The following is a 57,671-nucleotide window of genomic DNA, read 5'->3' as shown; positions in this document are numbered from 1 at the left end:
GCATCGTGGATGGCGGCGGTGTTGTGATAGAGGCCGGGACCGCGGTGTTCGAATAGCGAGGAAATGAGGACAATGCCGAGCTCGCCCGCGAGCTTGCCGAGGCGGTCGGTGACCGGACCGGGCAGGGGATCGGCGAGATCGAAAAGCGCGGGGTCCTCGACGGTGCAGAAGTAGGGCGTGAGGAAAAGCTCCTGCGTGACGACGATGTTCGCGCCACCGGCCGCGGCTTGGCGGATCAGGGTTTCGTGATGATCGAAGGATTCGGCCTTGGTGGCGAAGGTGCCGGATTGGAGCAGGGCGAGGCGTGGCATGAGGAAACGCTAGCGGCGGGCCGCTGCCGCCGCACGACAAATGGGCAGCGCATGATTATTTTTCCTTTCGGTCTCCTTCGATGGTTTTGCCTTCATTCTTGATGGCGGCCACCTCTTTGGTGGTGAGAGGAATTTTGACGTCGGATTCCGGCTGTGAACGATCAATGACCGCATAAGCCAACCCCGCGAGATCGGCGGCTCCGAGTTTTTTTTGGTCGTCCAGGTAGATGCGGGCGGCTTTTGCCGTTTGTCGGATCTGCTCGGAAACCGACTCGTTTGCGGTGGCTAGGCGGGTGGCCGAGTTGCGCCGCAGTGTTTCCGCTGCCAACATGTGTTGTCTGGCGGCTTCCGTCCGGACCGTGCCGAAACTGTTCGGCCTGAGATACTCGCGGGCTCGGATTTCGTGTTCGGCGGCTTCATTTTCCGCAGTGGGAATCCCGATACGAGCACTGTTCAAATTGGCCTCGGACGTGAACACATTCCGAATCAGTTGGGAAAGTTCCGTTGCATCCTGAATGTCCTTTTTGTTGTCGCCGCCTTTTTTCGCAAGCGCATCGAGTTTTTCGATGCAACGCTTGGCCCCCGCCAGATTCGGGATGTCGAGTTCGCTGAGGCATCCTTCGATGGCGGTGAGATCGCGGGCGACCACGGGATTGATTTCTTCCTTGGGTCTGTGCTCGAGGACGTCAGCTTTCGAGATGGCCAAATCCGCTTTGTCTTCGTATTCCGCCTTGGTGGCTTGTCGTGAAGTTAGTTGGTTGCGGATCTCGGCGACCTGGAGGGCCACGACGCGTTGCAGCGCCTCATCGTTGTATTTTTTCTTGAGAGTGCCTGCGAGAGTCTCCGCTTTTTTGGACTGTTCTTCACAACTGTCGTTGAACTCCTTCCATTCCTTCTGCCATTTTTGAAAGGAGACTTTGTATGCCTGCCCGGACTTCCCGAGTTGCTTCTGCCAGCCCATGTCCTTTTCTCTAACTGCCAGTTCGCCGTAATCCGCCAACTCCCTTTCGAACCGGGAAGTCACTTCCCGAAAGCTGTTCAGCAAACTGTCCGCCCATTTGCTGTAAAGCGGGGACAATTCACTGGTGATGTCCGCCCGTTCCGTGACGGCCTGCTTGGTGGCTTCATAATCATCCACGGTCTCGGCGGATTCCAGAGACCGGATCGCCTCGAAATAGCAGTCGATCGCTTTCTCCGGGTAATTTTCATTTCCGTGAGGTTTGAAAGCGGCGAGTTCCGCCTGACCCAGGCCCCTTGTGCCCAAGCCGAGATAGAGATAGCCATGTGAAACCCGGAGTTGCTGACGTTCCGCCTCCTTTTTACTTTCTTCCATGCTCAGGGACTTCCGCTCTTTCACGAGCGGGACTGCTTTGTTTCGGTCTGGTTTGGCCGATTTTCCGCCGGTATCCTTGGTGGCCACTTCAACCGGTTTGCCGGGGATCACCATCACTTCCATGGATTTGAGAAAATCCGCACTGCGGATCAGTTCGTTGAAAGTGGCTTTCGCCTCATCCGGCAAAGGCCGATCAAGCTTGTTGATTTGAATGTCGCCTTTCGCCCATAACAGGTGGAGCAAATCGAATTCGTAAATGGCGAATTCGTTTGAGCCGGGATCGAGTCCGCCGAGCGCATCCCGGGCGTCCTCAATCGCCTGGAGCGAATGGTCGTGTTTATCCTTGGTCTTCTCATTCAACGATCTTGAAAAGCGATTGTAGTGAATCTCGAACAGATACTGGCATCTCATATTTGCGTTGATGCCCGCCGCGGGTTCCAGCACAAGTTCCACGGATCTATCGAACTCGCCGATGCGGAACGCGTATCCGGCGATCGCCTGCAGCAGAAGTTTCTTCGACCCGGCATCCGTTGTTTCAGTTAGAAATGCGGCGCGCAGTGTCTTGATCGAGTCGGTCCGGATCTTCGAATCTTTCCTTTCCTTCGCCAGGCTCTCGCCTGTTTCCCTCAACTTCGTGATGCAACCGCTCCAAAGTTTGCGGTCTTTTTTTTCCAAGACGTCGAGGCTGGCCCACTGGAGTTTGGCAATCTGGAGATCCTCCTTCGGAATCCTCGCGGTCCCTTGGAAGATGTCGCTGTCCTCCCGCGCGTTCCGCAGGGTCTTGGCAACCTGCATGCTTTCCTGAAATTCCATCCGGGCTTCCAACTCATTGAACGCCCACAGGCCCGCACCGAGCAGAGCGAGGCCTCCCACCACCATGGATGAAGTGAAAATCTGCCGGGTTCGCTTTTCCTTTTTTAGCAGATCGTCGATGACCTTGCGGAATTCCTGGTCATCTTTCGGCTCGCGATATTCAAGTTTCCTAAATTCCCGGAGCAGCGTTTTCCGATATTCGGCCTGAAGGTGCCGACGTTCCTGTTGGAGTTGGACGGCGTCTTCCTCGTCAAGACGGGGATCCCAATCCAGTCGTTCCAGCGGCGTGTTGTGGCAGCAGGCCGGACCGGGCAAAATCAGCCAAGGTTTGATGCCCCTGTCTCTGGCGGCCCGCAGCTCCCATTGGGTGAATGAAATCAGTCCGTGCTTTTTGTCTGCTTCGGGGAGTTGCAAGCCGTAGGCATCGCCGACGATATGAATCATCCCGTGACACGATGCGATCCGCTTGCGCAGCTTTTCCTTGAGGTCATCATTTCCGAACGGATGCTCTTCCTGATAGTCCACTTCAAACCGGCCTTTGAGCTTGTCCGCAGCGATTTGGCGCAAGCTGGCGAACTCCGAGCTAACACAGGAAATGAAGATTTTTTTCATAAGACGGGGAGGGATTTGTTAGGGGGCGAGAATGTTCCGATGGGGGTCATGCGATATCCGGACGAGAACGAAGAGTTCCGAGCCGGAAGAGGTCGGGGCGGCGGTAGGGGGAGCTGTCGGGGGCTGAGGTGTTTTGGAGGGGGTGAGTCGGGAGTCGCGCCATGACAGCCGCAAATGTCCAGCAGGGAGGATGCCGGAGTATGGGGGAAACTGGGCGGTTGGAATCAACGATCCCGGCGGTCACTTATCAGGCAGATCGCCGGATGTCACGGAACATGCGATGACCTTTCCGCTTCAATCGCTGGGAGACGGGCGGTAGCGGCTGGCGGGGTGGCGCACTCAACCCGGGATTTCCCGTAACAGCTCGCGGGCGGTGTCGGGGTAGCCGGGTGGGTAGCAGTGGAGGTTGCGGGCATTGTCCTCGATGAAGAGCCGGCCGCAGGCGCTGCATTGCCAGGCGGTGCGGGCGACCTGGGTGATGAGCATGCGGATTTGGTTGCAGGCATCGTCGCGCTGGATGGCGGTGTTGCAGCGGGTTTCGATGAGCCAGTCGAGCGCTTCGAAAAGCGTGTTCCACTGCTGGTCGGGGATGATGTGGGCCTTGTGAGGCAAATCGTCCGTCCCGTCGTGGACGATCGAGCCGCAGTCGCATTGGATCTTCATGGCAGTGATGTTGGCGGGGGCCCGTGCACCAAAGTCGGTATGCTGGGAAAAAAAACGGCGGTGCGTCAAGAATGGGATGGGGGCGGGAGTGTTTCCCGTAAGAGGGAATCAGGAGGAAGGGACGCCTCCCGCAACGGTCTGGAGTGAGACACTCCAGCCACCTTCAGAAGCGGAGACTGAGGACGCGGGGGCGGGACTTGTTAGGGAAACGGATGTGAAGGAGCCCGTCAGCGTGGGTAAAATCGGTGATTTCGATGCCGTCGAGCTGGATGGTTTTGGGGGCTTTGTCGGTGGCGATGAGGACGATGGCGGGAGTGTTATCGACGCCTTCGACGGTCCACTCGTTAGCTTTTAATGGCAGGGCCTTGCAGGCGGAGGCGAGGACTTGCGGGGTGTCGGACTTTTTCACCGCGTCGAGATCGAGAAGGAAGCCGCGGCTGCCGGGATTGATGGTGAAGGATTTTTGGACGGCGAGTGTGGGATCGAAGAGGTTGACGAAACGGCCGGTTAGGGTTTCGGCAGGGGCGGTGATGGATTCATCGAGCCCCGCGGCGATGCGGTAGGGGCCGCGCTTGAGAATGAGGTGATTGGTTTCCCGCCAAACAAGGCTGGCGCGCGAGGCGGCTTCCTTGATCACGGAGAGAATCCGGTCGGCCCCTGTGCTGGTCGTGAATTCCGCGGGACTTGCATGCAGCCAAAGAACGCTGCCTTTGCCGACGGCCACCGGTTTGGCGGTGATGAATTCGTCGGTGATGCCGAGGGTTTCGAACAAATGCTGGCGTGGGATGCGGTGGGTTTTTCCGTCGTCGTTCCACCATTCACGGGCTTGGTTGTAGGGATCCTTATCATCATCGGCGACGATCAATTGGCCGCCATTTTTCACCCACGCGGCGAGGGCGGTGTGGACTTCGGGGCCGAGCGGTTTTTGACCTTGGTAGCTGAGCAGGAGAACTTTTTGGGGATCGAGAAATCCTGGCAGCGCGACGTTTTCGAGCTGCACCGGCGTTACGGGGACGCCGTGTTTGAGCAAGGGTAGCGCCTGGCCGTAGAAATGGGCCATATGCGGATCGCTCGGGGTGGGCCGCTCGCGCTGAAACATGAGGGAATCGCTGATGAGGACGCCGATGCCTTGAGTGCCGCAGTCCCATTGGATGTCGGGCTGCTTCATGTCGTTGAGGGCGTTCATGACGACTTGGAGCTCGGTGGCGTATTCCGGTGGAATGGTTTTCGCGTCATTTCCGCCGTGTGGGTATTTTCCGCCGAAGATGCGCTCGGGCCATGGGGCGACTTCGTATTTTGCGACGTCCGGCTGGAGCAGGGAGGCGACGAGGGTCGATTCCCAGTTGGTGCGGTAGTCGGTCCAGTCGTGCCGCGGATTGTCTTCGATGGGATCGTTCAAATACCAAACCGAGCGGCCGGTGGCGCGGACGAGGTTTTGCATGGCGCCGTATTCGAGAAATGCGGTTTCAAAGGTGCGCTCCTTGAGATTGCCACAGTAGACATTCGGCGTGCGGGACGTGCCGGTCCAGACTTGGGCGATGTAGCCGTCGCAACCGTCCAGCAACGCCAAGCTGGATTGCGGGCTGACGATGCACCAATGGGCGTAGTTGATGAGGGAATGAGTGGGGACGTAGCAGCGGACTTTTTTACCGGTGCGTTTATTGAAGGCCTGGACGTGGTTGAAGACCTGCTGGAGCGCGCGGCGGCAGAGGAAATATTTTAATTTCGACGCACGCCATTGGGCGTCGGGCGAGGAATCGGGTGATTGCCAATCTTCATGGTAATAGGATTTCCACTCGCGCTTGAAGCCTTCCGACCAACCGGCGCGAGCCCAGAATTCCGGCTCTTCGAGGTGGACGGCTTCCACTCCGGCATCGAGCGCTTTCTGAACGCCTACGCAGAGGAAATCGCCGTAGTTTTCCGCCGGACACATGTAATAGACGTCGCCTCCGTGGCTGATTTTCTTGCCGTTGCGATCGGTCTGGGCGTTGTCTTCATGGTTTTTTCCATCGAAGCGGCCGTAGAGGTAATCCTGATATTGGCCCCAGGCGACGCCGGTCATGAGGTGGACGCTGTAGCCACGGTTTTTCCAAGTGGCGACGCGGTCCGGCAGGGTGGGGTCGATGCCGTAACATATCGCGACATCCGAGCGGAGATTTCCCTCCGGGCTCCAAGGTTTGCCGGTCTGGAAACAGGTGCGTTCGAGGACTTGGAGCGGGTCTTCGGGAAACGCGGGAGGGATTTCCCGGGCGGATGTCCTCGGAGAGATGAGAAGAAGGAGTGCGACAAGGGGCGGGTGAAGATTCATTGAAGAGCCTGTCCTACGATGTTCTCCCCAAGTTCCTTCAAGAAATTTCCCGTAGATTTGTAATTCTCCTACCCCCCCCGAACGGGGGGGGTGTTTTCATGTTGAGAATCCGTAGATTGCCTTATACAACATTCACGATCTCTTGCTCAACCGGCAGGATGTCAAAACCCAAAATTTACTCATTCGGGAAATCCGAAGTCTGACAAGGTAGTTACAATTCCCATGGGATTCGTTCTTGCCATGACAGCATTTCAAATCCTATTCGTGTAATACCCTAATTCTGGAGATAGAAACCCATCTCGATCCCCCAGTCTTTGTCATATGGCACAAACCCATTGAAGTGCATCGCCAAAAGCCCGTCATGCGGCGGGATTCCGTGATTATTCTCTGCGTCTTTGCCGTGTCTCATAAACCACAGCCTCTTTTGAAGACATATTCCCAGACTCGCTGATGAAGCGACCTTGCAAAAAACGTCTCTAGTGAAAAACCCAATATGAAACCCAAATATAATACCTCGAAGCTCCGCAATCAAACATTCGGAGCATCACTTGCCACCATCGTTGTTTGCCTTTCAGGAGCCGCTCACGCGTCGACTTGGATTGGCGGCACCAGTACCGATTGGAACGACAACACCAACTGGTCCGGCGGTGGCGGCACCGGCGGCAGCAACGCGGTGATCAGTACGACGCCCGCCAATATTGCGACGATTTCCGCAAATATCCCCGCTACTCCGGTGGACATTCTGGTCGGTGATGGCGGAGGGACGAATGGCCAGTTGATTCACAATGCCGGAAGCGCAAATACCGGCAGTGGCAACTGGATGGTCGTGGGCCGCGGTGGCGGGACCGGTAGTTATAGCATCTCCGGGACGGCGGCCATGACTGTCGGCAACGTAGGCACCAGCGGAAGGCTTTATGTTGGTTCAGGGGGGGGCTCCACGGGGACGGTCAACGTGAACACTTCGGGTGCTGGTCAACTTATCGTCCGGAACGACACGATCATTGGCGAAAACGGGGGCACTGCCACGCTGAATATGACCTCCGGCCAAATAAGCACGGGGGGTTGGAATTTCTGCGGTAGTGGCGCTGGCACTCACGGCTTCATGAATGTCAGCGGGGGCACCCTCACCAACACCGGACGCTTTTATTTCGGTGAGAACGGCACCGCGACCGTAGTTCAGACCGGTGGCAGCGTGTTGAATTCCGACGAAGTGCGGATCGGCGAGGGAGCCACCGGAGTCGCCACCTACACGATCAGCGCAGGCACCTTCACGGCGAACAACTGGTTCCTTCTTGGTCGCAACGGCTCCCAAGGCACTCTCAATTTGAGCGGCAGCGGCTCGGTCATCAAAAATGGGAATTCCCCATTTGCGCTCGGTAACGACGCCACGGGTGGAAGCGGGACATTCAATCAGAGCGGCGGGACCATCACCACCGCCAGCGGTTCTCCCATGTACATTGGCAATGTCACCGGGAGCAGCCCGGGGATTTGGAACATCTCCGCAGGCTCGGCAACGATCGGCGGACAGGTGAGCGTCGGTGCCGCTGGCATCGGCACGTTGAACATGACCGGCGGGACGATCACCGCTCCCGGCAACGTGGTCGTCGCGGCGAACGGCGGTAGCACGGGAACGCTATCGTTGGCTGGGGGGACTCTCACTACCGGTAAAATCAGCGGCGGCGGAGGGACCGATGTCACCACTTTCGACGGGACTCAAATCGTCGTCAATACGCCCTCGACCCCTTTCATCGAGAATCTCGATACAGCGACGATCAATGCCGGAGGCCTGAAGGTGGATACCGCTGGTTCCATTGTCTCCGCAACCTCAGCCTTTGGCGGGGTCGGAGGCGTAGTGAAAAGCGGGGCAGGAACCCTGACCTTGTCGGGTAGCAACAGCTACACTGGCAACAACACCGTCAATGCGGGCACCCTTGTCGTCGGCATTCCGGGCAGCGGAAACAGCACGGTGAACGCGGGCAGTATTCTTATGACCGCCGCAAATGCGGGTACGGGAGCCATCTCCCTCGCTAACGGAACGATCCTCGGAGTTACGGCCCCGTACGCCGCCGCCCAGCTCATCCCGAGCGCCGTCACGTTCGGCACCAGCGCTGCCACCACCCTCAATCTGAACCGCGGGGACGTGGCGGGAACCAATCCCACCAACTCGATCCTCGACGTTACCGGAGCTCTCTCGGTCAACGGAGTGGTCACTGTCAATGTGACAGGTAGCAAGTTCCAAGCGGCCCCTATGCCGTTGGTCTCCTACAATGCGGGCAGCCGCAGCGGAGGCGGCAATTTCACCCTCGGAACCAAGCCAAACGGAGTCGTTGGCACCTTGGTGGATAACCCGAATTACTACGGACCGGGCTTGGGCTTGGTTTATTTCGACATCACCAGCGTCGCCCTGCCCGAATGGGATGGCACGAATGTTCCCAAATATGTGAAGACCGGCGACGTGACCAACGGCTCGTTCGACGTGGCCGTGACGGATGCGACCAGCATCGTGATCGGTCAGAAGGCATTCGGCGCTGGAATTCCAGCAGGTGCCACGGTGACGGCGATTGCCGGCACGACCATCACCCTCAATCTAGCGGCGACGGCGGATTCCTTCGCAATCCCCGTCACCTTCTCGAGTGGTGCCGGAACCAATGATGGGGTTTGGGATATCAACACCACCCAGAACTGGGTGGATCAGGTCACAGCCAGCCTCGCGGTGTATAAAGACCCGAATCCGGTGCTCTTCAGCGACCGCGCCACTGGGCCGACCGCTGTCACCCTCAACACGACGGTGAACCCGAGCGACGTGGCCTTCAGCAACAGCACTCTGGTTTACAGCCTGTCCGGAAGCGGCAAGGTCAGTGGCACTTCGACGCTTACCAAGTCTGGAACTGCGGCTCTCTCGATCACTACCACCAACGACTACACCGGTGCGACCACCCTTGGGGGCGGCACCACCACCGTAGCTACCTTGACCAATGGCGGCGTCGCCAGCCCGCTGGGTGCGGCGACTTCAGCTGCCGCAAATCTCGTCCTTGCCGGCGGCACATTGAATTATACCGGAGCCACCGTCTCCATTGACCGTGGATTCACCACGGGCGGACTCGATGGCGCCATCACCGTGCCTGGCGGAACCAATCTAACGATGACCGGACCGGTCGCCGGCGGCTTGGTCAGTAGTTTCAACAAGCAAGGTGACGGATCGCTCATTCTCACGAACAGCTCGGTCACGCTCGGCGCGGGCGGACAAGTCAACGAGGTTCTTGCCGGAACGCTGAAATTCAGTGGACCCGGTCAGGCGGTCTCGGTTCCCGGCGAGTTGTGGGTGGGATCGGTTCCCGCCGCTGCAGGCCATCTGATCGTTGACAGCGGTTCGCTGACTGTGGGCAGTTGGCTGACACTCGGTCGAGGCAATGGCGACACCGGATTGCTCAGCACCATCACAGCGACGAATTCGACGGTCGTTTGCGGCAACTTCAGCACGGGTTATGACAACGGCCTGCCGAACGACAGCGATCAGATCGTGACGTTGACCAACTCCCCGTTCACCACCAACGGCCAGACTCTGCTGGGTGAAAGCACGAATGCGACCACGACCATGACCATCGAGGGAACTTCGGTTTACACCGCCAACGGTCGATTCCTGACGGCCTTGGGCACGGGAAGCGCGTGCACCGTTACCATCAAGGACAGCGGGGCCCTCCATCACACGGCTGACTGGATGTCGGTCGGTAACAGTAACAATGGCGTTTGCACCATGACCGTGAAAGACAGTGGCAGCATCACATCCAGTGGTGACTTCAACGTCGGTGACACCGGTACAGCCAATGGCACGCTGATCCTCCAGAACAGCGCTTCGGTTGTCTCGACCGGGAACGTATTCATCGGCAAGAACGGAACCACCGGAACCGTGAACATGAGTGGATCCTCCACCATGACCGCCCCTGAGACCAATGTCGGTGGGGACATTAACTCCATCGGAGCCCTGAATATCGCGGGAACTTCTATCTTTACCTCCAACAACCGACTGCAAGTCGGTCCGGGAGCCAATTCCGCCGGCAATGTGCTCATCGAGGGTTCCGGTAGCTTGGTGGTCAACTCCTTTGTTTCGGTTGGCTTCAACGGTGGCGGCAACATGACCGTCAAAGACAGCGGATCCTTCTCCAACAACGATGATTTCTCTGTCAATGAAAACGGCAGCGCTGCAGCGGTGGTGACCGTTCAGGGCAACGGAACCTTCTCGACAGGAACTGCTGGAGGAGGAGCAACCCTCTATGTCGGTAGAAATGACAACAAAGTTGGAACCCTGAACATTCAGGGAACCGCTACGGTTTCTGCGGGTGGCACGGGTGGGGTGAGACTCGCCAACGGCACGGGTAGCACCGGCACGGTGAATCTGGATGGCGGAACGTTGGTTGCCAGGAGAGTCTCCGGCGGCAACGGCACTAGCACATTGAACCTCAACGGCGGCCTGCTGAAGGCTGGCACCGGGGCGAACCTTGACTTCCTGAGCGGACTCGGCACCGCGACAGTTGGCGCGGCCGGTGCATTCATCGACAGCAACGGCCAGACCATTGCGATTGGCCAAATCCTCACGAACGGTGGTGGTAACCTCACCAAACAAGGTACGGGCACCCTCCAGCTCAACGCGATCAACAGCTATTTCGGCTCGACCACGGTAGCGGCTGGCACTCTGGGAGGAACCGGAAAGGTGGCGGGTGAGTTGATCGTTCCTGTTGGCAGCACGATCGCTCCGGGCGCAGCGGGTGTCGGAACATTCACCGTTAACGATGCTTTGGCCATGGGCACCGTCATCGGTGGTACTTACGCCTGCGAAATCTCCGGTGCGACCGCCGACAACCTAGTCGTTGCCGATCTGTTGGACATCACCGGAGCGACGCTGAACTTCAGCGTGCTTGCCGCGCCGACGGCGACCTCTTATGTGATTGCGACCTTTGCGTTACGTTCCGGCACGTTCATCGAACAGAATGTGCCGGCGGGATTCCAAGTGGTTTACAATCCCACCAACATCACGTTGCAACTCATCCCGACCCCCTACACCACGTGGGCCGCCAGTTATGGGTTGAATCCGTTGACCGATGGTGCTCCCGGAGTGGATAAGGATACTGATGGCCAGTTGAACGGAATGGAATTCGCCCTTGGCGGATCGCCGATCAGCGGTAGCGACAATGCCAAGATCTACAACTTGGTGGCCGACGGTTCCGTCGATGGTGATGCAACGAGCGAACTGCTCATGACCATCGCGGTGCGGACTGGAACTCCGGTCTTTGCCGGCAGCCCGTCGCCAACCGCCACCATGGATGGTGCCACTTACACCATCCAAGGAAGCACGACACTCGGCTCGTTCACGACTGGAGTCACTCCAGTGGCCCCGGTGACCGGCGGCCTGCCGGCCGCACCGGCTGGCTACGTATACCGGACCTTCAGCCTTAATGGTTCCAACGGCACTCCGACCGCAGGCTTCCTGAGAGTTCTAGTGAATTTCTGAAGCTGGTTCGGTTGAAGGAAAATCTCCCCGGTCGCGCATCGTCGCGGCCGGGGTTTCCTCGAATTTTCTCCGGAGACTACCACCGCGATCTAACTGAAAACTCCGACCCGAATCCGGGCGGATGCAAGGTGTTGGGTTCGGAGTAAAGTCCGCTCTCCTGCAATTCGGCCGGAAACGGTTGGAAAGCAGTTTTTTCTCATTGTCCTAAACCCAGGTGAGAATTGTTCCCCGATCAGGCAAGCGATGCCTGAAACTCCGGGGCATGCTCGCCAATGAAGTAGAATTCCATGAATACCCAAATTTCGACTACTCGTGATTCTCTAACGAACCCGACCGCACGTCATGCCAACCTCTGGTTTGCCCGCCTCATTGCCGGTGCCGGTATGCTTGGTTCGAGTTCCGTCCAAGCTGCGACTTGGAGGACCACCGCTGCAACTACGGAGTGGAACACGTTTAGCAACTGGAGCGGAACTACCGGCGGCTCAGGACCTGTCATCGTCAACAGCATCCCGGCAAATGTCGCGACCATCACAGCAAACATTAATCCTATCCCGGACAACATCTCCGTTGGTTTCACCGCCGCCGGTCGGGTGAACCATCTGTCTGGAAATGCCTCGGTGGCTGCGGGCAATGACCTGGTGCTTGGCTATCAAGCGGGCGGCAATGGCACCTATAATCTTGCCAACACGGCGGGAACCGGAGGAAGCCTGACGGGCTTTGGCCAAGGTTCCGGGAATGTGACCATCCCGAACAGGGTCTCTATTGGCGGTTTTCTCGCAAGCGCGACCGGAACCATGAATATCCACACCAGCGGCACGTTTTCGGTCGGCACGCAGTTGCTGGTCGGAAATCTTGGCGGTGCCGGCACGGTGAAGATGGATTCCGGCACCCTTACGGTGGCGAATGATATGGAAATCGGCAACGGGGCCAATTCCACCGGCACCTTCAGTATGTCCGGCGGCACTGTCACGAAATCCAGCGCTGCCACCGCCGTGACCATCGGTGGCGGCTTGACCACCGACGGCGGAACAGGAACGGCGAATCTCAACGGCGGCACTTTCACCGCCGCCGGTAATTTCCGGGTCGGTCATAACCTGAATTCCCCCAGCGTTCCGCATTCAAACGGAACGCTGAATCTCGGCGGTACCAATCTCACCGTGAACGGCGAGTTCTGGGTGGCCAACAACACCGGTGCCACCGGCACGCTGAACTTCACCAGCGGCTCGATTACGGTGAACAACTGGTCGCTCATCGGCCGCAAGGACGACGCCAATACCGGCGTCGGAGCCATCGGCACGGTGACCATGTCTGGTGGCACTTGGACCAAGAATGGTGAGAGCAACTTCGTCGTCGGCGACACCGGGGCAGGGACCATGAATATGAGTGGCGGCCTGGTCATCGTCACTCCTCATGCCACGGCGGACCGAGGCGTCACTTGGATCGGCAACCGGAACAATGCCACCGGCTCGCTGACGATTTCCGGGACCGCCGAGTTCCGCAGCAGCCGATTCGTGCTGGGGGTCGAAGGCGGCACTGCCGGCACTCTCAATTTGACCGGTGGCACGTTAAAAACCTCGGGGTTGGTGGGTGGAGGCGGGACCAGCACGGTCAGCTTCGATGGCACCCAGATCATCGCGACCGCCGACAGTGGCGCGTATGTCGATTCCCTGACCTCCGCCACTCTCAACTCAGGTGGCCTGCGGGTGGATACAGCCGGATTCACCCTGACCGCCCCGCAGGCGCTCGTTGGCAGCGGCGGTGTGATCAAGACCGGCGCTGGCACACTCAGTTTGACCGGAGCGAACACCTACACCGGCAATCATACCGTGAGTGCCGGCAAACTCGCTGTTTCCACCGATTCTTTCGGCATTGGGAATTTCACTGTGGCAGCCGGAGCCGGCATGGGAGTGATCCAAAACTCGGGAAGCGCAACCCTAGCGGTGGCCCAAGTCACCCTCGGGACCACTGGCACAAGTTCCCTCGATATCGACTTGGGTAGCATTCCCAACAGTCCTTCCTCCCCCGCACTGAACGTCACGCAAACCTTCACCATCAATGGAAGCGTCAAAATCAACGTCGCCGCTCAGTCTCCGGTGGTCGGCGCGGCATTTCCGTTGATCCACTACGCCACGCCTAAAGTCGGCACCGGCACCATCACTCTGGGCACCCTCCCCAATGGCGTCAGCGCCACCCTTACCGACGACAACAATGGCCTGATTTCGCTACAGATCACCGCCATTAATTTTCCGAAGTGGACTGGTGCGCAAAGTGGAGTCTGGAACACCACCACTGAAAACTGGCAGGACATTCTGTCGGCGGCCTCCTTGGTCTACTCGAATCCCTTGCCGGTCGTTTTCAACGACGACCTCACGGGATCCAGTGCCGTCACGCTAAACGAGACCGTGACGCCGAGTGCCGTGAAGTTCAGCAATTTCACCGCCGCTTACAGCCTGACCGGAATCGGAAAAATCTCCGGAACCACCGGCCTGACGAAGGAAGGCAGCGCCGATCTCTCGTTGGGCACGGTCAATGATTACACCGGCGTGACCACTCTCACCGGCGGCAAGACCACGGTTGGAACCTTGACCAACGGCGGCGTGGCCAGCTCGTTGGGCGCTGCCTCCGCGGCGGCGGCCAACCTCGTGCTGAACGGGGGCTCGCTTGAATATACCGGGAGCAACGTCACCATCGACCGCGGACTCACCATCAACAGTTCGGGTGGCGGTATTTCGAATACCAACGGCCTCACCCTCACCGGAACGGTCGTCGGAATCCCCGGCGGCAGTTTCGCTAAGAATGGCGCCGGTTTGCTGAGCCTGGCCGGTGCTTCGGTCACCCTCGGCGGGGTCGGCCAAAACAACGATATTCTGGGTGGAACCTTGGCCTTCACCGGCCCGGGCCAAACGGCTTCGATTCCTGGGGCGCTCTATGTCGGTTCTGCTCAGAACGTTCCCGGTAACCTGCTAATCCAGAATAGCAACCTGACTGTCGGGGGCTACATCACGGTGGGTCGGGGAAATGGAAATACCGGAACGGTAAGCACGCTCACCGCCACCGGCTCTGTCATTCAGGTCGCGAATTTCAACAGCGGCAATGATTCGGGTTTTGCGAATGACTGCGACCAGACCATCACCCTGACCAATACCAATATGACCAACAACGGCTTCACCACGCTTGCCGAGTCGCAGAATTCCACGACCAACATGACCCTCGGTGGCACTTCGGTTTACACCGCCAGCAACCGCATGCAGTTGGCGCTCAACAATAGCGCCGTGTGCAATCTCACCATTCAGGACACCGCCAGCTTGGTTGCTAACGGAGGTTGGTTCTCCGCCGGAAATGACGGGACCTGCACCCTGACGGTCAAAAACAACGGAAACATCACCACGGGCAACATCGACTTCAACATCAGCGACGTCGGAACCTCCACCGGCACATTCAACATCCAGGACAATGCCACCGTTTCCGCGACCGGCATCATTTTCGTCGGCAAGAACACCGGCACCACCGGCACCTTGAACATGACCGGCGGCACTTTGAACTGCGCCACTTGGATGACCTCGGGGCGTTATGTTGGGGGGACGGGCTACTTCAATCTCAGCGCCGGCACGGTCAACCAGACCGGTACGGGGGCCGGGTTCATCGTCGGAGAAAACGGTACAGCCACTCTCACTGTCAGCGGCACCGGCACGCTCAACATCGATGGGGGCGGCCTCTACCTCAGCGCGGAAGGCCGCGGTACCAGTCACTCGGTGGCCAATCTGAATGGCGGCACGATCATAGCCAAACGGGTGGTGCAGCGGGACTTAAACCCCGCGAATTATACGGAGTTCCGCTTCAATGGTGGTATCTTGCGTGCTCACACCGGTGCGAGTCTTGATTTCATGAGCGATCACGACTTGGTCTCAGTGGATGCGGGCGGTGCCTTCATCGACAGCAATGCCCAGACGATCACCATCGCTCAAGCCCTCACTGGCAGCGGCGGTCTAACCAAGCAAGGTGCGGGCACGCTGACGCTTTCCGGAACCAATACTTACACCGGTCCGACGACTGTGAGTGCGGGCACCTTGTCGCTTTCCACCGCGTTCCTTTCCAACACCGCCACAGTCACCATCGCATCCGGAGCTGTCCTCAACCTGCCCTACGTTGGCACCGATACCGTGGCCGGGCTAACGATCAACGGCACTGCGCTGGCAATCGGCACCTATAACAGCTCCACCCACCCCGGCGCGATCTCCGGGACCGGACAGATCCAGGTCACCGGGGTCGTCGATACCTACGCCACCTGGGCCAGCAGCTACGGGCTCAACCCGCTTACCGACGGGGCGCGCTCCTTTGATAAGGACGGCGACGGGCAGATCAACGGCGTCGAATTCGCCCTTGGCGGCTCTCCGATCAGTGGCAGCAACAATGCCAAGGTGTTTCAGTTGGTAACCGACAGCAACGACGTCGGTACCGAGAAGGAACTGCTGATGACGATCGCCGTGCGCAGCGGGACTCCCGTCTTCACCGGGAGTCCCTCGCCGACGGCCACCCAAGAGGGGGCCACCTACACGGTCCAGGGCAGCACTAGCCTGAGTGGCTTCTCCACCGCCGCGACGGTGGTCGGCGTGATGCCTCCGCCCGCTCCGAATGCCACCGCTCCCTCCGGCTACGAATGGCGAACCTTCAGCCTCAGCGGCTCGAACGGCACGCCGAACAAGGGCTTCCTCCGGGTGATGGTGAACCAGTAACGCCTGCCACTTCCCAGCTCCACAAATGCGGCCGACTTGGCTCAATCCCTCAACAGGCCCGGATGCAAGTCGGGGCCTGTTTTTTGTGGATTTCTCAGTGGAATTCTGAAGAATCGCCCTTGGAGATTTTTATCCCAAAACCCAAACCCTAAATGATTAAAAGCATCCTTGTTGTCGGCTCCGGAAGTGCGGGGCTCATTGCCGCGCTGTCGCTCAAACGGAAGATTCCGGAAATCACCGTGCGTATTGTTAGGAGTCCGGAAATCGGCGTCATCGGCGTCGGCGAGGGCACCACTCCGAACTTTCCGGTCCACTTGTTCGAATACCTCGGGATTTCCCGCAAACGGTTTTACGAAATGGCCGGGCCCACTTGGAAACTGGGAGTGAAATTCCTTTGGGGACCGCGCAAGAGATTCGATTACTCGTTTGCTCCGCAGTTGGACGCGCATTGGTCGGATCTGCCCAAGCCACACGGGTTCTACTGCGACGATGAGTTTGCAGGCGTGCATCTCTCTTCCGCGCTGATGCGCGAAGATATGGTCTTCACCCGCCAGCAGAACGGCTGTCCGGATGTGCAGCCCTGGCATGCGTTCCACATCGAAAACAAGAAATTCGTCGATGTGTTGGAGGAGGTCGCTGTTGAGGTCGGAGTCGAGATTATCGACGGCAAGGTCATCGGCGTGGACCGCGGACCGCAAGGAGTGACCGCCGTGCATCTCGAAGACGGGCAGCGTCTGGAAGCGGACTTCTTTGTGGATGCCAGCGGCTTCCGCAGTGAGTTGTTAGGCAAGGCCTTGGAAGAGCCGTTCGTGAGTTTTGACAAGACCCTCTTCTGTGACCGCGCCGTGGTGGGCGGATGGGAACGTACCGACGAACCAATCCTTCCCTACACCACTGCCGAGGCGATGAACTCAGGATGGTCATGGCAGATCGAGCACGAGTTCCATGTGAACCGCGGTTATGTTTTCAGTTCCCAATTCATCTCGGATGACGAGGCGGCGGATGAGTTCATGCGCAAGAATCCGAAAATCTCCGGAACCCCGCGTGTCGTGAAATTCCGCTCCGGCTGCTACCGCAGATTGTGGGTGGACAACGTCGTGGCCGTGGGGAATGCCGGTGGCTTTGTCGAACCGTTGGAAGCGACCGCGCTGATGATCGTTTGCTCGCACTGCAAGACGCTGGTGGATTTCCTTCTCCATACCTCGCTCAAACCAACCAAGACGCTTCGCGATTTGTATAACGATTTGGTATTCGACACTTGGAAGGACATTCGCGATTTCCTCGGTCTGCACTACAAGGTGAACACCGCCATGGATACGCCGTTCTGGAAGCACTGCCAGGCGGATACCGATCTCAGTGGAATCGCCGAACTGTTGAAATTCTACGAGGAAAACGGTCCCACGGGATTCTGTCGCTATCGGATTCCAACGAGTCAAAGTGACTTTGGAATTGAAGGTTACTTCACGATGCTGGTGGGAAATAAAGTCCCGTATAAGAATCACCACAAGGCCACGCCGGCTGAGAGAGCCATTTGGGAAGCCCACCTGATGGAATTGAAGCAGCAGGCGAAGGCCGGCATCAGCGTCAAGGATGCCCTGGCTTACGTCCGCCATCCCGGATGGACGTGGTTTGCCGAACAGCCGGCAGCCTGATCTAACAAAATGGTTGCGGAGCCCCGCAAAGCGTCTCAGATTCCGAGGCGCTTTGCGTTGGCTTTCTTCCAGTCCTCGCCTAGTTCCTCCACCGACTTGCCGGTGGCGTCCTGCCAGATTTTTTCCGAGTAGGTTCCTTCGCGGGCGGCTGCGTTGAGTTTTTGGATGAATTCCTTGTCATGGGTTTCCACGATCCAGTTGAGGAAATTGGCGGAAATCCGATAGCTGCTGTCGAATTTGGCACCGCCGAAATTGCCCGCCGTGATTTCAGCGCCCTTGGATTTCGGCTCGTAGAGGAACCACCGGATGTAGTCTGCGATGGCTTCACCGACCCAGGTGGGTGTCTGGGTGGGGTGCTTGTTGATTTTTCCCGCGATCCAGTAGTTTTGGATGACGTGGACCATTTCGTGAATGACGCAGCCCTTCGCTTCGCCCTGGAGTTGGCTGCGGCAAAAGGAAGTGCTGATGGAGAGTTGGTTGCCTTGGGCGTAGGCGGGGACGCCGCTTGGCATGTCGTCTTTGAATGTAAGCTGAAAGGTGGAAGGGACTTGGTATTGATCGCTGGGGAGCATGTCCGCCATCTTGGGGTACCAGATCTTGACCATGGGGATGAGTTCGCTTTCCACCCATTTCATGAGGTCCGGGGCGGCGCTGGCATCAACGATGTAGGTGAATTTTTTGTCGGGTGACGGATAGGTTTTCACGATCTTCTCAACCACTTTGATGGCTTCGGGCGCGGGGCCTTTGGCATCGATGACGTCGATCTCGCTGAAAAAGGTGTTGGATTGCCCGTCTTGTTCCGTCGGTTTTTCGATGTCGAATAGCAGATAACGGAATTCACCCAGCGGGGCTCCGCGTGATTCTGAAATGGAGGCGGCGTGTTGGCCTCCGGTGCCTTTTTTTCGGGTGTCCACCTTGGCGACGGGCTTCCAGCCGGATGTTCTCGGGTCGGTGTCTCGCTTTGGCGCGTCCTTGAAGCCGGGCTCGTTGCCCGTCGCTGCATAGAGCTTGTAAACCTGCGGACCTCGGGAGCGGGGATGCCATGAGTAGGTCTGGATCGATTTGATGGAAACCGGCTTGCCCAGATCCACTTCGATCCGGCCGCCGTTGCTGCCGTTTTGGAAGAAGAAATTCCGGGTCGGCTCGTCGGCGTCGCCGGGGATTTTGCCATCGTGCAAGGCTGCCAGATCTCCGCCGTTTCCATCACGCTCGCCGTCCACGAGGGTGAAAGTGGCTGCCGTCGCCGCGTCGTTGGAAGCGGGTGGGGGAACGGGATCGAGCTTGAAGCCTTTGTCTGCCTCGCTGAAACCGATTTCAACTTTGACGGCTGCTTGGGCGAGTGGTGCCGCAAGGAGAGCGGCGACGATGGCGAACGGGTGGCGGGTTTTCATAATCGGGAAAAGTTGTTAGCGAAGGAATGCGGTGGCGCACCAGAGAATCGGTGCCTGACCGTGCAGGTCGCCGGTGGTGCGCGGACGGTTCAGGTAATAATCGCGGCTATTTTCCTTGTTGGTGCCGATGCAGACTTCGCGAACGTCGCCGTTGGGATCGATATAACCGGTGAGGGCGAGCCATCCTTTGCGGGCGGCAGGGCCATATTCTGGCGCATCGAGCCAGCCGTTTTTCACTCCGGTGATCATGGCGAAAGTGAACATGCCGGTGCACGAGGTTTCCGGCCAGGACGACGGATCATCGACGAGCTGACGCCACATTCCGTCCTCACCCTGGGTCTTGAGAAGCGTGGCCATCATTTTCCGATAGCCAGCGAGGATGGCCGGACGCTCGGGATGGTTTTCCGGCAGGGAACGGAGGAGTTCGGTCGTGCCGGCGGCCATCCAACCGTTTCCACGACCCCAGAAAAACGGCACGTCCGAGGCGTGGTGGAACAGGCCGTTAGGTTCTTGGAGTTCCTTGAGATAGGCCGTCATCTCCAGCGCCGCGCGATCGATGTATCGGGCCTCGCCGGTCGCCCGGAATGCCTGTGCCTGGGCTATTGTGATCATGAACATGTCGTCGATCCAGAACCGGGTTTGCCAGCTCAAGCCGTGGTCGATCCTATCACGGGTGATGGCATCGAATTTGGTCGAGCGTTCGGGAGTGGGTTGCCATTGGGCGTCGGCGAAACGTTTGCCGAGTTCGAGGCAACGCTTGTCGTCGCTCTGAATGGCGATCTCGCAGGCAAGCCCGCCGAAGAGGGTGTTGTCGACGTGATCCGGAGAAGGAACGAGCTTGGCTTCGTCACCAAACAGCGGCGAAAAGCGGGCGACGAGCGCTTTCGTCAGGTCCGGATTGTGGCTGGCTTTTGCGAAAGTCAGTGCTCCATACCAGACGCAAACTTCGGGGTAGGTGATGTGGCTCGGAGGTTTCGGGCTGCCGAAGTTGGTGTGCGGCATGGCCAGAAATCGTTCGGTGAGTTTTTTCCCGATTGCGAGAGGCGAGGCGGAGTCCGGCCATGATTCCAACTCCGCGGAAAATGCAGGCATGGCGGCGCATGACAACGCCAGAGTGATCAGGGTTTTGGAAAATATCATGGTGTGGGTTGTTTTTGATAGAGGCGGACATAGTCCACTTCATACCGCTGCGGGAATGGGGTTTTCGAGGGATCTCCACCCGCCCCGCCGATTGCGAGATTCAGTCGGAAATGCTGGGGACCGAGGAATGGATTGATGGCGGGGCCGTCCTGATTGATGGCAGTTGCCATCGGCAGGGTATTGAGAAGTTTGCCGTCCAGATAGATCGAAATTTTTTCCTGGTCCCACTCGGTGACCCAGAGATGGAATTTGTCGGCCCAAGTGTCGTTGTCGAATTTCTCGATCGGATGCTTGGCTGTGTTCCAATGATCGCGGCCCCATTGTCCGGCCCACACAAAATTCGCGAGAATTTTCCCGTCATAAAACTCCATGATGTCGATTTCACCGCCGTGGGGCCATCGTCCGCGTCCGGTGGTCCAAATCGCGGGCCAGAGTCCGGGCAGGGCTTTGAAGCGCGCCCGGACTTCCGATCGTCCAAAATGCCATTCGTTGTTGCCGATGGTGATCAACGATCCGGAGGTGTAGGTGCTGGCGCTCCGGGTTTTCCGCCAATCGCGTGAATCCGCAACGTGGCCGGGGTTTTTGATCTCTTCCTGACGGGCTTCGATCACCAGCAGACCATCTTTGCATTTCGAATTGTCCGCCTGATACCACTGAAGCTCCTCATTGCGTAAAAAACCGACCTCGGATTTCCATTTCGCGGGGTCAGGCGTTCCCTCGACATCAAATTCATCCGACCAAACCAAATGATAACCAAGATCCCGAGGGGGGGTGACGGGCTCGTCGGCATGGGCGGAAATGAGGCTGATCGCGATAACTGCGAAAATTCTGGAACAAGACATCGATCGGGGCTGGTGCGGTCAAAACGATCTTTGCGACCGCTTTTGTTTGGAATAACGAAATGGGAAGCGGTCTTTCTTTCGCGATTGGAGAATCCGGGGGAAATGGGCGAAATTAATCAAAACTTGGCTTGATTCCCCGGCTTCCGCCGTTAAAACCGCCGCCCCTTCATGTCCGACCCATCACGAACGCTTAAAGTCGCGATCCCCAAAGGCAGCCTTCAGGACCCGACCATCGAGCTCCTCGCCAAGGCTGGCTACGAGATTTACGTGTCGTCGCGGGGACTTCGCCCGAGTTCGAACGATTCCGAGCTCGATCTCTACATGATCCGTGCCCAGGAAATCGGCCGCTATCTTGGTCAAGGGTTCATCGATTGCGGGATTACCGGCTACGATTGGGCCTACGAAAACGGAGTCGATCTCGTCGATCTCGGCGAACTGCCTTATTCCCGCGCGACGACCCGCCCGACGAAATGGGTTTTGGTCGTGCCGGAAGATTCACCGATCCGAAAGCCCGAAGATCTCGAAGGCAAACGCATCGCCACCGAAGGTGTGGGAATTACCGAACGCTATCTCAAGGAGCGAGGAATCAACGCTGAAGTGGAATTTTCCTGGGGTGCCACCGAAGTCAAAGTCCCGGATCTCGTCGATGCGATCGTCGATGTCACCGAAACCGGCTCCTCGATCAAGGCGAACCGCCTGCGCATCGTTGATACGCTTTTAACCTCGTTTCCCCATTTTTACGCAAGTCCGGCCGCTGCCGCCGATCCTTGGAAAAAGGAGAAAATGGATCGCATCGCGCTCCTTCTCAAAGCCGCCCTCGCCGCCCGCGGCAAAGTGGGGCTGAAAATGAACTTTCCGAGCGCCCGTTTGCCCGAGCTTCTCGAAAAACTCCCGTCGCTCCGCCGTCCGACGATTTCCCAACTTTCCGAAGAAGGTTGGCTTGCCGTTGAGACAGTGATTGACGAAATCATCGTCAGAGACATTATCCCCGAACTGAAGCGTCTGGGGGCAGAGGGGATCATCGAGTATCCGCTCAATAAAGTCGTCCCCTAATCTTTCATCGTAACCTAACCCCGCAACCGCCATGGGCTCCATCAAGAAACGCCGTAAGACCAAGATCAATAAGCACAAGCGCAAAAAGCGCATGAAGCAGAACCGCCATAAAAAGCGTCTCCGCTACAAGTCCTAGTCCCTAGGATTGATCTGTTATTACTATCGCCAGAGACTCGCTTTCGGGTCTCTGGCTTTTATGCGTACAGCAAACTTGCCGGGTCATGAGTCTCCAAGTGGTGGTGAATTTCAACGTGATCGACGAATCCGAAGATTGGATCGTCGTGAACAAACCCGCGCCGCTGATTGTCCATCCGGCGAACTGCAAACCCGAGCCGACGTTGTTGGGTGGGTTGGAATCGCTGCTGGCCTTTGAAATCGCCAACGGGGCCACTTTGGGAATCGTCACCCGCTTGGATCGTGACACCAGTGGAATCGTTTTGGTCGCGAAAAATACGGAAGCAGCACGTCAACTCGGATGGATTTTCGAACGTCGCGAAGCGGAAAAAGAATATTTGGCAATCGTCACCGGATGGCCGGAGGAGGATCGTTGGGAGTGTGCCGAGCCGATTATCCGTGCCGGCGAGCGTGGTCCGTCGGAAATCTGGGTCAGGCAAGTGGTTAGTCCGCTTGGACGTGAGTGTTTGACTCGTTTTCAAGTGGAGCGTCGGTTTGAACGCGATGAGGGAAAATTCTCGCTGGTTCGTTGTTTCCCGGAAACGGGCCGCATGCACCAGATTCGGGTTCATCTGGCCAGCAGTGGATTCCCGATTGTCGGCGACAAGATCTACTCGGGAAATGGAGCGGGATATTTGGAGTGGATGGAAACCGGTTGGACCACCGAGTTGAAAAAACGGTTGATACTGCCAAGGCACGCGCTTCACGCCGCCGCACTGGAAATCGTCTGGTCGGGGAGTTTGATTCGCTGGGAGGCGGAGCTGAGTCAGGACATGCGGGAGTTTTTGGACGGGACGGAGATTTCAGCCACGCCTGGCGTTGTCATTTGGAGTCGCCATGACTAGCATGGGGAATGGCAATGCTGGACGAGTTGGTATCGTTTTTGGACCGTGAATTGAAAACAGAGTCGATTCAGGATTATTCGGGCGCGATGAACGGCCTGCAACTCGCCAACGGTGGTCAGGTACCGAGAATCATCGCCGCAGTGGACGCCTCGCTTCCAGTAATCAAGTCTGCTGCGGAAGGTGGGCCAGGGCTCCTCATCGTGCATCACGGGATGTTTTGGCAGGGCGTGCAGCCGGTTACTGGACCGTTTTACCAAAAACTGAAAATCGCCATGGAGGCGGGTCTCGCCATTTATTCATCGCACCTCCCCCTCGATATTCATCCTGAGTGGGGAAATAATATCCAACTCGCCAACGCACTTGGGATCAAGGAAATCGAGCCTTTTTGCGATTTGAAAGGACTTCTGGTCGGTCTTCGCGGCCGCTGGGAGGGGACTCGCAATGGCCTACAGGATGCCATGGAAGAGCTTTTGGGGGCGAAGGTTCACGTCTGTCCCGGTGGTGGGGATGGGGTTTCCAACGTCGGTCTGATCACCGGTGGTGCCGGCAGCGAAGTGGCAAAAGTCGCAGCTTTGGGAGTCGACGCCTTTATTACGGGAGAAGGGCCCCATTGGAGCTACCCGCTTGCCGAGGAGCTTGGAATTAATGTTTTCTACGGCGGTCATTACGCCACTGAAACCTTTGGAGTGAAGGCGATTGCCGACGTGCTTTGGCGGAAATTCAGTATTCCTTGGCAGTTCTTAGATCGTCCCACAGGGCTTTAGGTTCAAATTTTCCTGAAATGATCTGAAGAAGTCGCGTGTCATCCATTTGCCTGTTGAAAATCAGCTGACTCCACGCGATATAAGAGAAAATCGTCTGAGGATTGCCATGCAACTTGCAATTTGGCCAGTTCCAACGGCTTTTTTAAGCTGCTGATAGCACTCTATCTCATTAGTATCCAAAGACTTGATGGTATTTAAGAAATGTTCAAATAAATGCCGGAGTAAGTCAAAAAAGGCTTGCTAGGGATGGGAATGGAGGGTTTTATAGTCAACGTCATCGCGGGCATAGCTTAGTGGTAAAGCGCTATCCTTCCAAGTTAGACATGCGGGTTCGATTCCCGCTGCCCGCTCCAATCATTTTCCAGAAATTCCAGACCGCTTTAAAAATGAAAAAGACTCTTTGCTTCCTGATGTTCAGTGCCGCTCTCGGTTGGCTCTCGGCCAACGCTGCAGTTGTTATGGACTGCGCTGCTCTTTCAGTGTCTATCAAGAACTCGGTTGCCGCAGAGCAGTCAAAGGTCTTGGAAATCGTATCTAATGAAGTCACGGCGGCCCCTTCCTGTGCCTGCGAGATCGTCAAGGCTGCCATTGAAGGCTCGAATGCGAACGCCCAGACCGTGGCTGCCATCGTTGAATCTGCCTCGGTAGCGGCTCCGGATCAAATGCGTTTGGTTGCCCAGTGCGCTGTCGCCGTCGCTCCTGATGCATTGGGTGAGGTTCAAGCGGTAATTGCGAAACTTGATCCGAATCTCGGCGAATCCGGGTCGAGCGCAAAAAGCTCCAAAGACTCGAAGGCTCCTGTTGGCGAAGTGGCCGCAATGCCGAACCCGTTGGATTTCCCTGGTCAAGGCCCGGTTGGGCCAACTCCAGGCGGACCTGGTGGTCTGCCGCTCATTCCTCAATTGCCGCCTGTGATCATCGCTCCACCCAATGTTTCCGATGTTAATCCTGGCCATCACCATGGTGGCGGTAACAGTGGTAATGGTGGCGGCAACGGCGGCCACTAACTAGCTTGCCTGCGATTTTCGATTAACCATTGGCATAGTCCAAATTAAGTCACCCACCCACCATTACATGAAAAGTTACATACCCACCGGCCTGATCGGACTGTTGCTCGCGGGATCAGCGGCCGCCCAAGGACTTTACTACGTTGGCAGCGAGGCCAAGGAGTCGATCCCTCTCAAATGGATCGTTGGAGCAAGTGTCACCTATGACGACAACGTTTCCCCAGGCTTTGGTTCGAAAGAAAGTTCATTCGGAATAAGTCCATATGTGGGGCTTTCGTTTGTATCTATTACCCCTCAAACAACTTGGGACGTTTACGCTCGTCTGGGGTTGGTCTATTATTTTGATGCCCCTGATGGAATGGATGATGTGAACAGTGAGTCGCGCGCAGGGTTCAATGTGACCCATCGCTTCAACGAGCGGCTTCGCTTTACTAGCCGGAACTTCATTGCCTACGAATTGGAGCCGGATTATTCTTACGGTTACGCATCGTCACGCCAAACCAACGCGTATTTTTATTGGCAGACCGACAACTCCGTGGGTTATCGTTGGACCGAGCGGTTGGCCACTTACACTGGATTTAGCCTGACCGGAGCCAACTATGATGTTGCGAATAACGACCGCTTCACTTGGGAGTTGTACAATCAGTTTCGTTATCAGCTCACGCCTCAGACGGTTTTGACAACCGATTATCGGTATGCTCATACCACAGGTGACGGAGAGTCGTCTGATGCTGATGATCAATATATTCTTTTGGGTGCTGAGCATCGGTTCAGCCCGAACACCATCGGTATTATTCGTGGAGGTATCCAACTTCACGAAGTGGATGGCGGGGATTCGGCAAATAGCCCTTATTTTGAATTGGCATTGAACTCGCAGGTAAATCAACAGTTCAGCGTCCGTGCATTCACCCGTTATGGCATTGAAAATTATGACACTGTCCGGACCGATCCGAGTAACAGTTTCTTAGTTCAATTTGATGATCGGCGGACGCTTCGCTTCGGACTTTCCTCAGAGTATGCCTTCTCTCCTGTGCTGTCTCTCTTTGGTGGTGTGGACTACATTCCTTCCGACTTCCAGCAGGGGCAGGTGTTGCCTCCGAACGTGCCAGGCCCTGTAGGAGATTACTCGGAAGACCTCGTGAATACGTATATCGGTCTGTCGATGAAGATTAATGACGCCATCACCGGCACCGTTTCGTACAACTATACTCATCAGGATTCGGATTTCGCCGGCGAAACCTACAATCGCAACCGGATTAGCATTGGTGTGAGCACGGAGTTCTGATCCGAACCGATTTCAAAATAGTCGTATTTTAGTAAAATTATAAGTTGCTTGATTAAAAACTCCCGCAATGTTCTTCATTGCGGGAGTTTCTATTTCAATTGGAAATCCAAAGAAAACGTGAAACAATAGACCCAATGAACGTCTCATCCCAACAACCAAACGAGGCTGCCTTGCACGCGGTTGATTACTGGCAGGTCATAAAGAATCGCTATGGAATTATCCTTCTGACGCTACTTTTGGTGTTCATGACCGCAGCGGTGATCACCTATGTGATGCCAAAAAAATATGAGAGTGAGGCAACGATCGAAGTCAAACCTAGGTCGAGTGGGATGTCGCTCGGTTTTGGGATGGACAGATCGAGCGGCGCTACCATGACAGCCCAGTTTTTTGGGACGGAATTTGAAAAAATCAAGAGTAGCAACTCTCTTTCTAAAGTCGTTGATAATCTTGAATTAATGAATAAATGGGGAGTTAGTAAGGAAAATGCGATTCGAATTCTGAAGGGGATTGTTAACACCCAGAACATTCGGGGAACGGATTTGATTTCAATTCGTGTTCGCCACACCAGCAAAGAGGATGCACGGGACGTCACTGCTGAAGTGGCCAAGGCTTACAAGGATTATAGGTCTGAAATCGAGAACAAGGATTCAAGCAAAGCGTTGTATGAATTGAATAAAGCGGTCCGTGATCAGGAAGATAAAGTGGAGGAGCGCAGGAAGGTTCTAGCCACGATCGTTAGGACCAAGGGAATTATCTATAAAGGACAAGACTCTTTTTACGGACAGTCTGGAGTTGATGAGGATCAAGCCGCTCGGGGGGCGCTCCAAACCTACAACGATTTGCAAACCCAGAAGATGCAGCTCGAGAGCCAGATCAACAGTTTGTTGAAGTATAATAGCGAGGAGCTGTTGCGGTATGCTTCGGGTCTTGAATTGCCGGAAAACGTCATTCGTACTTTATACCCACAGTATCTTGAGGCAACGCGCGTTATCAGTGATTTGAAAATCAATGGATTGGGTGCAAACCACCCCCGCGTCTTGGCTGCCGAGGAAAATATCAGGAGAATGAAACAGCAGCTTGACGAGGGGGTTGTCAATTTGAGGGCTACGCTTCAGGTCCAGTTGAGCATGGCATCCGATCGATTGAAAAATGTCGAGATGATGAAGAACGATACCCATGAGGAAGCGATCAAAAGAGGCTTGGATGCTCAGGACTATGTCGATGCCAAGCGGGATTTTGAAACCGATCAGCAGTTGCTTCAGACCATGAAGCTTGAGCAAATCAACAAGACAATTACGGGTAAAATGCCGCCTGATAGTATTGTGGTTCATGAAGAGCCTCAAATCTCCGACAGCCCTGTCAGCCCGAACGTCACGCTGAACCTCGTTCTGGGGGCGGTTGTTGGTTTGATCTTTGGTGTGGGCATCGCATTTTTCCTGGAATATCTCGATACGTCGGTGAAGAGCCTCGAGGATGTTGAACGCTATCTTCAAGTTCCGGTGCTTGCTGTCATTCCCAAGGATGTCGGAGTGCTTCACAAGCAAAGTGGGATGAGCCCGGATGCGGAGGCCTACCGGATTCTTCGAACCAATATCGAATTCAACCGCAAAAATCCGGAGGACAATGCTATCACCGTGGTTTCGGGGGGGGCGGGGGAAGGGAAATCCACCACTCTTGTTAATCTTGCATATATTTGTGCGCAAGGTGGTTATACGACGCTGATGATCGATGCCGACTTGCGGCGGCCACGTTTGCACACCTTCTTTGATATCAATAACTCGGTGGGTCTTACCAATTATCTGACGACCGAATTGATGCTCGAGGACGTAATTCTTCAAACTCCGGTTGATAATTTGTATTTCATGCCCTCCGGGATTCTTCCTGCGGATGCAGCGGGAATCCTGAACTCTCGCCGGATGTCGGAATTGATTCAAGACGTGAAGCAGCGCTTCGATCTGGTGCTTGTGGACAGTCCTCCGATTCTGGGCGTCAGCGACGCATCAGTTCTGGCAAGTGAAGTTGACCTTACGATGATTGTGGTTCAGCATCGGAAGCTTCCAAGAAACATGCTGCTTCGCGTCAAGCAAGCGGTTGAAAACGTGGGTGGCAATGTGATTGGGGTGGTGTTGAACAATGTGGATGTCCGCAGCGACAGCCAGTATCAATACTACACGAGCTACTACACCTATTATGCCCCTGCCGAATCTCAGATCGGACCTCCGGTAGGCGCGTCCTCAGCACCTTCGAAGCCTCAGCCGGCGCCTCGCGGCAATGATTCGGAATTGTACTAATCGTCACTCTATATCACGTTATGAACTTTAAAAACCTATTGCGGGCTTTGTTCGCCCTAATTTTTATCTCGGCTACTGCTTCGGCTCAGATCCAAGCTGGAAAGGCGATCAATATCACGATTTCAAATGTGCCTTCGGAAGACAAGGCGCAGGTTAACGGCGTTTATCCTGTGTCGGACAATGGTATGATCAATATGCCGATGCTTGGACAAGTTCATGCGGCCGGGATGAGCAACGCTGCGCTACAAAGTTCACTGGAGTCGCTTTATAAGGGCAAGGGAATCTACACAAACCCCACCATTCAGGTAATTGTCAGCAATCAAAACGGCAACGTGGTTGCGGAAACCGTGACTGTGGGTGGCTTTGTGCGCCAACCGGGCCCCGTCCCATATGCAAAGGAACTGACCCTTTGGCAGGCGATTCAAGCAGCCGGAGGTGCCACCGAATTTGGAAGCATGCGCAGAGTGAAATTGTTCCGTGACGGGAATCAGAAGACATATGATGCGACCAAAGCCCAATTTATGTCGATTCCCTTGCAGCGGAATGACACTATCGAGATTCCCCAGAAAACCCCTTGGGGCACCTGAGTAATTATTTTGAAAATATCTGGATTGGAGTGAATTCCAAGCCAAGTGCCGAGTTAGACATGAAGCGCCAGTTATCCTCAATTTGGATCAATTTGGCGTCTTTGATGCTTTTTTCCTCGGCGACAACTGCCGTCGAGTTGCCACAGAAGGAATATAAGGCCCTAGGTGACAGCGAATTCCGCATTCGGGAAAATGCCCAAATGGAGCTCTTGGCTTGGGCCAGACTGCAACCCGGACCAGCGATGGACGAGTTGCTTCAGCAGTCGAGAATTTCCAAAGATCCCGAAATAAGGCAACGCTGCGTGGCGATCCTTCGAGAGTTGGTCATGGACAAATACATGAGCGAGGGGCAAGGGTTTGTTGGCATTCGAAGGGAAAACAAGCTTGCTGATATTCCAGGGAAACCGGATCCGTGCCATGCAGTTCTTGTGACCGGTGTGAACCGTGGGACGCCAGCCGATCATGCGGGAATTCACCTCAATGATCTAATCGTTTCCTTGAATGGGGCAACTTGGAGTGAACCCACGGCGTCGGATGATTTTGCGGAACAAATTGCCGCGACGAAGCCAGGGACGAAAGTGACATTGAAAATTTTTCGGGATGGCAAACTTTTTGACATAGACCTTGTTTTGGCGAGGCGTCCCCTGAGCGCAACTTTAAGGTTTTTTGACGGACAGGAATCGGATCCTGAAGCGGCGGAACGGGCAGCAATGGAAGCATATTTCCGGGAATGGCTCAGTGAGAGAAAGTTGCGGGAATGATTCTGCTTCTGCGTTTTTAGAAATCGACAATGGCGAAAGTCGTGGCACTTTCTTGAAATATTCCAAACCCCGTCCCGTTTGAATTTCATGACAATTTCCTGGTTTAGAAAAGCCGCATCCGCCGCCGCTTTGGTGGCGATTTCCTGCTCGGCGTGCGCCCAGCAGGCAGACTTCAATGAAGTGGGGCGGCAGATGGCCATCATGCTTCAAAACAGCCATTTCGCGCGATTGCCCTTCAATCCCGAGCTTAGCCATAGGTTTTTGGATGATTATTTGAAGGATCTTGATTTCCAGCGACTGTATTTCACGCAGGAGGATGTAAATGGATTCAATGCGAAATACGGTGACCAGTTGCATACGCTCTTGCTGCACGGGAATAGTGTTCCTGCGGCAACGGAAATTTACCGCGTTTTCCAACAGAGGGTGGAGCAACGCGTTGCTCTCGCCGAGAAGCTTTTGAAGGGCGATGACTTTGATTTCACAACAAACGACTCGGTTATGATGAGTCGCAAGGATGCGCCTTGGCCTGCCAATGAAAAGGTAGCCGCCGACCTTTGGCGTCTCCAGATCAAGGAAGCGGTTTTGGGCGAAACCTTGCGACGTGAGTTACTGGCAAAGCTTTCAAAGGAACAGGGTAAGCCCGATCCCGGAATTGCGGATCGCAGCCCGAAGGAAAAAGTCTCACTTCGTTACAAACGCTTTCTGAGCAGTGTAAAGGATGTGGATGATGAGGAAATTGCCAATTATTTCCTCAGTGCCGTTGCGAGTGCTTATGATCCACATACGGATTACATGAGTTTTCGCGAAATGAGCCGCTTCAAGGACGGCATGAAGAATGAACTCGTTGGAATCGGTGCGTTGCTCCAAGGCGAGGAAGACGGTGCCACAAAAATCAAGGGAATCGTGGTCGGCGGCCCTGCTGATCGCGAAGGTGTTCTCAAACTGAACGATCGTGTAGTTGCGGTCGATGCCCTTAATACCGGCAAGCCGGAAGACATGATCGATATCATGTTCATGAAAATCGACAAAGTTGTCGATTTTATCCGGGGCCAGGAAGGCACCGCTGTTGCTTTGAAAGTGGAACCTGCGGGTGGGCCCGCTGGAGAAACAAAAATCGTGGTGATCCAGCGTGGCAAGGTCGAGATGAAGGACGAGCAGGCCAGTGGTGAGGTCATTGAAATGAAGGCCGAAAACGGAACCCCCCATCGGATGGGAGTGATTACTCTTCCATCCTTTTACGCCGACTTCGATGAAGGCAAGATCCGCTGCTCCGTCGATGTGGAACGTATCCTGAAGCGCTTGATAGATGAGAAAATCGACGGACTGATTCTCGATCTCAGGGGAGATGGTGGTGGTTCGCTGGAGGAGGTTCGCCGGATGACCGGGTTCTTCATCGACAGTGGTCCGGTCGTTCAGGTGAAAAACACGCTGGGCCAGGTGCAAGTCAAGGATTCCGATAGCGGCAAGGCGATGTACACCGGACCGATGGTGGTGATGATCGACAAGAGCAGTGCTTCGGCCAGTGAGATCTTGGCAGGTGCGTTGCAGGATTTCAATAGGGCTGTCATCATCGGTGATTCATCCACTTTTGGCAAAGGAACGGTTCAGCAGCCGATGGATATTGGACGCATGTTGCCTCTATTTGCTGCCAGGAATCGGGCCGGCTATTTGAAGGTCACCATTCAGAAATTCTATCGGCCGTCAGGATCATCGACCCAAATGGACGGTGTAGTGCCTCAAATCATTATCCCTAGCCTATCAGATGCCATGGATGTTGGGGAGCATTTCCTGGATCATTCTTTGGAACATGATCGGATTCGTCCCGCTGCGAATTTCAAACCGCTTGATGTCCAAGGCTTGTTCATTCCAAGATTACAGGAGTTGAGCTTGGAGCGGCGAAAGGACAATAACGATTTTACCTATGTGGTTGAGGATGTGTTCAAGGCAAAGAAGAGGTACCAGGAAAACGTGATTTCACTTAACAAATCGACGCGTGAAAAGGAACTGGCAGAATCAGACACATTGCAGAAAGAACGGAATGTGGAGCGTCGGATTCGATTCGGCAAAATGGCCGAGACGGACAAGAAAGAACTGACTTTTTACAAACTCACCCTCGAGGATCTTGAGAAAGGCGCGGACCTCAAGCCGTACAATCCGGCTGACGAAAACGGAAGTTTCATGCGCCGTGCCAAGGACGAGACTGCGGAATTGGACGAAACTCCCAAATGGCCGACCGGCCTTGATCCTCTGAAGCGGGAATCGCTTGCCGTGTTGAGGGATTTGGCGGACCTCACTGAGAATGCCCGCCTCGCGGGGATGTTGAAAGGTGCCTCGGATATCCGCTGATGTCGGACGTTGCGGGGAATCTAGCGGATGTTTTGCTCAAGGTCGATGCCGCGGTTGCGCGGAGCGGTCGGAGGCATGGATCGGTTGACCTGATTGCCGTATCGAAGACTTTTCCCGGAGATGCAGTTCGGGAAGCCTTTGATGCCGGACAATTGCTTTTCGGCGAGAGCAAACTCCAGGAAGCCGAGCCAAAGATCGCGGCGTTGCCCGGCTTGCTGCACTGGCATTTCATTGGCCGTGTCCAGCGCAACAAGGTGCGGAAGCTGCTCCAGAATTTTGAAGTGATCCACGCCATTGATTCGCTGAAGCTTGCTTCATACTCCGATGAAATTGCCGGTGAACTCGGACTTTTCCCCAAAGTTTTCCTCCAAGTGAACATCGGCGGCGAGAAATCCAAAGGTGGTTTCGAACCGGATGTCCTGCTTACAGAAATGGAGAGCCTGCTGAAACTGAAACGCCTCGAAATCATCGGCCTGATGTGCATCCCCCCCGACGGACCTGATAGCGAATCCGCGAGACCTTGGTTCGCTTCTCTTAGGAAGCTGCGGGATGCTTTGGAAACCGACTTCGGCGTAACGCTCCCGGCGCTTAGCATGGGAATGAGCGGCGACTACGAAGTGGCGATCGAGGAAGGGGCCACCCATGTCCGTGTCGGCTCAGCGATTTTCGGGAAACGCTCCTATCGGGTGGACGGCGAACTCGGATAAAGGCAAGGATCTTCCCATGACCTCGATTCTGGAAAACGCCACCGTCATCGGCAGTGAGTTCGCCCTTTCGTTCGCCAATGGTTTTGAAGCCTATCTGCCGCTGCCAATGCTTCGCCGGGCATGTCCTTGTGCGGCTTGTCAGGGCGAGCCGGATGCTCTGGGCCGCGTGATCCGTCCTCATGTCGAGCACGGCCCGAAGGCTTTCGAGCTTCTCAAATTTGAAACGGTCGGTGGCTATGCCATCCAGCTTTTCTGGGGCGACGGCCACTCCACGGGAATTTACAGCTACTCCTACCTGCAGAAACTCGCCGAGTTACCACCTCTCTAACCGCCCTGCATCCGACCAGGTGTTTTCAGCACTTACCGATCTGGCGACCTTGCCGCTTCTTCTTGCGAAGGAGATCGTGGCACTTTCCGGCGCTGGTTTTTCCACGGCGGCCGCGGTGCTGGATCATTTTCCAAAACGCTACGAAGACAGGCGGCGCTTCGACGCTTTTCCTAACCAAGCCACGCCCGGTGCCGTCTGCCTCCGCGGTAAGGTGATCGATGCCTCGTTGCGTCATTTCGGGCCGGGGCGGCGGTTTTATGAGGCGATTATCATGGATGGCTCCGGTGGCGTCTTCGGCTCCGGGAAAATCACCTGCCGCTGGTTCAACATGCCGTTCATCCAAAAACTCGTGGCGACCGGACATGAGGTGAGCGTTTATGGCAAGGTGAAGGATGCTAACGGCCGTCTCGTCATCGATCACCCGGAATTCGAAATCCTCCGCGACGACGAAAAGGAGTCTATCCACATCGAGAGGATCGTTCCCATTTACAAAAATATCTCGGGAATTTCACAGCGCCGCCTGCGGGAAATCATTCATTTGCTTCTCCTCCAGATCGATCCCGAATCTCTCGCTTCTGCTAGCGATATCCACCGTGATTCCAGCAGGGCGCAGGCATTCAAGGATGTGCATTTTCCCGAGTCTATCGAGCAGGCGAACGCCGCCCGCCGACGCTTTGCGTTCGAAGAGTTCTTCGCCCTCCAGCTCAACGTGGTCTGGAGGCGGGCCCGTTATCACGAACAGTCGGGCCGGGTTCTTGGCAAAAGCACCGCCTATCTCAAGGAATTCTATGCCAGTCTTCCCTTCGATCTAACCGGCGCTCAGAAACGCTCCATCAAGGAAGTCCTCGCGGACATGCGTGTCGCCCGGCCAATGAACCGCTTATTGCAGGGCGACGTAGGCTCTGGAAAAACCTTCGTCGCGATGGCTGCCATGTTGCTCGCCATCGACTCCGGCTGCCAAGCCGCGCTGATGGCACCCACCCAAATCCTCGCGGAGCAGCACTACCTGACATTCCATCGCTGGCTGGAGCCGTTGGGAATTCGCATCGCTCTGCGGACGGGAAATCGCGACGAGGGGAATCATCTGGAAATGGCGGGCGAACCCCAAATCATCATCGGTACTCACGCTTTGCTCTACGATTCCGTTTCCTTTCGTGATCTTGGGTTGGTGGTGATCGACGAGCAGCATAAATTCGGCGTTGCCCAGCGCGCCTCGCTTATTCGCCAGGGGATTGTTCCCGACGTGCTTGTCATGACCGCCACTCCGATTCCGCGGACACTGACCATGACAATTTACGGTGATCTCGATGTCTCCATCCTCGATGAAAAGCCACCCGGCCGAGGCAAGATCGTCACCGCCGTTAGAATTGCAGCGAAACAAACGGACGTCACCAAATTCGTCAAGGATCAGCTCGCCAAAGGCCGCCAAGCGTATCTCGTCTATCCGCTTGTCGAGGAAAGCGAGACGCTGAAAGTTGAGTCTGCCACCGAGGCATTTGAGAAATGGAAAAAGCGCCTCGGTTCGCATGAAGTCGGACTGATCCACGGAAAACTCAAACCCGAGGAGAAAGAGGCCGTCATGCGTTGTTTCCGCGAAGGGGAAATCGCCGCGTTGGTATCCACCACGGTCATCGAGGTCGGCGTGGACGTGCCGAACGCCAGCGTTATGATCGTTCATCACGCCGAACGCTTCGGCCTCGCCCAGCTCCATCAGCTCCGAGGCCGCATCGGTCGTGGCGGCCACAAGGGTTACTGCATCCTCCTGACCGATGGCAAGAATCCGGAAGCGCTGGAAAAACTCAAAGTCCTTGAGCAGACCGCCGATGGCTTTGAAATCGCAGAAGCCGATCTCCGGTTGCGTGGTCCGGGAGACGTGTTAGGAACGGTGCAAAGCGGGTTGTCCGATTTGCGCTTCACGGACTTTCTCGCGGATACCGTGTTGCTTCGGGAGGCCCGTGCGAAGGCCGATAAAATGTTGGAAGAGGATCCCCGGCTCGATGGTATTCACCGCGGCCTGAAGCCATTGATCCAGAACACCGGCGGTGCCGCCGAATTGCCAAGCACCGCGTGATCGCGGAAGTCAGTTGCCCTTGACCCGGTAGATCGGTCCCGTGTGATCCACGATGAGCAGGTTGCCGTCATTGTCCTCGGCGAAGGAAGAAATCAAATTGATGCGTCCCCCTTCAGGCTGGAGCTCTTTCGTGTGATCCTTGAAATCGCTGGCCTTGCCGTTTTTCAATTCAAACGACCAGATCCGAGGATTCTGATAGTCACCGAAGACGTAACGGCCCTGAAGCTCCTTGATCGGTCCTCGATAGACGTAGCCGCCGGTCACCGAGAGCCCCTCATTTTCCTTCATCCCGTGGTTGTATGAGTAGACCGGGTCGGTCGCTCCGTCGGGCAAAGGACCGCCGCGTTTATCATTGGGATTTTGCTTGTCCGCCTCACGGAGACTCCAGCCGAAGTTCGCGCCGGATGCCGTGCCCTTCGGCATGCAATCAATTTCCTCCCAACGATTTTGTCCGACATCGCCGATCCAGAAATCGCCGGTTTCGCGGTCGAACGAGCAGCGCCACGGATTGCGGACTCCGTAGGCCCAGATCTCCGGTTTCGCTTCCTTGTTGTTAACGAAGGGATTGTCGGAAGGGGAATTGTAGCCCTTTTCGGGGGAAACGTCGATGCGCAGGATTTTTGCCAACAGGGTGTCCAGTGCCTGGCCGTGCTTGTTAGGGTCATCACCCGCGCCGCCGTCTCCGTTGCCGATGTAGAGCATGTTGTCGGGTCCGAAAGCGATCCATCCTCCGTTGTGGTTTTCAAACTCAGAAGGGTATTTCAGTATGATCTCTTCCGTGGCGTGGTCGGTCGTCTTGCCGTCTTTTGAAGTGAATCTGACGATGCGCGTCTGCTTTTCCTTGTCCGTGTAATCGACATAGAAGCGCCCGCTCTTCGCGAAATCCGGAGCGAATGCCAGGCCTAACAAACCCTCCTCATTGCCCTTGCGGGTCACATCCTGGCTCACATCGAGAAAAGGTTCCGTTTCATGCTCGCCGGTCTTGTCGTCCACGATCCAGACCTTGCCGCCCTGTTCCATCACCCAGAGTTTCCCCTTGATGCCTTTGGGAACTCCGGCCCAAACAGGACGTTCGAATCCTTTCGCCACTTGTTCGACTCCGATGCCAGCGTGGGAAACGGCAATTGTGGCGAAAAATGCGGTGGCGATGGAGGTTTTTCGGAGCATGGCGGCAAGCTAGTTTGAATCCTCCCGCTTACAAGGCGGAATGGCGCGGTTCTTTCAGAAAAAGTCTCAATCCTAAGGCGATTGTTCGAGCGGATCCACCAGCTCCGTTTCGAATGCCCGAGACCTTGAGCTGAATACAAATCAAGGTTTCTCAGAGCGCGGAGATAGCACCCATGATCCTGGCGGTGATCCGCTCGTAATCATCCTTGCCTTGGGACGCTTTCAGTTCTTCCGGTGTGAGCCGGATAGGCGGCCCAACGCTGACGGTGATTCTCGCAAAGCGGATGCGGCCGGAACCGCGGGGGAGGGCCTCCCGCGCGCCGGAAATTCTAACCGGCTGGATGACTGCTCCTGATTTCGCCGCAATGAGCCCGATGCCCGGAGCTGCCTCGCCGATGTTGCCGTCGAGGGTGCGGGCTCCTTCCGGGAAAACGAGGACCCGGTGGCCTTCCTTGAGTTTGCGGATGATCGTTTTGAGACTGCTCATGTCCGGGCGATCCTGATCTACCGGGATGGCGTTCCATTGCGGATAGAGCCATTTGAAAAATCCGATGAACAGGGTCTTGCGGGCGAGGAAGACCATTTCGGTTTTATAGAGGTTCCCAATCAAAGGCGGATCGAGAAAGCTCTGGTGGTTCGATGCGACAAGGACAGGACCTTCGGTAATGAGATTTTCCTCACCGACAATTTTTAATCCAAACAAAGTGCGGAAGGCCGCGCCGAATGCCATCCAGCCCAGCCAATAGACCCAACGCATTTGAGTGTAAGGTTTCAAGCGGAAGGAGTGAGTTTGTCCAAATCGGGCAGGCCTTGTTGTTTGAGAATTTCGATGGCGGCATCGACTCCGCTTTCGATGGTGTGGTGCGAGGTGTCGAGCACCACGGCACCGTCGGCGATCATCAGCGGAGCATGTTCGCGCTCGCTGTCGGCCGCATCGCGTTTCGCGACGGAATCGACCTCGCCGACATGGGTGCGCCTCGCTGCTCTAACGGCCTCATCGGCGTCTACGTAGATTTTGAACGGAGTGTCCGGGAAAACCACGGAGCCGATGTCGCGGCCTTCCATGATGATGCTGGTGTGGTCGAGGTAGTTGCGCTGGAGATCGACCAATCGTTTTCTAACTTCAGGGATGGCTGAAATGGCGGAGACGTTCGCGTTGATCGCCTCGCTCCGGAGTTCGGGGCTGGGATCTACACCGTCGATGGTGATATTGGACGTCACCCCGATCTCCCCGCAGTGGATGTCGATGCGGTCCATCATCGCGATGACGGCCGCGTCGTCGGACGGGTCGATGTCTTCCTGGAGGGCTTTCCAAGTGACTGCGCGATACATGGCACCGGAGTTGACCATGACGAGGCCGAGGCGTTTGGCGAGTTCGCGGGCGAGCGTGCTTTTCCCGGAGGCGGCAGGGCCGTCGATGGCGATGGCGAATCGGGGAGTGGCTGCTGGGTCGGAACTCACGCGATGGCTAGGGTTGGCAGGGTGAAGTCGGCGGCTTGCGAACGCTCGTGGAGGATCGCATCGAGATGATGTGAGAATCCCGGATAGGAGGTGTTCACGCATTCCGTGTTTTTGATGACGGTCTCGCCTTCGGCAAATAGCCCGGCGATGGCGAAGGCCATGGCGATTCGGTGGTCGCCACAACTGTCGATGGTGGCGGCGTGGAGCGGCTTGCCACCGGCGATTTCCATGCCGTCCTCGAATTCCTCGACGTCGGCACCCATGGCGCGGAGTCCGTTGACGACCGTGGTGATGCGGTCGGTTTCCTTGACGCGGAGTTCCTTGGCATTGCGGATGATGGTCTTGCCCTGCGCGAGTGCCGCAGCGACGGCGATGACAGGAATTTCATCGATCAGGTTAGGAACCTCTTCGATGAAAATCGTGGTTCCTGTTAGCGCGGCTCCATGAATTTCAATGTTTCCGATCGGTTCACCTTCCGAGCTGTGCTCGATCTCGGTCATGTGCGCGCCCATGCGACTGAGGACCTTGAGAATGGCCGTGCGCGTCGGGTTGAGACCGACGTCCTTAATGAGCAAACGCGAGCCCGGAAGCGCCGCCGCAGCGACGAGCCAGAAGGCGGCACTGGAAATGTCGCCCGGCACGGTGAAGTCGCACGACTCCGGAACCTGGCCACCGACGATGGAAATCGCGTTGCCTTCACGGTTGGTATTGACGCGGAACGATGCCAGCATCCGCTCCGTGTGATCGCGTGTTTCCGCAGGCTGGATGACGGTGGTTTTACCCTCTGCGAACATTCCGGCTAACAATACCGCGCTTTTCACCTGGGCGCTCGCCATCGGCATGTCATAGGTGATCGGGTTCAGCTTGGCCGGGTGGATGAAAAGGGGGGCGCAGCCTGGTTTTTCGCCGCGTGTCTCGATGTTCGCTCCCATCTGTCCTAACGGAACGGTAATCCGGCCCATCGGGCGTGAGGACAATGAAGCGTCGCCGAAGAGTTCGGTGGAGAAACTTTGACCCGCCAATAGGCCTGCTAGAAGACGCATGCCGGTGCCGGCGTTGCCGCAGTCGATGGGTGCCGCGGGTTGGCTGAGTTTCATCGACTGGCCGTGGATGCGCAGATTGACGGGGCCGTAGCCGGGAAGCTCGTCGAGAACCTCGTAGCGGGCACCGAGCGCTTTCATCGCGTTGAGGGTGTTCACGCAATCCTCGCTGGGCAGGAAATTTCTAACGGTGCAAACGCCGTTGGACAAGCCGCCGAAGATGGCGGCGCGGTGGGACATGCTTTTGTCTCCGGGGACACTGAACTCCGCGTGGAGTTTTGAAATGGCTTTAACTCGAAATTCCGACATGAGGGGTGACTGAAAGCTTATTGGATGGAGTTCAACGGGTCGCGGCGCTGTTTGGCGGTGACCAGCCATTGTCTGGCTTTTTCCTGATTGGTGTTTTCGAGACTGGCAAGAATTTCGCCCAAGTCGGAGATGGTTTCCTCTAGCAGTCCGATCAGCGCCTCCCGATTCTCGATGACGATTTCCGCCCACATCGTGGGATTTCCGGCGGCAACGCGAGTGGTGTCACGCAGTCCGCCACCGCCGAAGCGGCCTTCCGACGGGTCCTTCAAACAAACGCGTGCGGCACAAGCCGCGACGAGGTGTGGCAAATGACTGATCCGGGCGACAAGCTCGTCGTGGATCGCGGCGCTCATCCAGGAAGTGCGACAGCCGATCTGTTTCCAGAATCGCTCCAAGGCGGCGGCTAGCTCGGCTGGCGCTCCGTCGTCGTTGGTGAGCAGGCACGCGGCATTTTGAAACAAAGTTGCGGTGACTGCTGACAGGCCGTTTCGTTCCGATCCAGCCATCGGGTGGCTGCCGATGAACCGAATACCGAGGCCCTTGAGAAGCGGGCTGATCCTGCGGTGCGGCACGCGTTTGACACTGCCGACGTCCGTAATCAGGCAACCATCCCGAAGTCCCGCTTCGAGGCAGGAGGAAACCAGAGGTGCCATTGCCCCCACAGGCACGGACAAAATGATCAGATTCGCCTGCTTGACCGCTTCGGCGAGATCGCTGGTGATGCCGGAGATCCCAAGTTTGAGCGCGGCCTCTACGGTTTCCTCTTTCCTTGCCCAAAGCCGGACGGTCGGTGGATTTTCAAGCTCGGCGAGAGCGAGAGCCATGGAACCGCCAAGCAGTCCGCCGCCGAGGATGGTGATATTTGGAAAGTCGGTCTTCATGAAAAGAAAAAGACCGGGTCCAGTGTGCCGGACCCGGTCGGTTTTCCTGGATAGGGTTTACCGGGAATCTTTGAAATTTCAAGGCACGCGGAAATAGCCTTTGCCGGCTCCGGTGTAGGTGGGGTCTTGAACGAGAGTGCCGCTCGGGATGTCGCGGACGTCAACAATCTTGTTGTTGTAGGGACTGAAGACGAAGCCTTCCTTGCCGGGAACCTTGTTGGCGAATGCGTAGTCGGTGCGCTTCTCCTCAACGGGTGGTTTGGTGGTTTCGATTGTCGTGCCAGCGGTCGTTCCGGACGTTTCCGAGGGCTTTTTCTCCACCAGATCGTTCTTTTTCTGAAGCTCTTCCTGGGCCTTCAGTTGATCGCGTTGCGCCTGAAGCTTTTGTTGGTCGGCACTGCTGACCGTTTTCTGTGCGGGCTTCTCGGTCTGTTTTTTGTTCTGGTTCTCGTTATACGGATAGCAGGAGGCAAGAAGCACGCACCCGAGGGCGGCAAATGCGGCGGAAAAGCGGAGGTTCATGGCGGTAAATGCGAAATTGTGGATGGATCGGGAAATCGTCAAAGCGGGAGGGCTGAATCGTCCCGCGAGATGATGATTGCCCTACGCTTGGCGTCAAGCAAGCACCACGTCGGTCGTAAGGAAAAAAGTCCGTTCCAAGACATCGGTCGAGCTTGTCCGCCAGTAGAATTCGAGGTGAAAATCCGTCACGCCATGCCGGATGCCACGATTCACACCATTGGGACTATTTTGGAAAATTTGAATCCCATCCTTTACCGGGTGAGCCTTCCGAATGGGAAATTGATCCTGGCTCATCTTTCGAAACCGCTGACTGAATCCGAAGCGGTTTTCCCGATGGATCAGCGCGTGATTCTCGAATTGACGCCCTACGATTTCGACCAGGCGCGCATTCTTGGTGAGGCGGAATAGCCCGCTTATTTCCCGATGCAGAAGCTGCTGAAGATGACGCCGAGCAGATCCTCTGTATCCACGCGACCGGGAATTTCGCCCAGCGCGTCAAGTGCCTCGCGGAGGTCGATGGCGGCGAGTTCGGGATCGGTTGAGCGGTCGTTGAGAAGTTCCAAGGCTGCGATCAACGAAGTTCGTGCGAGTTGAAGACTCGCTTGATGGCGGGCATTGATAGCGACGGCGTGCTCGCCCCAGTCGGAGTCGCTGAAATGAAGTGCGTCCCGGATGACATCCGATAGCAATTCGAAACCATCGCCGCTGTTGCACGAGAGGCGGACCGCCTCGATGCCTGCCCACGACGGATGTTCTCCCAGATCCATTTTGTTCAACACCCGCAGATGCTTGGCGGCGGTCGCAGGCAGAACCGCTTCCGCCGGTTTCTCCTGACTGGCATCCGCGATTTCAAGCAGAAGATCCGCGGCTTCGATTTGTCTAACCGTGCGTTGGATCCCTTCCGCTTCGATCCGGTCGGATGACTCCCGGACACCTGCCGTATCGACCAGTCGTAACGGGATTCCGTGCAGGTTCACGACCTCCTCGATGGTATCGCGGGTGGTTCCGGCGATGTCGCTGACGATCGCCCTCTCGAATCCTAACAGTCGATTGAGCAGGCTGGATTTTCCGACATTCGGTTCGCCGAAAATCACGGTCCTTACGCCCTCGCGCAGAACCCGGCCCTGATCGGCAGTGGCGAGAAGTGAATCGACGACGGCAAGCACGCCGGTCACGCGGCCGCTCAGCAAGACTCCGGTTTGCGGATCGATGTCTTCTTCCGGAAAATCGATCCACGCTTCGAGATGCGCCAGAGTTTCTAACAAATTATCGCGGGCTTCCGTGGTGCGTTTTCCCAGAGTGCCTTCCAATTGGCTTCGTGCCGCCCGCATCGACAGCCGGGTCTGGGCGGAGATCAAATCCATCACGCCTTCCGCCTGGGTAAGGTCCAGCTTGCCGTTGAGGAAAGCGCGCTGGGTGAATTCCCCCGGGCCCGCCGCCACGGCTCCGCAGGCGATGAATCTTCCCAACACTTCGCGGGTCACGAGGATGCCGCCATGGCCGGTGAATTCCACGCAGTCTTCGCCGGTGTAGCTGTTGGGTGATTTGAAAACCGTGAGCAATCCGTCGTCGAGAATCTGTCCTCCCGAGTCTTTCACGCGGCAATAGCTGCTGACGCGCGGGGTCGTCGAGGATGCCTTACCCCCCGTCGCGAGATCGGCGACGGCCACGGCATCCGGACCTGATAGGCGGAGCAACGACACCGCACCCATACCTGGAGGAGTGGCGACCGCGGCGATCGTCGTGCTGTGCGGATCCGGCAGCGCGTTCATCCGGGTGATCACTTCGTGGAGACCGTGGCGGGCGTTTCCTGTCCCCCAAGGCCGAGGAATTCCCAACAGACGAACTTGTTGATCGACAACTCGGGAGCGTCGGATTCGCCAGTCCACTTGAGCTCGATGGTCGCTGTTTTGGTGATGGGATGATTCTCCTTGGTATCGCGCCAGTTGATGAGCGAAAGGACACGTCCGATTTCGGAGTCGATCTTCACGTTGACCCTTGCCGTATCCGTGGTGTTGGCGGGATCGACAATCCGATAGGTGCGCGTGCCGGCCACCGCGCGGCCCTTCTCCGGAACATCTTCGACGATAAACACGCGGAAGACACCGGTTTGTCCGACTTCCGGCAGTTCCACGAAATTCTGAAACGTGCGGTATTTGGTTTGTGCGAAAATTTCCCAATCCAGCTTGAGCCCGGCTGACGTGCGTTTGAAGAATGCATGCACCCGCAGCGGTTCCATTGCGAAGTTTCCAACCCGGGCCAGAGTGCTCAACAGGAGATCGGCTTCATCCACTCCGTATTGTACTTCGAGGCTGGCCAGTGGACGGAAGAATTCCTTCATGTCGAACTGCGGTGGCAGATCGTAAATCATCATGAACAGCCCGCGCTTCCGGTCTTCCTCCGTGAGTTCGTAAACCGAAAATCCGTCTGCTGGCGTGTCCGAATCGTTGATCACTCCGCCGCCGTAGAAATCTTCGATTTTCGGCGCGAGTTCCTCTCCATTCAGGACGAAAGGGACTTTCTCCGCGCTGGTTGTCGCCGCCATGTAGTCTTTGAGGAGCTTGTAGGCATCCTTCTGCCAGCCAATCCGGATGTAGTTAGCCTCGTTGATAGCGGGATCTCCGGCGGTAGCTTTGACCTCGGGAGGCAGAATGTTTTTTCCAAGTTCCTGCGAGGCGAAATAAACGACACCTCCACCAGCGAGTATCAAAGCCAGCACGACCAGCATTGCGGGGATCAGACCGCTGCGATGTGGTTTTGCGGGTTTTGGAGCGGCTTGATTCTTGTTTTTTTCGACTTTTGCCGGAGGTGCTGGAACAGTCTTCGCATCCTCTTTTACTGGACTGATAGGTGGCGGCCCGGGTGCTGGAATCGGAGTCGCAACTTCCACCGCGGGAGGGGTGTTGACGGGTGCCAAGGCCTCAATCTGCTGAACCGGAGCCGGGCGAGCGATGGAGATTTCTGGAAGGGGAGGTGCTCCATTTACCGGAGGAAGCGGGGGGGGGATCGACGGTACTACCGGTATTTGAAATGCCGCGGCTGGCACTTCCAAGGCTGGCGAGGTGATCACACCCGTACAGTGAGGACATGGGCCGGTGGTTGGTGTTAGATTCCTGGGAATCAGAATCTTACCGTCGCAATGAATGCAACGGAACTCCCTTTGTTCGTTTGGAATCTCAAAATCTGCCATGGTTTAACCTCGTCCCTTCCGGAAGGTTAGGAAATCAAAACCGATCTGTCAAATCCGCGCCGGTAAACTTCAGGCTACTGCAGTCGCTGCCAGAACAGAGTCCAAAACTTCAAGGCATCTGAGGTTCTGTTCTTCAGTGCCGATGGAGATTCGGATCCAGTCCGGAAGTTTGTAGCTGCTCATGGCGCGGACGATGACGCCCTGCTTCAACATGTCGCGGAACACACGATCGCCATCACCGGTTTTGACCAGCAGGAAATTGGCGAAGCTCGGCACGAATTCCAGTCCACGGGTGGCGAATTCCTTTTCGTAAAACGCCATGCCAGCGCGATTGACCGCGCGGGTTTTCTCGATGTGCGCGGTGTCCGCCAAGGCGGCAAGGGCACCGGCTTGGGCGATGGAATTCACGTTGAACGGCTGCCTGGCTTTCTGGAGGAGATCGGCCACACTTTTGGAAGCAAGGCCATATCCCACCCGCAGCGCTGCCAAGCCGTGGATTTTCGAAAAGGTTCGGAGCACGCAGACGTTGCGACCCTCGCGGACATACTTGAGCGTGTCCGGCGCGGAGTCGGGAAACTCGTGGTAAGCTTCGTCGAAGACGACAATGACATGGTCCGGCACTTTGGCCATGAAACGGTCGATCGTGTCCTGATCGACCATCGTGCCGGTTGGATTGTTAGGGTTCGCGATGAACACCAGCCGCGTGTTGGAATTGATCGCCGCAGCCATGGCATCCAGATCGTGGATGAATCCCGGGTCAGGGATCTCCACGTATTTCGCTCCAAATAGGGTGGCCATGAGCTTATAAACCACGAAGGCGTGCTCCGCGGCAATCAGCTCGGCCTCGCGATTCAAAAACGTGTGGCACAACAGCTCGATGATCTCGTTGGAACCATTTCCAATGACCACGTTTGATAGATCCATGCCGAACGAATCCGCAATCGCGGAGCGGAGCCGGTAGCCTCCGCCATCCGGATAGATGTGGGCCTCCTCGATCGCCTTGCGCATCGCTTCTTTCGCCAGCGGCGAAGGTCCGAGAGGATTTTCGTTAGAAGCAACCTTGACGATCCGGGAAGGATCGAGCCCGAGCTCGCGGGCGGTTTCATCGATCGGTTTTCCGGGTTCATAGGCGACGAGATCGCAGACGAAGCGGTTGGCAAATTGTTCAATCATGGTATGGGAAAGTAGGTGAAGTTGGCATTCTGGAAATAAGGATTCAGCGGTTGGCATCGAGCAGCGCCTTGAAATCCACAAGCGCTTTTTCATAAGGGACAGCCAACGATGGATTCGGTTGGAGAGTGGCACCCGGTGCCGCCACGCAGAAGGCGTCCTGAAGCGCCGGCAGATCATGACCGTCCGCGGCGGCGGCAATCAGTGCCGCACCCAATGCCGCTGAGTTCGAAACGTCGATTCGTTCGACAGGGCACTGGAAAATATCAGCGACTAACTGTGCGATGCCGTCGTTCTTGGATGCTCCTCCGGTGAGGCGGATTTTCTCCGTTTTGACGCCCATCCATTGGGAATGGAGACGCATGTTGAGGAATTGGCCTTCGAGCAGAGCGCGCACCTGCAATGCGGCATTGGTCCCGGATTCAAACTCAGCGGAGCCCTTGAGAACTGGCCCCGTGAAGTCGTGACGCGGAGTGATTTCCGGGCCGAAAAAGGGCAACATCAGGTTTTGTCCCGCGGATTCCAGAGTGGTGGTCAATGCATCGCGGTCGAATGCGGACCAGTCGAGGCCGAGCTTGTCCCGCAGAGCTTCACGGGCCAACGAACCGTTACGGAAACAAATCAGAGACATGAAGCCGCCCGCCGGATTTCCGAAAACATGGCCGAAGCCATTCGGATCGGTTTTCGGGCCGGGCATGGCGGCGAAGAAGGTGTCGCTGGTACCGAGCGAGATCACCACATTTCCCGGAGTCGTGGCTCCCATGCCGACCAGCGAAGCAGGATTGTCGCCTGTGAAAAGTGCCACCCGGCAGCTTTCCGCGATTCCATATTTTCCAACGAAATAAGGAGAAACGTTGCCCTGAATCGTCGTGGCCAACGCGGGAGGCAAAAGCTTGCCGGCCAGATCGGGAGCGGTTGCCGCTAACAGATCTGTGTCCCACCCGAGCTTTGCGAGATTGAGCAAATTCATCCCCGCGCCATCACCGAAATCAATGGGGACGGATTTTCCCGCCATCACCGAAGCGAGAAACGAACTGACGAGATGGATGCGGCCGGTCCGTTGATAGGCATCCGGATCGGACTTGTAAAATCGGCGGATCTGCGGGCCGCTGAATCGCTCGATGGCATTGGATCCACTGCGCCGGCACACTTCGGCGGATCCGCCGAGGGCTGCGGTGATTTCCGCACATTCGGCACCCGTGGATGTATCCATCCAGATCGGCGCGGTTTTACGGGTCAGGGCGGGGGAGAGTTGGGCGACGAGATTGTTGGAGATGACGAGCCCGGCGACGCGCTCGTCAAACGTGCCATCCAGATAAACCGAGCCGTGTTGCTGCCCGGATCCTGCGATGCATTTCACCTTGGAAAGATCGGTTGCGACAGCGAGCCGCGCGAAGAGCAAATCAAGTGCCTCTAACCACATCAATGGATTTGCATGGACCTCGCCATCGGGGCCGCCGGGGATGAAGCCGCTGGGCGATTGGTAATGAGGGAGATCTGCTCCGAAATTGACGGAGAGCTGGCAGGTGATTTTTCCGGAATCGGGATCGATCAATACAGCGGTCAGGGATTGGGTGGATGAATCTAAGCCAAGGAACATGGCCGGAGTTTTCGCGGGGAATCCATGTTTTCCAAGTCTGAAAATGACCGGGTTTTCTTCATCTTGAATGACGGCACGAAAAAGGGCGGTCGCTTTCGCAACCGCCCTTGAATGATTTAAGTCGAATGACTTCGCTGTTCGATTAGAACGAGACGCTGAGCATGGAGCCAGCAACCCACTCGTTGTCGGCACCTTGCGTGATCGTTCCATTCGAGTCGCTAAGCGAGAACGATTGGGACACGAATGGGGAAACCTTCGCGTGTTCGGCAAAGCCCCAGTCAAGGGAAAGCTTGGTCGTCAAAGCGGTGAAGTCACCTTCTTCGACGAGGTAACCGAGGTTGCTGCTCAGGTTGAGCGTCAAGCAAGGATTGAGTTCCCAGCTGTGGCTGCCACCGAGTTCCATGTAGCCGTCGTTGTTTGGTCCATCGACGCTCCAGAAGTAGGTCAGATAGATGTTCGCCCAACCGAAGTCACGGGAGATGGTGAATGGCACTTCTTGGGCATCTTCACCCAGACCACCGAGGTTCCAGTAGTAGATGTAGCCGACGGAAAGGTTTGCGAATCCGAAATCCTTGCCGATTTCAGCATACCAATCGACTTCGTTGTCGACTTGGTTGCCTGTATTGACAGGGGAATGTTCGAAAGCGGATGCCCAGACGCCGCCGCTGATCTTGACGCCGTTCCAGTCGTAGGCCGCATCAAGCGTCACGTCGGTCAGGTTGTCACCGAGGTCAGCGCCGCGGAACAGGTACATGCTGGCATATTCAGCACTCAGTTGATATTCGACTTCCGCCTGAGCGTTGCCGGCCACAAGGGCGGAGGCAGCGGCCAAGGCGCCAATGGTTTTGCAGTAGTTTTGCATCTGTATTATGTTGGTTTTCGGTTGCTGCTTGCGTCCTTGGCTGAACCGGTTGGCGGGACAGACAGGACCGAGTCGGATTTCACATCCTGCATGCCGAATAGCAGCTGGAAGCTCTCCGTTGGGTGAATAGTTCACTTTTCCGAAGGATCTGTCCAGTATTATTTGACACGGATTCGTGTTCCGCTTCCCGGTGGGAATAGGCGCAGCGCCGGGTGATGGCAAGCGAGAATCGACAATCCGACCTATTTTTTTTGGCATCGTTAGATCGTAATATCAGTGGATTAGCTGGATTGGAGTTCTTGGCACGATGGTTGCTTAGTCGCGAATCGCAACCCTCGAGGATTTGGAATCGTCGGGCTAAGCACTCAACCAATTCGATCAACCCTGACCACCATGACCAGTCGACATCTAATCAAAGTGCGAGCCCTCGCGGCCGTCGCAATCGCGTTCTTCGCCATTCCCATATGTACCCCAGCGTCGGCGCAGGATGCGGCGACGCCTCCTCCGGCAACCGAAACTGCGGCGGCTCCCGCCGCGCCGGATGCCTCGGTTGAGCAAAGACTTGCCGACTTGGAAAGCTACTTCGGCAATGTCGGGGTGGGGGGAACAACGGATGCCCCTTGGACTTCGAAGGTCGCGGGTGTCCCGGGTCCCGGCCATAACGGCTGGATGATGACCTGTGCGGCGCTCGTGCTTTTCATGACCTTGCCAGGCTTGGCCTTGTTCTACGGCGGTCTTGTCAGGAAGAAAAACGTCCTTAGCGTCTTGGCTCAATGTCTCGGCTGCGCCGGCATGGTCACCGTCATCTGGTGGGCTGTAGGTTATAGTTTGGTATTCGGCAAGAGCTTCGGCTCCCCATATTTGGGCGGAACTGAATTCTTCTTCCTGAAGGGTGTCACAAGCGCACCCAACACCGACTATTGCTACTGGGTTTCGCAAAACGTATTCGCCATGTATCAGTTGATGTTCGCGATCATCACCCCGGCCCTGATCGTGGGTGCCATCGCTGAACGCATGAAATTCAGCGCGATCATGGCATTCATCTTCATCTGGATGTTCGTTATCTACATCCCCATGGCCCACATGATCTGGGGCGTGACCGGTCTCATGAACGGTGTCTGGAACGGCGATGCGAAAATCACCGCAATCGACTTCGCAGGCGGAACGGTCGTTCACATGACTTCCGGTTGGAGCGCCTTGGTGCTCTGCATTATTCTCGGCAAGCGCCTTGGCTTCGGTAAGGAAAAAATGTCCCCGCACAGCATGGTTCTCTGTATGGTCGGAACCGGGATGCTCTGGGTCGGCTGGTATGGCTTCAACGCCGGTTCCGCTCTTGCAGCCGACGGTGTTTCCGCCAACGCCTTCATGACCACCACGCTTGCCGCCGCCACCGCCGGTTTCGTTTGGGCCATCATTGAAAAAGTTCTCAAGGGCCATGCGTCCATCCTCGGAATGTGTTCGGGTGTGGTTGCCGGACTTGTGGTCATCACTCCTGCTTGCGGATTCGTGGATGCCACCGGTGCGATGATCATCGGTGTCCTCGCCGCCATCGTTCCCTACATCTTCGTAATGTATGTGAAGGGTGCGATCGGTTATGACGATGCCCTCGATACCTTCGGCGTTCACGCCGTCGGCGGAACGCTTGGCGCGATCCTGACCGGCGTCCTTGCCACCAGCACGGTGAACGGCAATCTCACCGAGGTAAACACCTATGCCGCCAAGAACGGTCTCGCCAACATCGTCGCCCACGGCGGACTCGTCGGCCAACAGCTTATCGCAGTGGGTATCACCTTGCTGATCTCGATCGTCGGGACCGTGGTGATTGCCATGGTGGTCAAAGTCGTCATCGGTCTCCGTCCGACACCTGAATCCGAGACTGCCGGTCTCGACATCACGGATCACGGCGAAGAAGGCTACGACTTCTGATTCCTTCTGGATCGGATTTCTCATCAGCGGGCGGGCCGGAAACGGTCCGCCCGTTTTCGTTTGCAGCATGGCGTCCGGCAGGTTCCTCTCTCCGCGTGAAGCGCCGGTTCTTGCGATACGCCCTGATGATTTGCCTGCTGATCTCCGCAGCGTTCGCCGCATGGAGTTGGCTGCGTCCTTACGCTTGGCAGCCGGATCCCGCCGCCCGCTGCAAGGTTTTGGAAACCCTCGTCACCCGGGACCAATCGTTCTATTGGATCAACGTCCATTTGAGAATGAGCTCGGGCATGACGCACGATCTGCAAATCCCGGTCACTCTCGAAACCGCCACCGGCGTGAAACAGCCCGCCGACACCACCTTTGCCGGCACCGACCCGCAGAACCCCGAGGAAATCTGGTTTCGCTTCTGGCTGGAATCCGCCGATCTGGCAGGCCCTCTCACTTTAAAACTTAATGGTGGCAAGCTGCTCGTCAAAACCCTCCCGAGCCAGCCGGATCTCGGCTCCTCCACGTTCCGAAATTTCACGACCAACCAATGGTGACCCATGCCCTGGCTCCTGATCGACAACTCCAATACCCGCACCAAATTCTCCCTCGGTGATTCCGGCGGACTCTTGCCGTGGCGCGGTGTCCTGCCCACAGCTGATCTAACATCAGGTGCCCTCGGTGTTCTTCTAACTGACGTTTCTTTCGACGCCGTCATGATCTGCTCCGTGGTTCCCGCCAAGGCCGAAGTGCTCGAAAAATTCTTCGCGGGAAAATCCCCTGTCCATTTCCTCGATAGCACCAGCCCCCTCGGCATGGGCATCGATTATCCGCAGCCGTCCCAGATCGGGGCCGACCGTCTTGCGAATGCCGCAGGCGTCCTCACCCGTCACGGCGTGCCGGCCATCATCATCGACTTCGGCACCGCCGTTACCTTTGATGTCATCTCCGCCGCGCCCGCCTATTGCGGCGGCGTTATTGCTCCGGGCCTCGGTGCGATGACCGGTTATCTCACCCGCAAAACCGCTCTCCTTCCCGAGATCGATCTCGTCGAACCGCCTTCCGCCATCGGCAAATCCACCATCCATGCGATGCAGGCTGGCGCCGTCTTCGGCTACCGCGGCCTCGTCAAGGAGATCATTGTCCGCATCTGTCGCGAACTCGATGGCAAGCCCCATATCATCGCCACCGGTGGTGATGCCGCCCTGATCGCCCACGGAGTAAATGAAATTGATGTCGTCGATCCGGACATCACGTTGGACGGTCTGCGCCAGGTCGCCGCGCGGGTTTTTTGATGTGAGAATAAACGTGTCATTTGGAACGGATTCGAAAAGTCTCTTGCCGATATGAGTGACAGCCCCCTTACCATCGGCATCGACTTCGGTGGAACCACCGTGAAAATCGCCGTCGTTTTCCAAAGCCACATCATCGACAGCGCGCCGCCCATCGCCACTCAGGAATTCAACGGCCATGAACAGCTCATCGACGCCATGGTCCGCGTAGTCGAAGACCTCCGCGCACGGCACCCCGGAGTGGCAGCTGTCGGCGTCGGCATGCCCGGCTTCGTTAACTTTGAGAAAGGGCTCATTTACAGTCTAACCAACGTTCGCGACTGGGAATCCGTTCCCCTCAAGACCCTTCTGGAGGGGCGGATCAAGCTGCCGGTCATCGTTGACAACGACGCCAACTGCATGGCCTTCGCCGAGTGGAAATGCGGTGCGGGCCGAGGTTTCCAGCACGTCGTTTTCATGGCAATGGGCACCGGTGTCGGCGGTGCCATCATCGCCAATGGCCAGATGATCCGCGGTGCCTTTCATGGTGCCGGGGAAATCGGGCAAACGTCCATCGACTATCAAGGGCGTCCCGGCCACTACGGCAATCTCGGAGCCCTCGAAGAGTATGTCGGAAATGGCGAAATAGCTGCCAAAGCCCGCGAAGCTTACACAGAGGCTGGCAACGCCAAATCCATCAACGAATGCTCGCCCGCCTCCCTCGCCTCCGCCGCCCATCAGGGCGACACCATCGCTCAGGCCCAGTGGGAGGATATCGGCCGACTTGTTGCCACCTCCATTATGAATTGCTGCTGGCTTCTCAATCCCGAAGCCATCGTCATCGGCGGTGGAGTTGCCCGTGCGGGTGAGCTCCTTTTCAAGCCCATCAAAGAACACCTTTTCGCCCAGCTTTCTGGGCCCTTTAAGGACCACCTCATGGTCCTCTCCGCATCTTTCGGCCATGAAGCCGGCATCATCGGTGCTGCGGCTCTCGCCCGCGAAATCGTCTGATTTTCCCGCCAAAGTATCAATCCGCAGCGGCGACCGAGGTGATATTCACGGTGGCCGTTTGGGAATTGGCGCTGATGCCGCCGCGGGTGACACGGACCCAGTAAAAGGCCTTTGCGGTGAGGGCTGGGGTTTTGAAAATGGATTTGGTGGCTTTTGAAATGGGCTTTTTGGTGCTTGGCGATTTGCCCATGAACCACTGGTAAGTGAGTCCGCTGCCGGAGCCGACGACGCTGAGGCTGGCGGACGAACCGCTGGGAATGGAGGTGGAAGCAGGTTGTCGGATGATGATGGCGCTGCCGACGGTAATGGTGAAATTTTTCGTGAGCGAACTGCCGGACTGATTGGCTTTTTCCCATGCCTTGATGGTGATGGGGAAGCTGCCGGTTTGACCGGGAACGCCGGAGATGACATCGACGGAATTGTTGACGGCGTTGCGATGGACGAGTCCGACCGGGAGCTTGCCGATGACCTGCCAGCTGCCGGCGGCGGCTTCGGTGCCGGTGCTTTGGAAGACGAAAGTGAGGGGGGATCCTTTGGCTGCGGAAACCGTGGCAGCCCCAGGGGAAGGTGCGACTTGGGTGACGGCGCTAGCTCCCGTGACGGTGTCGTAAGTCCCCAGACCGACGATGGTGGCGACGGTCCACCCGGCGATGTCACCGAGCCTTACGGTTCCTAACACACGGGCTTCGGGAAACAGAAATTGAACCAGTGGCATCCGCTGGAACAGGAGCAGCAGGGAGCCGAACCGTGTGGCGAGTGCTTGGTGTTTGCGAAGAATGTGGGGAAAACGGGACATGGCTGGTGAAATGGAAGGTTGGCGGTTTTGAGTGCACTTTAAGGGGGATTTCTCACGGCATCAACCTGACGATGAGCCGGTAGAACTTGCGCGGGCCGTTGGCGGAGGTCGTGCAAGTGACGGTTTGGCCGGCACCGGTGATGTCGGTGTAGCCGGGGATGGATGCCCAGGAGGAGTCAAGCGTATCGGCGGCTTCAAGCGTGTAACGGCGGGTGAGGCCGCTGTAGCCGGTGCCGCTTGCCGCACTGGCGGTGAAGCTGAGGGTGACATTGTTCCCCGCCAAGCTGGTGGTGGGTGAGGGCGACGGATCGCCAGCTAACGGAAGAAGGCCGAAAACATACTCGGAAATGTTAGGAATCCCATCGCCGTCGGGATCCGCACCGGGGCCGGAGACGAGCGGGTTCGCGAGATCCGCCGTGTTGAACCGGCTGTTCTGCCAGACCGCGAACGTGCCTGCCGTCGAGATGGTGGCGATGGCCGCGGTCGAGTCCGCGTTGCCGGCGGCGTTGCTGGCGCGCATCCAGTAGGTGGTGGTGGATGTCAGGGGCGGCGTGGTGAATGAGGTGGCGGTGGCTCCGGCAACGGGGGCGGACGTGTCACCCGGGTTTCCCGCATACCATTGGAAGGTGGGTGAGGTGCCGGTGGTTGTGACGTTGAAAGTCGCGGTGGAACCGCTGTCGATGGTGATGGGAACGGGTTGGACGGTAATGGCGGGAGCAATCCGAATGGTGATGGCAGCGACGTTGGAATCGTCCGAACCCAGGGAGTTGGTGGCGCGCGCCCAGAAGTTCGCGTTGTTTGTTAGAGTGGGGGTGGTGAGTGAGGTGGATGTCGCTCCGGCCACGGGATTGTTGGTGACACCCGCCGCCCCGCGATACCATTGGATGGTCGGCGTGGTGCCGGAAAACGCTACGGTCAGGTTGGTGGTGGTCCCGCTGTTGATAGTTTTGGACACGGGTTGGGTGGTGACTGCGGGCGGGGTGCCGATGGAGATCGTGGCGGTGTCGGAGTCGGCGATGATGCCGCTGCGGGTGACACGGACCCAGTATTTGGTGTTGGCGGTCAGAGTCGGCGTGGTGAAGGAGGATGAGGTTTCACCGCTGAGGAGGTTGGTGGTGTTAGGCGATGTTCCGCGATACCACTGGTAAGTGAGACCGCTGCCGGTCCCGCCGACGTTGAGCGTGGCGGTATTGCCGCTGAGGATCATCATCGAGGCAGGTTGGGTTGCGATGATTGGCGCGCCGACGTTAAACGTGAAGCTTTTCGAATAGACGTTCCCCGTGTTGTTCGCGCCTTCCCACGCCTTGATGGTGATGGTGAAATTCCCCGTCTGGGTGGGAATGCCGGTGATGGAATCGATCGTGCTGCCGGTGGAATTGGTATGGACCAAACCGGCAGGCAGAGCGTTGACGATCTGCCAACTCAGCGGCGCGGACTCGGTGCCGGTGATCTGGAAAATGAACGTCAGGTTTGATCCGTTGGCTGCCGGAATGGTGGTCGATCCGGCATTCGGCTGAAGCTGGGCGATGGTTGTCGCCCCGGCGACGGAATCATAAACTCCCAATCCGGCGATCGTGGCGATGGTCCAAGTGGCGATGTCTCCCAACCCTGCGCCAGAGAGGATGCGGGCTTCCGGAAACAGCATCTGGATCAGTGGCGCGCGCTGGAACAACACCAACAGCGCGCCGAGCCGTGAGGAAAGCCGACGGCACGCGGAGGATGAGAACAGCTTGAGATTCATGGGCAGGATATTCGATTAAGTTAGAAACGCAAGATCAGTTGCAGCCGCAGCCGCCGCCGCCGACCCCTCCGCCGCCGAAGCTGGCTTCGCGGGAGAAGTAGGCGTGCTCGGTCATTGCTTTCTGAAGTGGGTCGTTCTCTGCCATGATAGGCTTGGCGAGGTTGCCGCGCTCATAGGGTTTCACCCGGACCAGCGCCGGAGAACAGGCGCCGAGGGACGCCAACAGGATGGCGGCACCGGCGAGTTGATAGAGACGGTTCATGTTGGGATTTCGGAATTGCGACGGGCTCAATGGCCTTCGGCGAGGAGCGCTTCGATTTCAGTGGTGTATTCGGCTTCGGTTTTCTCACCACGGTAGCCGGTGTGGACATAGCGGATCACTCCCTTGCGGTCGGCGATGTAGCTCGATGGCATGGAAGGGGGGCTGAAAAAGTCTGCGACCTTGTGGGCGGAGTCGTGGGCGATCGAGAACTTCGCACCCATCTTGCTTGAGAATTCCTTGTATTTCGCGGCATCATCATCGACGCCCACGCCGATGATCACGAGACCTTTGGCGGAGTATTTCGCCTGCAGGCGGTTGAGGGCAGGAAACGAAGCCTTGCACGGTCCGCACCAGGAAGCCCAGAAATCGACGAGCACGACTTTGCCTGATGTGTTAGGAATGGTGGCTCCGGGCAGGAGTTGGGCGAGTTTCGGCAGTGGTTGGCCGACCTTTGCTCCATCGGCGGCGGAAAGCGCCAATGTGGAGCAGGCGAGAGCGAGGGTGGCGATGATGGTTTTCATGGATGTTATGGTGATAGTTAGAGATGTGGATCAGGCGGCTTTGACCAGCCATTTGCCGAAGGCGCGGGAGCCTTCGATGCCGGACTCGGATTGGGCGCAGACCTCGACGCCGCGCGCGAGCGAGGCGAGGTGAAGTCCCTCGCGCGCACCGAGGACGAAGACGGCGGTGCTATAGACTCCGGCTTCGAGGCAGGACGGCGCGACGACGGTCACGGCGCGCATTCCGTTGCTAACTGGCCAGCCGGTGCGGGGATCGAGGATGTGGCCGTAGCGGATCCCTTGATGGGTGAAATACCGTGCATAGTCTCCCGAAGCGGAAACCGCATGGTCGGTAACGGCGAGTCCTCCCCAACAGGTTCCGGTTTTGCAACCGTCTTCGATACCGATATGCCAGAAGGGATGGATGCCATTTCCACCAAGGGCGAAAATATCGCGTCCGAGATCGATCAACGCGTCGGTGATGCCGCACTGGCCGGCCATCCGGGCGAGGTAGTCCACGGCGTATTCCTTGCCGAATCCGCCGAAGTCCAATCCCATGCCGGTTTCCGGCAGGCGCACGGCACCCGGGCGGCGCTGGACTTTTTTCCATCCTGTTAGTGCAAGCGCGGCTTTGACCTCGGCGGCGGTTGGCAGCTTGAGATGGACGGTTTTCCAATCCCAGATCCGTTGCAACGGGAGCAAAGTAGGATCCAAAATTCCGTTGGTTCGGGCGTGAAGATCGTCGGCGAGTTTCAGCATGTGCTCCATCTCGTCGTCGACCTCAATCCAATCGCCGCCGGCGGCGGCGTTGACGCGGGAGACGATGGAGTCCGGACGAAATCGCGAGAACTTCGCCTCGAAATTTCCGATCCATCCCAAGGCGTCCGAGGCAAAGGCGAGAGCCGTGCGGTCATCCGCCTGCCGGAATTTGACCGAGCAATTCGTTCCCAGCGCCTTGAATTCCAGATGGCGGACGCCATTGGAATCTGCCTGGAGCGGCATGGCTGGAGAAATTGTGTTCACGGCGAGCTTGGATGTTTCGATTAGAATTCCGCGTTGACGCCCACGGTCCAGATATTGGCGCTGGGGTAGGATTGTTCCGGCGAGTGATCCGAGGTTCCGCCGGTGGCGGACATCACGTAGCGCTCGTAAGCGGCGCTGGCCGAAAAAATCTCATTGAACTGATAGGAAATCTTGAGTCCTCCGCTAAAAGCGTTGAAAGCGGACAAGCGGTAGTCCGCAGAGTAATTGATTCCGCTGCCGTTAGGATCGGCCGCCGGAGTTCCGATTGGCAGGCCGTTGAGCGTATTGACAAAGAAATCGGCGGCATTCTGATGGTAAATCCGGAAGAAAGGCGTGAGCATGAGGTGCCCGGCGACAACCTGTCTCCATTCGACCTGCAGGGTCTCGGAGAAAATTCCGTAGTCGTCGTTAGAGAGTCTGACGACCACGTCGAGCGCTCCGTCGGCAGGCTCGAAATAACGGGTGCCTTCCAGTTGCAAAACCTGACGGAACCGGTGATCGGGACGATTTTCGCGGTAGATGTTGACCACGGGAACGTCGATGGTGCCACCCAGGCCGTCCGGGATGGTCACGATTTCGTTCCGCTGGACGACCTTATAAGGGTCGTTGAGGTAGCCGTCGTTGTATCCCAAGGTGAGATTCGCGGAAATGATCGTGTCTTTGTCGATGATTTGGCTGACACCGGTAAACAAGTCGTAGCCATTCTTCTCATGATTGCCCAAGCCCGGGACTTTGACGGAATCGTCCAGATAATTGATACCATAGGAGAGCGTCGTGTTTTTCTGATTCAACTCCAGCTTGTCGCTCAAGGCGTAGCCACGCGAGTCATAGTCGTCCTCGGTGCTTTTTGAAATTTCCAGCTCAACCCGATGGTCGCCGAACTGACGTGAGATCGCCCCGAGAATCCCGGTGCGGACGTCTTCCACATCGGAAAGATAAGGCTGGGAGCTGCCCGGCAAGGCCCCGGTGGGAGACGCTCCGCTGATCGCGTCGTTGAGCCATTGGAAACGGAACGAAGTGGCGTCGTTGATATCGATTTCGCCCCGGACATAGTGGGATTCCACCTTGATCCGATCGCTGTCCTCCTGATAGAGCTGATAGCCGTAGTCGTAGGTCTGCGGCATGATCTCCGCCTGCGTTTGCACGGCGGGACCGATGATGGAAGCTAGGAAAAGCGGGTGGCGCGGACTCATGGAAATCAAGATTTTCAATGGAACATCGGCATCCGCCTTCGTTTCAATGAATTCTAAATAGCCTGAAGGTCTCCCGGATGCAAAGCGCCGATGGTTTCAATGTGGTTACTTTCCGACATTCGCCAACGCATCAAGGGGCCAGGCGGACGCATAGGCGGTAGAATTTGCGCGGCCCGGTGGCGTTGGCGGTGTAAGTGACCGTCTGATCGTTCCCGGCGATGTCGGTATAGCCGGAGAC

At 56.8% G+C, this 57,671-nt stretch carries 46 protein-coding genes and 1 tRNA gene (2 of these 47 running past the window's edge); 22 read left to right on the top strand and 25 right to left on the bottom strand.

The window, feature by feature from the left end:
• The 4 genes from ABIQ96_RS24660 to ABIQ96_RS24645 all read right to left on the bottom strand — a co-directional run.
• Window positions 1-311: the 5' portion of a carbon-nitrogen hydrolase gene (locus ABIQ96_RS24660; RefSeq protein ID WP_348217320.1), read on the bottom strand. 544 nt of this gene lie to the left of the window's left edge; 311 of the gene's 855 nt are visible here — the first part of the coding sequence; it begins with the start codon at window positions 309-311; its stop codon lies off the left edge, out of view.
• A gap of 55 nt (window positions 312-366) precedes the next feature.
• A complete protein-coding gene (locus tag ABIQ96_RS24655; RefSeq protein WP_348217319.1) occupies window positions 367-3,069 on the bottom strand; it encodes a DUF4062 domain-containing protein in 2,703 nt (900 codons plus the stop codon).
• 339 nt (window positions 3,070-3,408) lie between these two features.
• Window positions 3,409-3,732: a hypothetical protein gene (locus tag ABIQ96_RS24650; RefSeq protein ID WP_348217318.1), complete on the bottom strand. Its 324-nt coding sequence runs from the start codon at window positions 3,730-3,732 to the stop codon at window positions 3,409-3,411.
• 163 nt (window positions 3,733-3,895) lie between these two features.
• Window positions 3,896-6,040 (bottom strand): DUF4350 domain-containing protein, encoded by a 2,145-nt coding sequence (locus ABIQ96_RS24645; protein ID WP_348217317.1) that lies wholly within the window; start codon window positions 6,038-6,040, stop codon window positions 3,896-3,898.
• Between the two features lie 493 nt (window positions 6,041-6,533).
• Between ABIQ96_RS24645 and ABIQ96_RS24640 the strand changes: the two genes are divergently transcribed.
• From ABIQ96_RS24640 to ABIQ96_RS24630, 3 genes are all read left to right on the top strand, one after another.
• Window positions 6,534-11,546: an autotransporter-associated beta strand repeat-containing protein gene (locus ABIQ96_RS24640; RefSeq protein WP_348217316.1), complete on the top strand. Its 5,013-nt coding sequence runs from the start codon at window positions 6,534-6,536 to the stop codon at window positions 11,544-11,546.
• 287 nt (window positions 11,547-11,833) lie between these two features.
• Window positions 11,834-16,279: an autotransporter-associated beta strand repeat-containing protein gene (locus ABIQ96_RS24635; RefSeq protein ID WP_348217315.1), complete on the top strand. Its 4,446-nt coding sequence runs from the start codon at window positions 11,834-11,836 to the stop codon at window positions 16,277-16,279.
• 152 nt (window positions 16,280-16,431) lie between these two features.
• On the top strand, window positions 16,432-17,931 hold the full coding sequence (locus ABIQ96_RS24630; RefSeq protein WP_348217314.1) for a tryptophan 7-halogenase: 1,500 nt from the start codon (window positions 16,432-16,434) through the stop codon (window positions 17,929-17,931).
• Between the two features lie 35 nt (window positions 17,932-17,966).
• Here the strand turns inward: ABIQ96_RS24630 and ABIQ96_RS24625 are convergent, their stop codons facing one another.
• The 3 genes from ABIQ96_RS24625 to ABIQ96_RS24615 are packed head-to-tail and all read right to left on the bottom strand — an operon-like array spanning window position 17,967 to window position 21,304.
• The gene (locus ABIQ96_RS24625) at window positions 17,967-19,322 is read right to left on the bottom strand and encodes a basic secretory protein-like protein (RefSeq protein WP_348217313.1); all 1,356 of its coding nucleotides are present in this window, start codon (window positions 19,320-19,322) and stop codon (window positions 17,967-17,969) included.
• 15 nt (window positions 19,323-19,337) lie between these two features.
• Entirely contained in the window at window positions 19,338-20,462 is a 1,125-nt protein-coding gene (locus ABIQ96_RS24620) for a glycoside hydrolase family 88 protein (protein ID WP_348217312.1), read from the bottom strand.
• Window positions 20,459-21,304, bottom strand: a complete 846-nt coding sequence (locus ABIQ96_RS24615; RefSeq protein WP_348217311.1) for a glycoside hydrolase family 16 protein — start codon at window positions 21,302-21,304, stop codon at window positions 20,459-20,461. The genes ABIQ96_RS24620 and ABIQ96_RS24615 overlap by 4 nt, the downstream gene beginning before the upstream one ends.
• A gap of 168 nt (window positions 21,305-21,472) precedes the next feature.
• Here ABIQ96_RS24615 and hisG point away from each other — a divergent pair, with 168 nt between their 5' ends.
• The 14 genes from hisG to recG all read left to right on the top strand — a co-directional run bounded on the left by hisG (window position 21,473) and on the right by recG (window position 35,523).
• Window positions 21,473-22,357: an ATP phosphoribosyltransferase gene (gene hisG / locus ABIQ96_RS24610; protein WP_348217310.1), complete on the top strand. Its 885-nt coding sequence runs from the start codon at window positions 21,473-21,475 to the stop codon at window positions 22,355-22,357.
• A gap of 31 nt (window positions 22,358-22,388) precedes the next feature.
• Window positions 22,389-22,493 (top strand): AURKAIP1/COX24 domain-containing protein, encoded by a 105-nt coding sequence (locus tag ABIQ96_RS24605; protein WP_200267957.1) that lies wholly within the window; start codon window positions 22,389-22,391, stop codon window positions 22,491-22,493.
• An 85-nt stretch (window positions 22,494-22,578) separates the two neighbouring features.
• Complete coding sequence (locus tag ABIQ96_RS24600; protein WP_348217309.1) at window positions 22,579-23,376, top strand: RNA pseudouridine synthase; 798 nt, start codon at window positions 22,579-22,581, stop codon at window positions 23,374-23,376.
• A gap of 8 nt (window positions 23,377-23,384) precedes the next feature.
• Window positions 23,385-24,140, top strand: coding sequence for a Nif3-like dinuclear metal center hexameric protein (locus ABIQ96_RS24595; protein WP_348217308.1), 756 nt, complete (start codon window positions 23,385-23,387; stop codon window positions 24,138-24,140).
• A gap of 279 nt (window positions 24,141-24,419) precedes the next feature.
• Window positions 24,420-24,493 (top strand) — tRNA-Gly (locus ABIQ96_RS24590).
• Window positions 24,464-25,147, top strand: a complete 684-nt coding sequence (locus ABIQ96_RS24585; RefSeq protein WP_348217307.1) for a hypothetical protein — start codon at window positions 24,464-24,466, stop codon at window positions 25,145-25,147. Before ABIQ96_RS24590 ends, ABIQ96_RS24585 begins: the two co-directional genes overlap by 30 nt.
• Before the next feature lie 67 nt (window positions 25,148-25,214).
• On the top strand, window positions 25,215-26,432 hold the full coding sequence (locus ABIQ96_RS24580; RefSeq protein ID WP_348217306.1) for a hypothetical protein: 1,218 nt from the start codon (window positions 25,215-25,217) through the stop codon (window positions 26,430-26,432).
• A gap of 134 nt (window positions 26,433-26,566) precedes the next feature.
• Window positions 26,567-28,723, top strand: a complete 2,157-nt coding sequence (locus ABIQ96_RS24575) for a polysaccharide biosynthesis tyrosine autokinase (RefSeq protein WP_348217305.1) — start codon at window positions 26,567-26,569, stop codon at window positions 28,721-28,723.
• A gap of 20 nt (window positions 28,724-28,743) precedes the next feature.
• Complete coding sequence (locus ABIQ96_RS24570) at window positions 28,744-29,310, top strand: polysaccharide biosynthesis/export family protein (protein ID WP_348217304.1); 567 nt, start codon at window positions 28,744-28,746, stop codon at window positions 29,308-29,310.
• 29 nt (window positions 29,311-29,339) lie between these two features.
• On the top strand, window positions 29,340-30,071 hold the full coding sequence (locus ABIQ96_RS24565) for a PDZ domain-containing protein (protein ID WP_348217303.1): 732 nt from the start codon (window positions 29,340-29,342) through the stop codon (window positions 30,069-30,071).
• 87 nt (window positions 30,072-30,158) lie between these two features.
• Window positions 30,159-32,417 (top strand): carboxy terminal-processing peptidase, encoded by a 2,259-nt coding sequence (locus ABIQ96_RS24560; RefSeq protein WP_348217302.1) that lies wholly within the window; start codon window positions 30,159-30,161, stop codon window positions 32,415-32,417.
• On the top strand, window positions 32,417-33,124 hold the full coding sequence (locus ABIQ96_RS24555; RefSeq protein ID WP_348217301.1) for a YggS family pyridoxal phosphate-dependent enzyme: 708 nt from the start codon (window positions 32,417-32,419) through the stop codon (window positions 33,122-33,124). The genes ABIQ96_RS24560 and ABIQ96_RS24555 overlap by 1 nt, the downstream gene beginning before the upstream one ends.
• A gap of 16 nt (window positions 33,125-33,140) precedes the next feature.
• Window positions 33,141-33,452 carry a DUF971 domain-containing protein gene (locus tag ABIQ96_RS24550; RefSeq protein WP_348217300.1) on the top strand — a complete coding sequence of 104 codons (312 nt, stop codon included), beginning with the start codon at window positions 33,141-33,143 and terminating at the stop codon, window positions 33,450-33,452.
• Window positions 33,361-35,523 carry an ATP-dependent DNA helicase RecG gene (recG, locus tag ABIQ96_RS24545; protein ID WP_348217299.1) on the top strand — a complete coding sequence of 721 codons (2,163 nt, stop codon included), beginning with the start codon at window positions 33,361-33,363 and terminating at the stop codon, window positions 35,521-35,523. Before ABIQ96_RS24550 ends, recG begins: the two co-directional genes overlap by 92 nt.
• 9 nt (window positions 35,524-35,532) lie before the next feature.
• Here the strand turns inward: recG and ABIQ96_RS24540 are convergent, their stop codons facing one another.
• From ABIQ96_RS24540 to ABIQ96_RS24515, 6 genes are all read right to left on the bottom strand, one after another.
• Window positions 35,533-36,690 carry a PQQ-dependent sugar dehydrogenase gene (locus tag ABIQ96_RS24540; RefSeq protein WP_348217298.1) on the bottom strand — a complete coding sequence of 386 codons (1,158 nt, stop codon included), beginning with the start codon at window positions 36,688-36,690 and terminating at the stop codon, window positions 35,533-35,535.
• A 151-nt stretch (window positions 36,691-36,841) separates the two neighbouring features.
• On the bottom strand, window positions 36,842-37,465 hold the full coding sequence (locus tag ABIQ96_RS24535; protein ID WP_348217297.1) for a lysophospholipid acyltransferase family protein: 624 nt from the start codon (window positions 37,463-37,465) through the stop codon (window positions 36,842-36,844).
• The gene (gene cmk, locus ABIQ96_RS24530) at window positions 37,462-38,151 is read right to left on the bottom strand and encodes a (d)CMP kinase (protein ID WP_348217296.1); all 690 of its coding nucleotides are present in this window, start codon (window positions 38,149-38,151) and stop codon (window positions 37,462-37,464) included. The genes ABIQ96_RS24535 and cmk overlap by 4 nt, the downstream gene beginning before the upstream one ends.
• Window positions 38,148-39,500 (bottom strand): 3-phosphoshikimate 1-carboxyvinyltransferase, encoded by a 1,353-nt coding sequence (gene aroA / locus ABIQ96_RS24525; RefSeq protein ID WP_348217295.1) that lies wholly within the window; start codon window positions 39,498-39,500, stop codon window positions 38,148-38,150. The genes cmk and aroA overlap by 4 nt, the downstream gene beginning before the upstream one ends.
• Before the next feature lie 17 nt (window positions 39,501-39,517).
• The gene (locus ABIQ96_RS24520) at window positions 39,518-40,381 is read right to left on the bottom strand and encodes a prephenate dehydrogenase/arogenate dehydrogenase family protein (RefSeq protein ID WP_348217294.1); all 864 of its coding nucleotides are present in this window, start codon (window positions 40,379-40,381) and stop codon (window positions 39,518-39,520) included.
• Between the two features lie 78 nt (window positions 40,382-40,459).
• Window positions 40,460-40,903, bottom strand: a complete 444-nt coding sequence (locus tag ABIQ96_RS24515; protein ID WP_348217293.1) for a hypothetical protein — start codon at window positions 40,901-40,903, stop codon at window positions 40,460-40,462.
• Window positions 40,904-41,077: 174 nt separating this feature from the next.
• Here ABIQ96_RS24515 and ABIQ96_RS24510 point away from each other — a divergent pair, with 174 nt between their 5' ends.
• Window positions 41,078-41,311 (top strand): translation initiation factor IF-1, encoded by a 234-nt coding sequence (locus tag ABIQ96_RS24510; RefSeq protein WP_348217292.1) that lies wholly within the window; start codon window positions 41,078-41,080, stop codon window positions 41,309-41,311.
• Between the two features lie 5 nt (window positions 41,312-41,316).
• Here the strand turns inward: ABIQ96_RS24510 and mnmE are convergent, their stop codons facing one another.
• The 5 genes from mnmE to ABIQ96_RS24485 all read right to left on the bottom strand — a co-directional run bounded on the left by mnmE (window position 41,317) and on the right by ABIQ96_RS24485 (window position 47,695).
• A complete protein-coding gene (gene mnmE, locus ABIQ96_RS24505) occupies window positions 41,317-42,675 on the bottom strand; it encodes a tRNA uridine-5-carboxymethylaminomethyl(34) synthesis GTPase MnmE (protein WP_348217291.1) in 1,359 nt (452 codons plus the stop codon).
• 8 nt (window positions 42,676-42,683) lie between these two features.
• On the bottom strand, window positions 42,684-43,820 hold the full coding sequence (locus tag ABIQ96_RS24500; RefSeq protein ID WP_348217290.1) for a hypothetical protein: 1,137 nt from the start codon (window positions 43,818-43,820) through the stop codon (window positions 42,684-42,686).
• A 342-nt stretch (window positions 43,821-44,162) separates the two neighbouring features.
• Window positions 44,163-45,266 (bottom strand): histidinol-phosphate transaminase, encoded by a 1,104-nt coding sequence (gene hisC / locus ABIQ96_RS24495; RefSeq protein WP_348217289.1) that lies wholly within the window; start codon window positions 45,264-45,266, stop codon window positions 44,163-44,165.
• Window positions 45,267-45,309: 43 nt separating this feature from the next.
• Complete coding sequence (locus ABIQ96_RS24490) at window positions 45,310-46,863, bottom strand: FGGY-family carbohydrate kinase (protein ID WP_348217288.1); 1,554 nt, start codon at window positions 46,861-46,863, stop codon at window positions 45,310-45,312.
• A gap of 142 nt (window positions 46,864-47,005) precedes the next feature.
• On the bottom strand, window positions 47,006-47,695 hold the full coding sequence (locus ABIQ96_RS24485) for a hypothetical protein (protein WP_348217287.1): 690 nt from the start codon (window positions 47,693-47,695) through the stop codon (window positions 47,006-47,008).
• A 423-nt stretch (window positions 47,696-48,118) separates the two neighbouring features.
• On the opposite strand from ABIQ96_RS24485, the gene ABIQ96_RS24480 reads away from it, so the two are divergent.
• The 4 genes from ABIQ96_RS24480 (at window position 48,119) to ABIQ96_RS24465 (ending at window position 51,918) form a co-directional block, all read left to right on the top strand.
• Window positions 48,119-49,651: an ammonium transporter gene (locus tag ABIQ96_RS24480; RefSeq protein WP_348217286.1), complete on the top strand. Its 1,533-nt coding sequence runs from the start codon at window positions 48,119-48,121 to the stop codon at window positions 49,649-49,651.
• Window positions 49,652-49,746: 95 nt separating this feature from the next.
• On the top strand, window positions 49,747-50,193 hold the full coding sequence (locus tag ABIQ96_RS24475) for a hypothetical protein (protein ID WP_348217285.1): 447 nt from the start codon (window positions 49,747-49,749) through the stop codon (window positions 50,191-50,193).
• A gap of 3 nt (window positions 50,194-50,196) precedes the next feature.
• Window positions 50,197-50,931 carry a type III pantothenate kinase gene (locus ABIQ96_RS24470; RefSeq protein WP_348217284.1) on the top strand — a complete coding sequence of 245 codons (735 nt, stop codon included), beginning with the start codon at window positions 50,197-50,199 and terminating at the stop codon, window positions 50,929-50,931.
• Window positions 50,932-50,982: 51 nt separating this feature from the next.
• Window positions 50,983-51,918, top strand: a complete 936-nt coding sequence (locus ABIQ96_RS24465) for an ROK family protein (protein WP_348217283.1) — start codon at window positions 50,983-50,985, stop codon at window positions 51,916-51,918.
• A 16-nt stretch (window positions 51,919-51,934) separates the two neighbouring features.
• Here ABIQ96_RS24465 and ABIQ96_RS24460 read toward each other — a convergent pair whose 3' ends face one another.
• The 7 genes from ABIQ96_RS24460 to ABIQ96_RS24430 form a co-directional block, all read right to left on the bottom strand.
• Window positions 51,935-52,714, bottom strand: a complete 780-nt coding sequence (locus ABIQ96_RS24460) for a hypothetical protein (RefSeq protein WP_348217282.1) — start codon at window positions 52,712-52,714, stop codon at window positions 51,935-51,937.
• Between the two features lie 52 nt (window positions 52,715-52,766).
• Window positions 52,767-54,455 (bottom strand): hypothetical protein, encoded by a 1,689-nt coding sequence (locus ABIQ96_RS24455; protein WP_348217281.1) that lies wholly within the window; start codon window positions 54,453-54,455, stop codon window positions 52,767-52,769.
• 34 nt (window positions 54,456-54,489) lie between these two features.
• Complete coding sequence (locus ABIQ96_RS24450; protein ID WP_348217280.1) at window positions 54,490-54,717, bottom strand: DUF4266 domain-containing protein; 228 nt, start codon at window positions 54,715-54,717, stop codon at window positions 54,490-54,492.
• Between the two features lie 26 nt (window positions 54,718-54,743).
• Window positions 54,744-55,238 (bottom strand): redoxin family protein, encoded by a 495-nt coding sequence (locus ABIQ96_RS24445; RefSeq protein ID WP_348217279.1) that lies wholly within the window; start codon window positions 55,236-55,238, stop codon window positions 54,744-54,746.
• 30 nt (window positions 55,239-55,268) lie between these two features.
• The gene (locus tag ABIQ96_RS24440) at window positions 55,269-56,219 is read right to left on the bottom strand and encodes an FAD:protein FMN transferase (protein WP_348217278.1); all 951 of its coding nucleotides are present in this window, start codon (window positions 56,217-56,219) and stop codon (window positions 55,269-55,271) included.
• Window positions 56,220-56,260: 41 nt separating this feature from the next.
• Window positions 56,261-57,433 (bottom strand): DUF3570 domain-containing protein, encoded by a 1,173-nt coding sequence (locus ABIQ96_RS24435; RefSeq protein ID WP_348217277.1) that lies wholly within the window; start codon window positions 57,431-57,433, stop codon window positions 56,261-56,263.
• A 130-nt stretch (window positions 57,434-57,563) separates the two neighbouring features.
• Window positions 57,564-57,671, bottom strand: partial view of an immunoglobulin domain-containing protein gene (locus ABIQ96_RS24430; RefSeq protein WP_348217276.1) — the end only. 1,698 nt of this gene lie beyond the right edge of the window; 108 of the gene's 1,806 nt are visible here — the last part of the coding sequence; the start codon falls outside the window, past its right edge; the stop codon is at window positions 57,564-57,566.

Source organism: Luteolibacter sp. (assembly GCF_039920825.1).
Taxonomy (GTDB): Bacteria; Verrucomicrobiota; Verrucomicrobiia; order Verrucomicrobiales; family Akkermansiaceae; genus Luteolibacter.
The sequence above is the reverse complement of the archived record's forward strand: the minus strand, read 5'-3'. Positions and strand labels throughout refer to the sequence as shown.

Coding starts and splice junctions, on each gene's coding strand:
- ABIQ96_RS24585 (WP_348217307.1), top strand. CDS start 24,464: ATGCGGGTTCGATTCCCGCTGCCCGCTCCAATCATTTTCCAGAAATTC.
- mnmE (WP_348217291.1), bottom strand. CDS start 42,675: ATGAACGCGCTGCCGGATCCGCACAGCACGACGATCGCCGCGGTCGCC.
- ABIQ96_RS24615 (WP_348217311.1), bottom strand. CDS start 21,304: ATGTCTTGTTCCAGAATTTTCGCAGTTATCGCGATCAGCCTCATTTCC.
- ABIQ96_RS24650 (WP_348217318.1), bottom strand. CDS start 3,732: ATGAAGATCCAATGCGACTGCGGCTCGATCGTCCACGACGGGACGGAC.
- hisC (WP_348217289.1), bottom strand. CDS start 45,266: ATGATTGAACAATTTGCCAACCGCTTCGTCTGCGATCTCGTCGCCTAT.
- ABIQ96_RS24470 (WP_348217284.1), top strand. CDS start 50,197: ATGCCCTGGCTCCTGATCGACAACTCCAATACCCGCACCAAATTCTCC.
- aroA (WP_348217295.1), bottom strand. CDS start 39,500: ATGTCGGAATTTCGAGTTAAAGCCATTTCAAAACTCCACGCGGAGTTC.
- ABIQ96_RS24440 (WP_348217278.1), bottom strand. CDS start 56,219: ATGCCGCTCCAGGCAGATTCCAATGGCGTCCGCCATCTGGAATTCAAG.
- ABIQ96_RS24490 (WP_348217288.1), bottom strand. CDS start 46,863: ATGTTCCTTGGCTTAGATTCATCCACCCAATCCCTGACCGCTGTATTG.
- ABIQ96_RS24480 (WP_348217286.1), top strand. CDS start 48,119: ATGACCAGTCGACATCTAATCAAAGTGCGAGCCCTCGCGGCCGTCGCA.
- ABIQ96_RS24575 (WP_348217305.1), top strand. CDS start 26,567: ATGAACGTCTCATCCCAACAACCAAACGAGGCTGCCTTGCACGCGGTT.
- ABIQ96_RS24465 (WP_348217283.1), top strand. CDS start 50,983: ATGAGTGACAGCCCCCTTACCATCGGCATCGACTTCGGTGGAACCACC.
- recG (WP_348217299.1), top strand. CDS start 33,361: ATGCCATCCAGCTTTTCTGGGGCGACGGCCACTCCACGGGAATTTACA.
- ABIQ96_RS24460 (WP_348217282.1), bottom strand. CDS start 52,714: ATGTCCCGTTTTCCCCACATTCTTCGCAAACACCAAGCACTCGCCACA.
- ABIQ96_RS24645 (WP_348217317.1), bottom strand. CDS start 6,040: ATGAATCTTCACCCGCCCCTTGTCGCACTCCTTCTTCTCATCTCTCCG.
- ABIQ96_RS24570 (WP_348217304.1), top strand. CDS start 28,744: ATGAACTTTAAAAACCTATTGCGGGCTTTGTTCGCCCTAATTTTTATC.
- ABIQ96_RS24555 (WP_348217301.1), top strand. CDS start 32,417: ATGTCGGACGTTGCGGGGAATCTAGCGGATGTTTTGCTCAAGGTCGAT.
- ABIQ96_RS24595 (WP_348217308.1), top strand. CDS start 23,385: ATGGCAATGCTGGACGAGTTGGTATCGTTTTTGGACCGTGAATTGAAA.
- ABIQ96_RS24540 (WP_348217298.1), bottom strand. CDS start 36,690: ATGCTCCGAAAAACCTCCATCGCCACCGCATTTTTCGCCACAATTGCC.
- ABIQ96_RS24435 (WP_348217277.1), bottom strand. CDS start 57,433: ATGAGTCCGCGCCACCCGCTTTTCCTAGCTTCCATCATCGGTCCCGCC.
- ABIQ96_RS24635 (WP_348217315.1), top strand. CDS start 11,834: ATGAATACCCAAATTTCGACTACTCGTGATTCTCTAACGAACCCGACC.
- ABIQ96_RS24560 (WP_348217302.1), top strand. CDS start 30,159: ATGACAATTTCCTGGTTTAGAAAAGCCGCATCCGCCGCCGCTTTGGTG.
- hisG (WP_348217310.1), top strand. CDS start 21,473: ATGTCCGACCCATCACGAACGCTTAAAGTCGCGATCCCCAAAGGCAGC.
- ABIQ96_RS24640 (WP_348217316.1), top strand. CDS start 6,534: ATGAAACCCAAATATAATACCTCGAAGCTCCGCAATCAAACATTCGGA.
- ABIQ96_RS24580 (WP_348217306.1), top strand. CDS start 25,215: ATGAAAAGTTACATACCCACCGGCCTGATCGGACTGTTGCTCGCGGGA.
- ABIQ96_RS24605 (WP_200267957.1), top strand. CDS start 22,389: ATGGGCTCCATCAAGAAACGCCGTAAGACCAAGATCAATAAGCACAAG.
- ABIQ96_RS24550 (WP_348217300.1), top strand. CDS start 33,141: ATGACCTCGATTCTGGAAAACGCCACCGTCATCGGCAGTGAGTTCGCC.
- ABIQ96_RS24515 (WP_348217293.1), bottom strand. CDS start 40,903: ATGAACCTCCGCTTTTCCGCCGCATTTGCCGCCCTCGGGTGCGTGCTT.
- ABIQ96_RS24455 (WP_348217281.1), bottom strand. CDS start 54,455: ATGAATCTCAAGCTGTTCTCATCCTCCGCGTGCCGTCGGCTTTCCTCA.
- ABIQ96_RS24445 (WP_348217279.1), bottom strand. CDS start 55,238: ATGAAAACCATCATCGCCACCCTCGCTCTCGCCTGCTCCACATTGGCG.
- ABIQ96_RS24620 (WP_348217312.1), bottom strand. CDS start 20,462: ATGATATTTTCCAAAACCCTGATCACTCTGGCGTTGTCATGCGCCGCC.
- ABIQ96_RS24625 (WP_348217313.1), bottom strand. CDS start 19,322: ATGAAAACCCGCCACCCGTTCGCCATCGTCGCCGCTCTCCTTGCGGCA.
- ABIQ96_RS24655 (WP_348217319.1), bottom strand. CDS start 3,069: ATGAAAAAAATCTTCATTTCCTGTGTTAGCTCGGAGTTCGCCAGCTTG.
- ABIQ96_RS24630 (WP_348217314.1), top strand. CDS start 16,432: ATGATTAAAAGCATCCTTGTTGTCGGCTCCGGAAGTGCGGGGCTCATT.
- ABIQ96_RS24450 (WP_348217280.1), bottom strand. CDS start 54,717: ATGAACCGTCTCTATCAACTCGCCGGTGCCGCCATCCTGTTGGCGTCC.
- ABIQ96_RS24520 (WP_348217294.1), bottom strand. CDS start 40,381: ATGAAGACCGACTTTCCAAATATCACCATCCTCGGCGGCGGACTGCTT.
- ABIQ96_RS24600 (WP_348217309.1), top strand. CDS start 22,579: ATGAGTCTCCAAGTGGTGGTGAATTTCAACGTGATCGACGAATCCGAA.